Source organism: Cobetia sp. 29-18-1 (assembly GCF_029846405.1).
Taxonomy (GTDB): Bacteria; Pseudomonadota; Gammaproteobacteria; order Pseudomonadales; family Halomonadaceae; genus Cobetia; species Cobetia amphilecti.
On record NZ_JARWKS010000019.1, the window covers coordinates 1 to 57671 of the forward strand.

41 protein-coding genes (1 of these 41 running past the window's edge) are annotated in these 57671 nt (G+C 59.7%); 22 read left to right on the forward strand and 19 right to left on the reverse strand.

The window, feature by feature from the left end:
• Positions 1–14: 14 nt before the first annotated feature.
• From QD208_RS14000 to QD208_RS14065, 14 genes are all read right to left on the reverse strand, one after another.
• Positions 15–3236 (reverse strand): glycosyltransferase, encoded by a 3222-nt coding sequence (locus QD208_RS14000; RefSeq protein ID WP_279837169.1) that lies wholly within the window; start codon positions 3234–3236, stop codon positions 15–17.
• A gap of 35 nt (positions 3237–3271) precedes the next feature.
• Positions 3272–4552, reverse strand: coding sequence for a UDP-N-acetyl-D-mannosamine dehydrogenase (gene wecC / locus QD208_RS14005; RefSeq protein WP_279837171.1), 1281 nt, complete (start codon positions 4550–4552; stop codon positions 3272–3274).
• Positions 4553–4625: 73 nt separating this feature from the next.
• Positions 4626–5756 (reverse strand): UDP-N-acetylglucosamine 2-epimerase (non-hydrolyzing), encoded by a 1131-nt coding sequence (gene wecB, locus QD208_RS14010; RefSeq protein ID WP_279837172.1) that lies wholly within the window; start codon positions 5754–5756, stop codon positions 4626–4628.
• Between the two features lie 51 nt (positions 5757–5807).
• Positions 5808–6104 (reverse strand): hypothetical protein, encoded by a 297-nt coding sequence (locus QD208_RS14015; RefSeq protein ID WP_279837173.1) that lies wholly within the window; start codon positions 6102–6104, stop codon positions 5808–5810.
• Positions 6105–6157: 53 nt separating this feature from the next.
• On the reverse strand, positions 6158–6907 hold the full coding sequence (locus tag QD208_RS14020; RefSeq protein ID WP_279837174.1) for a hypothetical protein: 750 nt from the start codon (positions 6905–6907) through the stop codon (positions 6158–6160).
• Positions 6908–7043: 136 nt separating this feature from the next.
• Positions 7044–8129 carry a chain-length determining protein gene (locus QD208_RS14025; RefSeq protein WP_279837175.1) on the reverse strand — a complete coding sequence of 362 codons (1086 nt, stop codon included), beginning with the start codon at positions 8127–8129 and terminating at the stop codon, positions 7044–7046.
• A gap of 88 nt (positions 8130–8217) precedes the next feature.
• Positions 8218–8907 (reverse strand): ABC transporter ATP-binding protein, encoded by a 690-nt coding sequence (locus QD208_RS14030; RefSeq protein WP_279837176.1) that lies wholly within the window; start codon positions 8905–8907, stop codon positions 8218–8220.
• On the reverse strand, positions 8904–9734 hold the full coding sequence (locus tag QD208_RS14035; RefSeq protein ID WP_279837218.1) for an ABC transporter permease: 831 nt from the start codon (positions 9732–9734) through the stop codon (positions 8904–8906). The genes QD208_RS14030 and QD208_RS14035 overlap by 4 nt, the downstream gene beginning before the upstream one ends.
• A 38-nt stretch (positions 9735–9772) precedes the next feature.
• Positions 9773–11488: a polysaccharide biosynthesis/export family protein gene (locus tag QD208_RS14040; protein WP_279837177.1), complete on the reverse strand. Its 1716-nt coding sequence runs from the start codon at positions 11486–11488 to the stop codon at positions 9773–9775.
• Between the two features lie 180 nt (positions 11489–11668).
• On the reverse strand, positions 11669–12097 hold the full coding sequence (locus tag QD208_RS14045; protein WP_279837178.1) for a DVU3141 family protein: 429 nt from the start codon (positions 12095–12097) through the stop codon (positions 11669–11671).
• 62 nt (positions 12098–12159) lie between these two features.
• Positions 12160–14073, reverse strand: coding sequence for a sulfate adenylyltransferase subunit CysN (cysN, locus tag QD208_RS14050; protein ID WP_279837179.1), 1914 nt, complete (start codon positions 14071–14073; stop codon positions 12160–12162).
• A 178-nt stretch (positions 14074–14251) separates the two neighbouring features.
• Positions 14252–15193: a sulfate adenylyltransferase subunit CysD gene (gene cysD / locus QD208_RS14055; protein ID WP_279837180.1), complete on the reverse strand. Its 942-nt coding sequence runs from the start codon at positions 15191–15193 to the stop codon at positions 14252–14254.
• Positions 15194–15353: 160 nt separating this feature from the next.
• Complete coding sequence (gene cysQ / locus QD208_RS14060) at positions 15354–16202, reverse strand: 3'(2'),5'-bisphosphate nucleotidase CysQ (RefSeq protein WP_279837182.1); 849 nt, start codon at positions 16200–16202, stop codon at positions 15354–15356.
• A 110-nt stretch (positions 16203–16312) separates the two neighbouring features.
• Positions 16313–18073: an SLC13 family permease gene (locus tag QD208_RS14065; RefSeq protein WP_279837183.1), complete on the reverse strand. Its 1761-nt coding sequence runs from the start codon at positions 18071–18073 to the stop codon at positions 16313–16315.
• Between the two features lie 368 nt (positions 18074–18441).
• Between QD208_RS14065 and QD208_RS14070 the strand changes: the two genes are divergently transcribed.
• The 11 genes from QD208_RS14070 (at position 18442) to QD208_RS14120 (ending at position 38354) form a co-directional block, all read left to right on the forward strand.
• Positions 18442–20856 carry a capsular polysaccharide biosynthesis protein gene (locus QD208_RS14070; protein ID WP_279837184.1) on the forward strand — a complete coding sequence of 805 codons (2415 nt, stop codon included), beginning with the start codon at positions 18442–18444 and terminating at the stop codon, positions 20854–20856.
• 282 nt (positions 20857–21138) lie between these two features.
• On the forward strand, positions 21139–22353 hold the full coding sequence (locus QD208_RS14075; protein WP_279837185.1) for a capsular biosynthesis protein: 1215 nt from the start codon (positions 21139–21141) through the stop codon (positions 22351–22353).
• A gap of 132 nt (positions 22354–22485) precedes the next feature.
• A complete protein-coding gene (locus QD208_RS14080) occupies positions 22486–23370 on the forward strand; it encodes an SDR family NAD(P)-dependent oxidoreductase (protein WP_279837186.1) in 885 nt (294 codons plus the stop codon).
• Between the two features lie 392 nt (positions 23371–23762).
• Positions 23763–25484, forward strand: coding sequence for an LTA synthase family protein (locus tag QD208_RS14085; RefSeq protein WP_279837187.1), 1722 nt, complete (start codon positions 23763–23765; stop codon positions 25482–25484).
• Positions 25481–33700 carry a type I polyketide synthase gene (locus tag QD208_RS14090; RefSeq protein ID WP_279837188.1) on the forward strand — a complete coding sequence of 2740 codons (8220 nt, stop codon included), beginning with the start codon at positions 25481–25483 and terminating at the stop codon, positions 33698–33700. The genes QD208_RS14085 and QD208_RS14090 overlap by 4 nt, the downstream gene beginning before the upstream one ends.
• Before the next feature lie 311 nt (positions 33701–34011).
• Complete coding sequence (locus QD208_RS14095) at positions 34012–35346, forward strand: aminotransferase class I/II-fold pyridoxal phosphate-dependent enzyme (protein WP_279837219.1); 1335 nt, start codon at positions 34012–34014, stop codon at positions 35344–35346.
• Between the two features lie 421 nt (positions 35347–35767).
• Positions 35768–36355, forward strand: coding sequence for a hypothetical protein (locus QD208_RS14100; protein WP_279837189.1), 588 nt, complete (start codon positions 35768–35770; stop codon positions 36353–36355).
• Positions 36352–36711: a hypothetical protein gene (locus QD208_RS14105; RefSeq protein WP_279837190.1), complete on the forward strand. Its 360-nt coding sequence runs from the start codon at positions 36352–36354 to the stop codon at positions 36709–36711. The genes QD208_RS14100 and QD208_RS14105 overlap by 4 nt, the downstream gene beginning before the upstream one ends.
• Positions 36698–37474 carry a hypothetical protein gene (locus tag QD208_RS14110; RefSeq protein WP_279837191.1) on the forward strand — a complete coding sequence of 259 codons (777 nt, stop codon included), beginning with the start codon at positions 36698–36700 and terminating at the stop codon, positions 37472–37474. Before QD208_RS14105 ends, QD208_RS14110 begins: the two co-directional genes overlap by 14 nt.
• A gap of 62 nt (positions 37475–37536) precedes the next feature.
• Entirely contained in the window at positions 37537–37842 is a 306-nt protein-coding gene (locus tag QD208_RS14115) for a hypothetical protein (RefSeq protein WP_279837192.1), read from the forward strand.
• A gap of 2 nt (positions 37843–37844) precedes the next feature.
• Entirely contained in the window at positions 37845–38354 is a 510-nt protein-coding gene (locus QD208_RS14120; protein ID WP_279837193.1) for a glycine-rich domain-containing protein-like, read from the forward strand.
• 325 nt (positions 38355–38679) lie between these two features.
• Here the strand turns inward: QD208_RS14120 and QD208_RS14125 are convergent, their stop codons facing one another.
• The 4 genes from QD208_RS14125 to QD208_RS14140 form a co-directional block, all read right to left on the reverse strand.
• Entirely contained in the window at positions 38680–39330 is a 651-nt protein-coding gene (locus QD208_RS14125; protein ID WP_054557317.1) for a DsbA family oxidoreductase, read from the reverse strand.
• A 208-nt stretch (positions 39331–39538) separates the two neighbouring features.
• Complete coding sequence (locus tag QD208_RS14130) at positions 39539–40876, reverse strand: O-antigen ligase family protein (RefSeq protein WP_279837194.1); 1338 nt, start codon at positions 40874–40876, stop codon at positions 39539–39541.
• 244 nt (positions 40877–41120) lie between these two features.
• On the reverse strand, positions 41121–42287 hold the full coding sequence (locus QD208_RS14135; protein WP_279837195.1) for a nucleotide sugar dehydrogenase: 1167 nt from the start codon (positions 42285–42287) through the stop codon (positions 41121–41123).
• Between the two features lie 355 nt (positions 42288–42642).
• Positions 42643–44373 carry a thiamine pyrophosphate-dependent enzyme gene (locus QD208_RS14140; protein ID WP_279837196.1) on the reverse strand — a complete coding sequence of 577 codons (1731 nt, stop codon included), beginning with the start codon at positions 44371–44373 and terminating at the stop codon, positions 42643–42645.
• A 637-nt stretch (positions 44374–45010) separates the two neighbouring features.
• Here QD208_RS14140 and QD208_RS14145 point away from each other — a divergent pair.
• The 4 genes from QD208_RS14145 (at position 45011) to QD208_RS14160 (ending at position 49686) form a co-directional block, all read left to right on the forward strand.
• Positions 45011–46756: a BCCT family transporter gene (locus tag QD208_RS14145; protein ID WP_279837197.1), complete on the forward strand. Its 1746-nt coding sequence runs from the start codon at positions 45011–45013 to the stop codon at positions 46754–46756.
• Positions 46757–46909: 153 nt separating this feature from the next.
• Positions 46910–48286 (forward strand): FAD-binding oxidoreductase, encoded by a 1377-nt coding sequence (locus QD208_RS14150; protein WP_279837199.1) that lies wholly within the window; start codon positions 46910–46912, stop codon positions 48284–48286.
• A 145-nt stretch (positions 48287–48431) separates the two neighbouring features.
• Entirely contained in the window at positions 48432–48812 is a 381-nt protein-coding gene (locus tag QD208_RS14155) for a nuclear transport factor 2 family protein (RefSeq protein WP_216060339.1), read from the forward strand.
• Positions 48813–49062: 250 nt separating this feature from the next.
• Entirely contained in the window at positions 49063–49686 is a 624-nt protein-coding gene (locus QD208_RS14160; protein ID WP_279837200.1) for an XRE family transcriptional regulator, read from the forward strand.
• Positions 49687–49831: 145 nt separating this feature from the next.
• Here QD208_RS14160 and QD208_RS14165 read toward each other — a convergent pair whose 3' ends face one another.
• Complete coding sequence (locus tag QD208_RS14165) at positions 49832–50560, reverse strand: FadR/GntR family transcriptional regulator (protein ID WP_054556160.1); 729 nt, start codon at positions 50558–50560, stop codon at positions 49832–49834.
• 224 nt (positions 50561–50784) lie between these two features.
• On the opposite strand from QD208_RS14165, the gene QD208_RS14170 reads away from it, so the two are divergent.
• From QD208_RS14170 to QD208_RS14200, 7 genes are all read left to right on the forward strand, one after another.
• A complete protein-coding gene (locus tag QD208_RS14170; RefSeq protein ID WP_279837201.1) occupies positions 50785–51813 on the forward strand; it encodes a 4-hydroxythreonine-4-phosphate dehydrogenase PdxA in 1029 nt (342 codons plus the stop codon).
• A 60-nt stretch (positions 51814–51873) separates the two neighbouring features.
• Entirely contained in the window at positions 51874–53046 is a 1173-nt protein-coding gene (locus tag QD208_RS14175; RefSeq protein ID WP_024952543.1) for an L-rhamnonate dehydratase, read from the forward strand.
• Between the two features lie 10 nt (positions 53047–53056).
• The gene (gene araD1 / locus QD208_RS14180; RefSeq protein ID WP_279837202.1) at positions 53057–54070 is read left to right on the forward strand and encodes an AraD1 family protein; all 1014 of its coding nucleotides are present in this window, start codon (positions 53057–53059) and stop codon (positions 54068–54070) included.
• A gap of 182 nt (positions 54071–54252) precedes the next feature.
• Positions 54253–55251, forward strand: a complete 999-nt coding sequence (locus tag QD208_RS14185) for a TRAP transporter substrate-binding protein (RefSeq protein WP_279837203.1) — start codon at positions 54253–54255, stop codon at positions 55249–55251.
• A gap of 38 nt (positions 55252–55289) precedes the next feature.
• Positions 55290–56324 carry an amidohydrolase family protein gene (locus QD208_RS14190; RefSeq protein WP_279837205.1) on the forward strand — a complete coding sequence of 345 codons (1035 nt, stop codon included), beginning with the start codon at positions 55290–55292 and terminating at the stop codon, positions 56322–56324.
• 68 nt (positions 56325–56392) lie between these two features.
• On the forward strand, positions 56393–57421 hold the full coding sequence (locus QD208_RS14195; RefSeq protein ID WP_279837206.1) for a TRAP transporter substrate-binding protein: 1029 nt from the start codon (positions 56393–56395) through the stop codon (positions 57419–57421).
• A gap of 158 nt (positions 57422–57579) precedes the next feature.
• A protein-coding gene (locus QD208_RS14200) for a TRAP transporter small permease (RefSeq protein WP_279837207.1) crosses the window boundary here: on the forward strand, positions 57580–57671 show its beginning. Its footprint extends 595 nt past the window's final position; only the first 92 of its 687 coding nucleotides appear in the window; its start codon is at positions 57580–57582; the stop codon falls past the right edge of the window.

Here is a 57671-nt window from a genome sequence, read left to right on the forward strand (position 1 = left end):
CCTGGTCGGTATGATCAGAGCTTAGCGCCTGGTCCGAATTCTGGGGTCCACTTCAGCCAAACAGCATTCGCCAAGCCCCACTCACAGAAAATATAGTCTCCCCAGCTAGAATAGTGCTCACTAAGCCTTAAGCTTACATGCGCTCCCCATTCCCAAGGATCAATGGCAACTTCAGCCCCATGCCTGCGAAGGTGCGTGATGTACGAATATATAAATTTGCGATCATGCCCTGAGATAACGATCTTCTTCCCTGCAAGAGAACTTTCATTATCCTCATCTAGTTTGGTACTGATACTTTTTCTCAGGGAAGAGAAAGTAAACTCTTTTCCCACCTTGCTAGCCAACCCTTGAAGGATATCCTTAGATTTTTCTGCCAAGAATTCAAAATTCTCAATCAGGTGGGAGATTTCTGAAGGTTCATAAACAACAAAGGGATAATCTTCCCCCAAAAACTGCTTGTTGATATCAGAACCATAAACCACACAAGGCTTACCAAGTGCGGCTGTTTCAACCAGTTTTGTGGAAAGCTCAAGCGTAGAGTTCTCAAGCTGAGGGTCTCGATAGCACCAAACAAGATCCATTTTGGCCATCAAGGATATTGCGGCTTCTCTTGATAGGCTGTCATGCAGCTGAACAAATTCCTTTTCCAGCAAACGTCTTATTCTTTGGACGAATGCGGTGCCTTCTTTGCCTCTCCCGTGGATCTTTCCAGTTGCGATATGCAGTTTGATGTTACGCCCGAGAGCAACCTGCCTTTCTACTTCCTCGATTAACTCTTCCACACCCCACCTTGGCTGTACTTTCCCAGCATAGCCAATATGGATGACACCAGCCTTATTTTCCTCGTCGCTTTCGGAAATCTTAACTAGATTATCTGGTATAGATGGGGGGAGTTTAGCCCCATCCACTTCATATCCAACAATGTCTTCTATTTTTTTTTGTATTTCATCAGTTTGAAAAAGAACTGATCTTGCATTAAGAACGATTTCTTTGAGCTTTTCTACTTTAGCTTCGACCAAAGAAAAGCCCTGCTCTGTTACTTCATAGAAGTCAGTTAAATATGGGTAAAAAATCCCCGTAAACTCTTTTCTTTTTTGAATCTCATAGCCGAGATCAACTCCTCTGGTTATCAGAGCCGTAACCTGAGAACAGTGTGCATGTATTAATGAAAGGGCCTCTGCTGCGGCTTGCTGATCAAGGGGGGCATTAAATCCGATATCCCTAGGTTCAATTACAGTTAAATCATCGTGGCGCTCAATATTTGAAACAACTTTCGGGACCTTTACATTGTCTTTTAGAAGAAGAACTGTCGGCCTTGTCGAAGAAACGATATTGGTGACCGAAGTCAGCCAAATTGAAGAACCATCAAGCACGTTTGGGCTTACATCCCCATAAATGACCGCCTTAGCTTGCAGCGCCTTTTTTGCAGGAGCAGAATGCAGATAACCAAAAATATCTTCATGACGCTTTTTTGCATCCACTTCATCTGAAATGACTTTTACATCTTTTTCCAGTGAAGCTTTAAAACTATCCGTTTTTACATCACCCAAGTTGACAAAAGACAGCCCAACGCTAGCAATAGCATCAGAAACAGGTATATCAACTGAATTCTGTGAGCTATCTTCCCCTTGCTCAAAAACCGTTACATACCTGAACCACTTATAAGCTTCAGAGAAGTAGGCGGCTCCTTTTACGGGATCTACCTCTTGACCCTCACGATTAAAGCATCGAACCCTCAATATTACTTTTTTGTCCGCTATTTTAGGTTTTGATTCTGCACGGATTGATATTTTCTTCACCCCATCAACATTGACATGTGTCCATGGCGTTTTCTTTTTCTTCACCTCCTCTGACATCAAGCAGAAGTCTACATTGAGGTTGTCTGAAAAAGGCAACTGGACAGCTGGGCTAGTCGGTTTCGCGTCTACCGGCTTGGTTGGTTCTTTCGGCGCCGGCTTGGCAACGGGCTCACTCTTACCGCCCTGCTTCTCTACCTCCCCCTTCAACGCCTGTACCATCGGCCCGGTATGCGCGGAGAACAGCAGCTCGGTACTCGGCTTCGGCGCCGGCAGCTTCAGTGACACCTGAAGGGCTGTTGCAAGGCTTGTGGCATTGCCAGCCGCAAAGCTCACCACGCCATCAAATTTGTCGGCATACTCTACCAGTGGTGCCACGTCAGAGACGACCAGCCGCTTGCCATAAGCCAGTGCCTCGGCGGCCTTCATCGGCGGTACCAGTTCACACACAGGAAGATTTTTACGCGGGATCACCACCGCATGTAGCAGTGGGTAGTAGTTGGCCACTTGCTCGTGGAGCACGCGGCCAATCTGAATCAGCCAAGGTTCATCGACCAAGTTCGCCAGATGCTGGCTGGCTTGGGTGACAGGCTGGTCATCGCCCACCAGCAACAGCTTGAGTTTTTCGCCTTTTTGCACTAGTTCAGCGCAGGCATCGAGCAGCACATCTAGGCCTTCATAGGCGCTGAAGCTACCCACATAGCCCACTACCTTGTCGTCCTCTTGAATACCCAGCTGCTGTTTAAGTGATGGATCTGCCGACATGACCAGGGGCAGCTCACTGACACCATTAGGTATGATGTGGACTCTGGCCGGTGCCACATCACGTTTACTGAGCTCGTGCTTCATTGGCTCGTTCAGGGTAAATACCTTGTGCGCCTGGCGGGCGACAAAGCAGTCGCGCTGATATTCGGCCGTGTACGCCGGGCTGTTGGTGTAGCTTGGCTCGCGAGCTTCGCGTGAGAGTTCCCAGAAGCCGCGTACTTCGTTATAGAACGGCAGTCCCAGACGCTTGGCGGCGATCCAGGCCGGAAGGCCGACAACCCAGTTGCTACCCGCCAGCACCGACTGGGGCCGATAAACGCGGAATAATTCTATAAACCGCTCGACACTGGCCTCAAGGTGAGCACGCTCGTCCTTCGGCACTATACCCGCAGGCCATTGGCTATGGATATAACGTACGCCCTCAATAGTGACTTCCGGCGTAATATCCGCTTGGCCATTCAGCTCCCAGGGGCGGCCAGGGCGAACAAGACAAAGGACTTCACACCCTTGTGCATTTAGGGCCTGCGCAATGCCCTGTGTCCGAATGGCGTAGCCATTACTGGCATAACTCTGTCCATGACTGACGACATAGGCCACACGACCCGGTATCGGGAATGCCAAAGGAGTGTCGTCATGTTCGGCCAGGTGCGTCGCAAGCTTCAGGAGATCGTCCATTGAGCCCTTCTTTACTTTCTGCATAAATAGTGGAATCAACCTAACAAGCCAACGGCATCAATCACTACGGCTTTTGCCTTCACCGATTCCACCTTCTGGATAAACGGCTTGTGTTTGACCAGTACACAGATGACATCGGCTTGTACAAGAGCTTCATCAAGGCTGACCAATGAAACATTTGCGAAGTGAAGCCCCTTGGGCAGAGAGTCAATATTTGGCTCAACCACCTGGACCAGGCAGCCGAGCTCAGCGACTTTCTGAGCGATGCCCAAGGCCGGACTTTCACGCAGGTCATCAATATCTGGCTTGAAGGCAACGCCCAGGCAGGCCACCGTGAGGTCACGACGCGTCGCCCCCGGCTGGGCACGATGCAACTCTTCCAATGCCTGGCTAACTCGGTCAAGCACCCACTCTGGCTTGTGGTCATTCACCTCGCGCGCAGTGCGAATCAGGCGTGCCTGCTCAGGGCAGGCCGCCACGATGAACCAGGGGTCCACCGCAATGCAATGGCCACCGACACCTGCCCCAGGGGAAAGAATGTTGACGCGCGGGTGGCGGTTGGCCAGCGAAATGAGATCCCAGACATTGATTTCCAGCTCGTGGGCAATTAATGAGAGCTCATTGGCGAAGGCGATATTTACATCACGGAAGCTGTTTTCCGTCAGTTTTGCCATCTCGGCAGTGCGTGCAGTCGTCGGCAGACACTCACCCTCCACGACAATCTTGTAGAGCGCACAGGCGACTTCGGCACACTTGGGAGTCATACCACCAATCACGCGATCATTCTCTACCAGTTCACGCACGACATGCCCCGGTAGCACACGCTCAGGGCAATGCGCGATACGGATATCTGATGCCTCTCCGTGCGTTTGGGGGAAGGTGAGGTCCGGACGTGCTTCAGCCAGCCAGGCGGCCATGTGTTCCGTAGTACCTACCGGGCTTGTCGATTCCAGCACCACAAGGTTGCCAGGGACCAGTACCTTGGCGATTGCCTCACAGGCAGACCGGATATATCGAAGGTCTGCCTTGTGATTTTGACCATTCTCGTCAGTGTGGAAAGGAGTGGGCACTGCCACCATGAAAGCGTCAGCAGGCTCTGGCTGGGTGGTGGCACGCAGATAGCCCTCCTTGACTGCGGCGTGCACCACCATATCCAGTTCTGGCTCAATGATATGTATCTTGCCCTGATTGATGGTATCGACGGCCCGCTGATCGATGTCCACCCCAATTACCTTCTTGCGACGCGAAGCAAACACTGCGGCGGTAGGAAGGCCGATATAACCGAGACCAATCATCGAGATTGTATTGAATTCCATAGCGTTACCCTTGGAAAATATTATAAGGAAATAAATTAAAATTAGATTTCATAGGATTAGGGATAGACTTGACCTAAGCTTTTGTTAGTTCCGTCGCTACCAAAGCATTCAGAATACGCTGACAGGCCTTGCCATCACCATAGGGATTATGAGCATAACTCATGGCACGATACAAATCAGGCTGATTAAGCAGTTTGCTCAATTCCGAGGTAATCACATCCACACTCGTTCCCACCAGCTTGACAGTTCCCGCTTGAACAGCCTCCGGGCGCTCCGTCGTATTACGCATAACCAGCACAGGCTTGCCAAGTGATGGAGCTTCTTCTTGAATGCCACCTGAGTCTGTCAGGATAATATGTGCACGGTTCATCAAGTAGACAAAAGGGAGATAATCCTGAGGTTCAATCAGGGTGATATTGTCAATACCCGCTAGCAAGCGATTGACTGGCTCACGTACATTGGGATTGAGGTGAACAGGGTAAACAACCTGGACATCCGGATTTTCCTTGGCTGTTTCCACCAAGGCGCGGCAGATATTCTCGAAACCCTCACCAAAGCTCTCACGGCGATGGCCGGTGACCAGTACAAGCCGCTTGTCATCTTTCAGAAAATCAAAGTGCGCGCGTAATTCATTCCCTAGCGGGCCTTCTTCAAGCTTTTTCACCACCTCAAACAATGCATCAATGACCGTATTGCCGGTGACATGAATATTGTCTGGGTCAATATTTTCCTTTAGTAGATTTTGACGTGAGGTTTCCGTTGGCGCGAAATGTTTGGCTGCCAGCGCACCTGTCAACTTGCGATTCGCCTCTTCCGGCCAAGGCGAATACAAGTTACCTGTCCGCAACCCTGCCTCAACATGGCCAACCGGGATCTGCTGATAATAGGCTGCCAGGCTGGTGGCGAAGGTAGTTGCAGTGTCTCCGTGCACTAACACTATATCAGGCTTGAAATCTGCCAAGATATCCTTTAACCCTTGCAGTATACCGCAGGTTATGTCGTTGAGATCTTGGCCTGATTTCATCAGATTCAGATCATAGTCAGGTTCCAGCTCAAACAAGCTCAGCACCTGGTCCAGCATCTCACGGTGTTGTGCTGTCACACAGACTCTGGATTCAAAGCGTTCATCTTCCGCCAGCTGCAAGGCGAGCGGTGCCATCTTGATGGCCTCTGGTCGTGTGCCAAATACCGTAAGAACTTTCATTTCATGGCTCCAAGGGTGGATAGTTTTTGCAGCTAAGAGCTCGTCTATCAATTATTTTTGAGAAAGAATAAAATATTTCTCGAGTAATGACTGAGTTTCTTGTAGCTGTTTAGAGATTTTCTGAGCAGGTAAGCTTATCATACCACTGTTACTATATAATATTTCCTCTTCTCCATTATCAGCGAAAGTCATCTTACGTGAAGGGTTTATCGCTTGATCACAGAGTGACAAATTAACTTCAACAATTGAAACCCCATAGCGTGCAGCGACTTTCTGATACAACTCTCTCGCTTTATGAAAATCGCCTTGCTTGAAATAACGGGCAGCATTCTCAACGATTTCTTGCATGACAACTCCACAATTTTATTCTGCTCACAAGACCCAAACAGTATATTTAAATATCACCAGTTATTCGGCAAGGGCAGCCTACCTTCTATCTTGCCATAACGAAGGTAGTGCAACAAAGGATTCATGCCAGCCTGGACAACGTCAGGATTGGAGGTGAGATACCAGATAGTGTCAAATTGTGTGCTTGGATTTCTCCCCTCCCTAGCCCCTTCATTTAAATAGTGCTTGATAGGGTCCAGCCCTGTAGTAGCGACATCAGTATATTCAATAAGATACCAGTCTGCATCAAACAGGGATGATTTTAGCAAAGCGTTGTAATCTGCACTTTTCGTCTTTCTAGCCTTTCTACGTGACATGACTTGACTAGCGCTAGAGTACGCATCAAACAATTCAAGTACATGAGCTTTACGCTCTGATTCCTGTTCGCTCTGCAGAGCTCCTATCTTGCTGTTGAGCAAACGTATACGACCTTCCAATCTTTTGGAGGTAACCTTCTCATTGCGCAGTATGTCATCCAGCGATGCCAGGGCATGGCCAAATCCATCCAATTCTGCTTCATAAGCAAAGAGCAACTCACGAGTTTGTGCCAAAGTGTGCTTGTGCCGATTGGCTCGCGCGATAACTTTCTCGACACTCGCGCCCACCGGGGATGAAAGCGCCGCCACTGCCTCTATCCTATCTCTGGACCTTTGTCCTTTCTGGCTATCCTCGCAGTGTTTCTCAACCTCTTCAATATACAACTTCTGAAGCAACGTCACTTGATCAAACAGGGCCGTGTCGGCAGTGCCCAGCGAATCTTCCATTTCACTCTCCTGCGCGATTTTCATTACACTCCTCGAAGAGAACTATACTCGCTACTAAAGCCCCTATCTTTGCTCTAGTATTTAATATCATGCACTTAACTTATTGCGGACTTTTTTATTCAATAAAGCATTCGTATCAATCACGATGGTCTCGAATTATCATCAGCAGCATAGTGAATATAAAACCAACGAACAGCATAAAGATAGAAAAGAGAGCCAGGTTGTACAGACGCTCCGGCTTTTCAGAGTACTCAGGTAAGATAGGGCTTTGCAGAATACTCACTTGCTTGAGCTTGCGTGCGGCTTCTATTCGCGTATTTTCAAGCGCAGCTAATGCATTGGAATAAGTCTGCTTGGCAAAATCTGCACGGAGCTGCAAGGTCTCATATTGACTTGAAACACTATTGAGTGCGTTGCCGGATTGACGTGCGAGGCGCTCTTTCTCGAGATCTATCTGCTTTTCCAGGGCCTTTATTTCACTATCAATACGCACCATCTCGCTGGAGCGCTTACTCTGATAGCTAGCCAGGGCACTCATGCGCGCCTTATAGGTTGCCAGCTGGGCTTCCAGTGAAGATACCACCGTATTTAGGCTTTCAACTGTTTGAGTAGGAGAGACCAAGCCATTTTCATTCTGATAGTCCAATAGTCGCTGGCGGGCCTTTTCGAAGCTCTCTTCCAGTAGGCTCACCTGCTTACCTAGAAACTTGACTTGCTCTTCTGCCAAGCGCTGCCCCATCTGATTCATGTGACGCTCGCCTTCATCGAGCAAAAACTGAGCTAGTTTCTGGGCAAACTCTGGCGTCCAAGCTTGAACTTCAATTTTCAATACGCCCGAATATTCATCCATCTCAACCAAAACCCGCTTGAGGTAATATTTATGCAATTCCTCTATGGGAGCGGCTTCATCATGCAAACGAGCAATAATATCGCCGTGCTGACTATAGTGCTTTCGAAAATTCAGTTCTTCCTGAGCCTTCTTGAGCATATCGACGCTCAAGAGATATTCCCGTAATAGAAGCAAATCACTATCTGTCTGTCCTCCAGTCAACAGAGAGCCAAAGCTCACATCACTGGCCGTATTGATCTGCGGGCTTTCCAATACTACTGTCGCCTTCGATACATAGCGGTCTTCTGCCCACACCGTCCAGTAAAAGCCTACGAGCAGTATCGACAACAGCACAATCGCCCATTGTGGGTAACGTTTTATAAATACTGTCATGTAAAATCTCATCAAATATCGGTTATTAGAGCCTGCTAACGGTACTTAAACGGCCGGCTTGATACCACCCGCCAATATTGTGTATTTCTTAGTACTGTTTTTTCTTTGCATCGCTATCGATATGGTAGGTGCTGATAGCCTCGTTGATATCATCAAACCAATGAGCTTGGCCGTTTTTTAGATAGATACCTGCTTGACACAGCTCTTCAAGTATACCCTCAGAGTGAGAGACCATAATCAGGCTTGCCTTTCCCACCTTGTCCTTGAAGGCCCTTGAAGCCTTGATCTTGAAGGCCCTATCACCTACAGAAGTGGCTTCGTCAGAAAGATAGACATCAAAGTCAAATGCCAGAGACAAACCAAAGTTAAGCCGTGAGCGCATGCCGGACGAGTAGGTACGAATCGGCTCGTCAAATGCGGACCCTATTTCAGCAAACTCCTGAACTCTTTGAATAATTGTTTTCACATCATATTGATTGCCATGCATCCGAGCGACGAACTTAGTGTTCTGGCGGCCTGTCATACTGCTCTGTAACCCAGCAGCGAGCCCGATAGGCCAAGAAACGCGTGAATGGCGTATGACTCTCCCCTTTTGAGGGGTATCCATGCCGGCAATCAAGCGCAACAACGTCGACTTACCGGCGCCGTTGCCCCCCAATAAACCTACACTGACACCTGTGGGGATGGTCAGATTGATATCCTTCAATACCCATTGGTCTTCAGCCTGACTATAGTGTGATTGATAGAAGCGTTTGGAGAGATTCTGAATTTCAATCATTGGCTTTTAAGGCGCTCCTTGAAACGAACATGCATCAATAGCCCTAGCGCCAAGGCTGAAAGTACCCAGCCCCAAAAATATTCCATATCCGTGCCATGTACGACCTGATATCCAGAGAAGAACCCATTCCGCATGTATTCAAGACCATGCACGATAGGGTTCCACATCAGGTATTCCAATATCGAATGCGGAAAATTATTCAATGGCATGATGACTCCGGAAAGAATCAACAACGGCAACGACAAGATATTGATAATCTTTCCTATCTCGGGTACCAGTGTACCGAGCACTGATGTCACAAGCCCAACGCCCAAGCCCAGCAACCAGAGAGATAACCAGCCAAAGATGGCTTGAAAGCCATTATCGGGCAGGAAGTCTGTACCGAGTAACTGACCACCAAGAACAAACAGAAGAAATATAAAGGTCCGAATCAGGCCATTCAACACATTGCGAACCAGGACACCATCTACTGGCTGTACCTGACGATAGGCAAATAGTGCCTTATTGGCATTGATGGCGCCCAGCCCCTGGATCATGCCTTCCCGCACCAAGAAGAATCCCATCAACCCTACGACCATCCAGGGAATGAAGGGCGCATTGACAATCAAACTATCTCCACGGATGGAGCTCCGAATACCAATCATGACAAGCAGAAAAGCTGCAGGCTCGGCAATCAGCCAGAACCAGCCCATGCGATCAGTCATGGTGCGCCCGATGGCTTCGCGCATGAACATGGCGAACCAGACACTACGCGTCACAGCCCAGGCGGAGCGGGCCTTGGGCCCGCTCTTCTTGTCGCCAGATGGGCGTTCAGTTGGCGTGTTCATCTCACCGTTCATGTCATCGTTCATGTCACTAGCCATGATCAGAGGTCTATCGCGACTTTGGTGGCGACCGCGACCTGATAAAGAATCTGCGTGATGCTGGTGGCCAGTTGCAGGTTCTTGGTCGGCGGTTCTGGCAGTACCAGGATCTGATCACCCGAGCGCAGCTCGACTTCCTCGGCACGACGCACGGCACCATTCTGACGTACCACCAGGATCTGGTCTTCATCCGCGTGCTGAGTGAAGCCACCTGCGCTGTTGATATAGTCCATCACCGTCATGCCCTGGGTGTAGACCATGGCCTGAGGCACCACGACTTCGCCACTGATCAGCAGGGAATCACTGATTTCCGGAATGGTGATGACATCGCCATCCTGCAGGCGTACATCGGCGATGTTGCCGTCTTCACGTGCCACGACCAGTCGCCCGGTCGGCTCTTCCTTCTTCGCCTGCTCGACGAACTTCTCGATCATCTCGGCTTCCTGTACACGAAGCTCGGATTCTTCAGTGGTCGAGGAAGACGCGCCGAGATAGGTGGCCTGAAGACGCTTGAGGCTATCCTGCAGTGCCTGCGCCTGCTGTTCCTTGACGCTTTCACGACGGATGGAAACGCTCTGGTAATCGGTCAGTCCTTTCGGCACCCCGACGGCATTGAGCAATTCCCCCAGGTGGGCATCGCGCGGCAGTGCATAACGCGACGGGCCATAGAAGCTGCCTTCCAGCTGCACGACGATGGTCTCGTCACGCTGGTCGGCACTGAACAGCACTTCATCCCCTGCACGCACATCAGCGCCGCGGAATTCCGTCACCGGCAGATAGCGCGAGATGGGGCCGTCCGGACGAGAGCCCCGCAGCAGCACGTGAGAGACACCCGACTTGAGGCGCGCCAGGTTCAGGACGTCTTCGCCACTCAGGCGCGAGTCGGTGAGTTCATAGCGGTAATCACGCTCGACATCCCCGACCACGCTGATCGCCGGGCCACGTTCCTCGACGACGACGGTATCGCCATCGCGGAACTGCGGACGAGCGATCTCACCATTGATCAGGAAATCATACAGATCGACCGTATTGATGACGCGGCCATTGCGCTTGATCTTGATCTTGCGGTAGCTGCCCAGTGCCTGGTCGATGCCGCCGGCCTGATCGAGGAAATACAGCATGGAATCATTCGGGGTACCGGCGTAGCGGCCCGGATTCTTGACATACCCGGTGACGAAGACACCCACCGGCTGCACGCCCTGCAGGTTGGTGTAGACGCTGACGTTCTCGGGATACACCTCTTGAATGGCGCTGCGTACCTTGCCATCCAGCTGGGCATTGGTGGTGCCCTGCACCTTCACCGGACCGATGCCCGGCAGGAAGATGTTGCCCTGCGCATCGACAGGCAGCACGGACTCCATCTCGACCCCACCCCAGACACGCAGGGTGATCTGGTCACCCGGCTTGATGGTGTAGCTGCTGTTGAGGCCATCGGCCATCATGCCGCGGAAACCACCGGTAAAGAGGTTTTCGCCGAACGGCGGCAGGGAATCAGGGTCGGTCTGCGCACGGGAGGTCAGCGGCCCGTAGGTTCCGCTGCGCCAATCGGCACGCGCCTTGTCTTCTACACTATCCGTCTTTTGCGGGATGCTGGAGGCCTGGTCATTGCTGGACAGGATGGAACCACTGTCCAGGCCGGCTGCCATGGCAGGGCTGGCGTTCAGGCACGCTACCGCCACCAGGCACCCGGCCTGGAGCAAGAATCTGGAAATTGTCATCGGGCTAGGCCCCTCGTAGTGCAAAGAAAATCGTGCAAAAAATAGTGCAGCGTCGGTCAGGAATGACAGTGCCGGTCACACTAGCCTGCTTCCTGCAATCGTCGTTTCACGCCAAGCCAGGTGCGGGCCTTTCAGCGAGAAAGGTGCCGAGAAGTTGCTGAGAAGTTATCGAAAAGCTCCTCAGCGGGCCTCTTCCAGCAGGCCGGTCACCAACCGCTGGGTCACCCAGGTGCCTTCACCGGCCTTGCCGTCATTGCTGGTCCGGCACGCCAGCTCCTTGCTGGACAGATCACGCTGATTGGAGACCGTCAGCTCACGACAGATACGTCCGCTGGCCGCGAAGTAGCGCTCATGGGCGACCACTTCGACATTGCTGCCCCAGGGGCTGGTCGGCACGGCAATCACGCTGCCGGGGGCCGCGCTGTCGAGAAATGACGAGACATCCGCCGGCAGCGACGCAGCGCCGGTCAGGTTGGCCAGGTTGGTGCTGCCGGCACCGGTGGATTCCGGATAGGAGGTCGCGCAACCGGTGATGGCCAGTGCCAGGCCTGCTACTGCCGCGAGACGCACGACATGCGGCAAGCGCTGTTTGAATCGGGATAAAGTCATATGTGAGTCCTGAAACGGCAAACGCCCCCGCCTTGCGGCGAGGGCTGATCGGCGTGAATGCATCAGCCGATGACGTTGTAGTGCTTGAGCTGATTGACCAGCTTGAGTGCGGTCTGCTCGAGGCTCAGTTCACCCGTGTTGATCTCGATTTCCGGGTTCTCCGGCGCTTCATACGGCGAGCTGATGCCGGTGAAATCGCTGATCTCTCCGGCACGCGCCTTGCGGTACAGGCCCTTGGGATCGCGCTCTTCGCAGACGCTGATCGGCGTGTTGACGAAGACTTCGATGAACTCGTCAGTGCCGACCATGTCGCGCACGGTCTGGCGATCGGCCTGGAACGGCGAGATGAAGCTGACCAGGGTGATCATGCCGGCATCGACCATCAGCTTGGCGACTTCGCCGACACGACGGATGTTCTCGGCGCGGTCGTCTTCGCTGAAGCCCAGATCCCCACACAGGCCGTGACGCACGTTGTCGCCGTCCAGCAGGTAGGTGTTGTAGCCCATGGCGAACAGCTGACGCTCCAGCGCATTGGCGGCGGTGGACTTGCCGGCACCGGACAGACCGGTGAACCAGATGATGCACGGCTTCTGCTTGTTGCGATCGGCGCGGCGCTGCTTGGTGACTGCCATGTCGTGCCACACGATGTTGCTGGCACTCAGGGTCTCCTTGACCATGCCCGCACCGATGGTGATGTTGGACAGACGATCAATGAACACGAAGCTGCCGGTATGCGGCGAGCGCTGGTAGCTGTCCATGGCCAGCGGCTGGGTCAGTTCGACCTGCACGCGAGCGATGCCGTTGAGCGGGATGTTCTCCGCTTCGTTACGCGCCATGGTGTTGACGTCGGTCTGGTGGATGATGCGACCGACGCGACCGATGACACTGGACGTGCCGAGCTTGAGCTCGTATTCCTTGCCGACGATCAACGGGTCCTCATGCATCCACACCACGTCAGCGGTGAAGGCGGTGCACGGTTCCAGATCGGAATCTTCGGCGACGATCATGTCGCCACGCGAGATATCGATCTCATCGGTCAGGGTCAGCGTGACGGCCTGCCCCGGCCAGGCGATGTCGAGATCGCCATCGAAGGTGACGATACGCTCGACGGTGGAGGTGCTGCCGGACGGGAGAACCTTGATCTGCTGACCCGGTGAGACGGTACCGGCGGCCAGGGTGCCGCAGTAGCCACGGAAGTTGAGGTTCGGGCGGTTGACGTACTGCACCGGGAAGCGCAGGTCGGTCAGGTTGCTGTCCTCGGTGACATCGACGGTCTCGAGTATGTCCATCAGCGGACGCGCCTCGTAGGCGGCGGCATCGTCGTACCACGGGGTGTGCTCGCTGATGGAGACGACGTTGTCGCCTTCCAGCGCGGACAGCGGCACGAAGCGGATATCCGGGACTTCCAGGTCCTTGGCGAACTCCTTGTAGTCCGCGACGATCTCGTCGAAGCGCTCCTGGGAGTAGTCGACGATATCCATCTTGTTGACCGCGACCACCAGGTGCTGAATGCCCAGCAGCGAACAGATGTAGCTGTGACGACGGGTCTGGGTCTGCACGCCATAGCGCGCATCGATCAGGATGATCGCCAGGCTTGCGGTGGACGCCCCGGTCGCCATGTTGCGGGTGTACTGCTCGTGCCCCGGGGTATCGGCGATGATGAACTTGCGCTTGTCGGTCGAGAAGTAGCGGTAGGCGACATCGATGGTGATGCCCTGTTCACGCTCGGACTGCAGGCCATCGACCAGCAGCGCCAGATCGACCTTGCCGGTGGTACCGCTCTTCTTGGAATCGCGGGTGATGGCGGCCAGCTGATCTTCATAGATCATCTTGGAATCGTGAAGCAGACGACCGATCAGGGTCGACTTGCCGTCATCCACGCTGCCGCAGGTGATGAAACGCAGCAGGTCTTTCTGCTCGTGTTCCTTGAGATAGGCTTCGATGTTTTCCGCGATCATCGTTGACTGGTGTGCCACTGTCATTCTCCCTGAACGAGGCTTGTCCGGCGCGAGCGTCTTGTGGCGTATGAGGCGCGACGTGCGACGCTTCCAGCGCTTGGGACATCCCTCGTCCTGTCAATTTGTAGAGTCCTGCATGCCTTGAGGCGCGTCATGGCCCTTACAGGCCAGTTGAAGCAATTTCTGGGGGTGAATCCTAGAAATAACCTTCGCGCTTCTTCTTCTCCATGGAGCCTGCCTGGTCGTGATCGATGGCACGCCCGGAGCGCTCGCTGGTACGTGTCAGCAGCATTTCCTGGATGATTTCCGGCAGGGTCGCGGCGGTGGATTCCACAGCGCCGGTCAGCGGGTAGCAGCCCAGGGTACGGAAACGCACGGATTTCATTTCCGGCACTTCGCCTTCTGCCAGCGGCAGACGGTCGTCATCGACCATGATGTCGAGGCCGTCACGCTTCAGCACCGGACGCACGGCGGAGTAGTACAGCGGCACGATCTTGATGGACTCGAGATAGATGTACTGCCAGATGTCCAGCTCGGTCCAGTTGGAGAGCGGGAAGACGCGGATGGACTCGCCCTTGTTGATCTTGGAGTTGTAGATGTTCCACAGCTCTGGACGCTGGTTCTTGGGGTCCCAGCGGTGGTACTGATCGCGGAAGGAGTAGACGCGCTCCTTGGCTCGAGAGGCTTCCTCGTCACGACGTGCGCCACCGAAGGCGGCATCGAAGCCGTGCTTGTCGAGTGCCTGCTTGAGACCGGCGGTCTTCATGATGTCGGTGTACTTGGCACTGCCGTGATCGAACGGGTTGATACCCGCCGCGACGCCTTCCTGGTTGATGTGCTCGATCAATTCCATGCCGACTTCCGCGGCCATCTCGTCGCGGAACTTGATCATTTCCTGGAATTTCCAGGTGGTGTTGACGTGCATCAACGGGAACGGCGGCACGCCCGGCGCAAAGGCCTTGCGCGCCAGATGCAGCATGACGGCGGAATCCTTGCCGATGGAATACAGCATGACCGGATTGGCAAATTCCGCTGCCACTTCACGGATGATGTGAATGGATTCGGCCTCAAGCTGCTTGAGGTGGGTCTGGCGTTCCGGTGTGATGCCGAGCTTGTCGGCCGTCGATGATGCAGTCATTACAGGTTCCTTGAGATCACTCTGCTAGTTGTCCTTATCCTCTCCGCACGCGCTGAGACACGACACTCGTTGCGAAGAGAACATAGTATCTTTGACACGAGACTGACATCGTCTGGCGTCAGTCCCGTGACGCTTGCCTACCCCCTGCCTTGCGCCTGGTTCATGCCCAGGGAGCGGCCGGCTTGGCACAGACGATGAAATAGGGGTTGAGCACGCTGTCATGATGGTTGTAACGCAGCGCCTGACGGGTCTCGGCATTCAGCACCTGACCACCCGCGGCTTCGACCACCGCATGCGCGGCACCGGTATCCCATTCACAGGTCGGGCCGAGGCGCGGGTAGAGGTCTGCCGCCCCTTCCGCCACCAGGCACAGCTTCAGTGAACTGCCCATGGCGACGATATCGCAGGCAGCGAAGTCGGCGACGAACGCCTTGAATTCTTCGGTCTGGTGAGAACGGCTACCGACGATGCGCCAGCTGTCGGTGCTGGTCGGCACGTCACTGACGGCGATGGCCTGACGCTCACCCTCGCCAACCTGCTTCTCGGCGATGGCGGCCTGGCCTCCCCCCTGCTGGGCACCGACGTAGAGCGTCTCGATGGCCGGCGCGTAGACGACGCCCATGGTCGGCACACCCTGCTCGATCAGCGCGATGTTGACGGTGAATTCGCCATTGCGCTTGATGAATTCCTTGGTGCCGTCCAGCGGGTCGACCAGCCAGTAACGCGTCCAGTCACTGCGCACGTCCCAGCTGATGTCCGCGTCTTCCTCGGACAGGATCGGTGTGGCGCCGAATTCGGCGTCCATGGCCTTCAGACCGTCGACGATGACGGCGTGCGCTGCGCGGTCTGCCGTGGTCAGCGGGGAATCATCCGACTTCATGTCAACCGTGAAGTCACCGCTCTCGTAGATCTCCATGATGGCAGCGCCCGCCTTGCGAGCAATGGCCTCCAGCGCATTCAACATGGCGCGTGTCGTGCTGTCGGTCATGCTCACTGTCGTATCCGTCATGTGCCTTCCTGTCAGTGTGAATTCGCCAGCCAGGCTGACGTTGTAAAGGGTAACGCTCGCCAGCGGCTGCCAGACGACGCAGAGCATGGCTCAGCCCGTGAATGGTCAGATCAACCCGTGAATGGCCAGATCAGCGGAATCAGAGCGACCGAGGTGACGCCGACGATGAGGCTCATCGGCAAACCGACCTTCATGTAATCGGACACCTTGTAGCCCCCCGGGCCCATCACCATCAGGTTGGTCTGATAGCCCAGCGGGGTGAGAAAACTGGCCGAGGCCGCGAACATGATGGCAATCGCATAAGGCATCAAGGAGACCCCCAACTGCTCGCTGACGGCCATGGCGATCGGAAACATCAACACGGCGGCGGCGTTGTTGGTGATGATCTCGGTAAATAGTGTCGTGGTGAGATAGACGAGTGCCAGCATCATCAGCGGCGAGCCGCCGCCCAGCTGCATGAGCTGGTCCGCCACCATCTGGGCCGCACCACTGTCGGTCATCGCCTGGCCCAGCCCCAAGGCAGCGGCAATGACGACCAGCACGCTGCCATCGATGCTGGCGCGCGCCTGCGAGGCCGGGAGGCAACCGGTGAAGACCATCAGAATGGCGGCCGCCACGGCCGCCTCGACCAGTTCGGCCATGCCCGCCAGGTGCGTGATGATCATCAGACTCATGATGGCGAGTGCGATGGGCGCCTTGGTGAGGTTGGGCATGCCATTGCCATCCAGCGTACTGACCAGCAGGAATTCGCGGTTATAGCGATGCAGGCGCGTGAAATCGGCAGCGGCTTCCAGCAACAGGGTGTCACCGGGGCGCAGCACGATGTCACCGACCTTGCTGTTGATGCGCTCACCATCACGTGACACGGCGAGAATCACGGATTGATAGCGAGTACGAAAGCGCGCTTCACGCACGTTCATGCCGACGACGGGGGAGCTAGGAGCGATGACGGCCTCGACCATACGACGCTGGTGGTGATCCAGGTCCAGGCCTGCGGCATCACTCTCCAGCCCGCGGAAAACACGTACTTCATGCGCGGTGTCCGCGACACCGACGAAGATGAGACGATCACCGGACTGGAGAATGGTGTCTGGGCCGACCATGGACAGCAGCTTGCCGGAACGTTCTATCTCGGCCAGATAACCGAATTGAAGACTACGCAGGCCCGCCTCCTCGATGCTCTTGTCATGCAGCGGCCCCTTGTCGGCCACTCGCATGGCCACGGAATACTCGCGACCATTGCCGAGCTGCTCGACCAGCCCCTTGCGCTGGGGCAGGAAACGCCAGCCGATCAGTACCATCCACAGGGTGCCGATGATCAGCACAGGCACGCCCAGTGCAGAGATATCAAAGATGCCGAGCCCGGGCAGATTGGCCTGGGACTGCAGCAGGCCGTCAACGACCAGATTGGTGCTGGTGCCGATCAGAGTGCAGGTACCGCCGAGAATGGCGGCATAGCTCATGGGCATCAGCAGACGCGAAGGCGAGATTTTCATGCGAGCGCACCAGCCCTGGACCAGGCCAATGAAGAGTGCGACGACGGGAGTATTGTTCAAGAACGCGCTGAGCAGCGAGGTGATCGGCATCAGGCGTGCCAATGCTGAAGAAGGCGAGCTGGGGCGCCCGAGCAGACGCTCGAGCATCCAGCGCAGCGCCCCGGTTTCCTGAACGCCGGCGGCGACCACGAAAAGCGCGCCGATGGTCATGATGCCCGGATTGGCGAACCCGGCAAGGAAGGTCGCCGGAGAAATGACACCCAGCAGTATCAACGACACGGCAGCGGCCATCATCAGCCACTCCGCCGGCCAACGATTCCAGACAAGCCCTGCCAACACTCCTACCGTCACCACCAGGGTGACAAAAGCATCCATGTGCTGCGCGATTTCCATCTACTAGCGTTCCCTTGGCGTCCTGCCGCTTCTTCTGGTCAAGCCCTGCGCTTCACGTTCATATGAAGCTCAAGCATTAATGAAAATGCATCGCAGAGCGTGGCACTTTAGCAGCAAAGCTATTACTGCTGAAGCATGCAGTGAAAAAGCTGACAAACAAAATAAAGCACAGGTTAATCATTTGCCTGCTACCAATATCGCGAGCAAAGACTTGATTGAATTCGTTCGTCACTTTGCGTACTTTCCCTATTTGCGGACTCTGAGTCAACGGTCTCACACGACAGTCTCACCAGGCGTGCTGAGCATCACGAGTAAGCAGTCACTTTTCTTATCTGAAACGGACACCCTGCATGCTGAAGGCGGCAATGAACCAAGGATGGGAGCTTCTCATGCGTGCTCTGCCCTGCGCCTCTCACGCTCGGCACGGATCAGAAGATGTCACGAATGACGCGACCTCTGGGGCATCGCTCTGTTTTTCTTCAGGTATTTATCGCCAACCACTTCTTGCCTGCTTCATGCCCGAGTTGCTGCCACTTACAAAAGGGCGTACACCCCTTTCGTGTCAGAACAATGACAACTCGCTCACCTTCAAGAATTTATCTTTCGCTGCCAGGCGACGCGCCCCGACAGGTACACTGAGCAAAAAAAATTTAGGAAAAGAACAACATCCAGCAGCGAGCGAGACTGATACTTTGTCAGAACTCGGGGCATCGAAAGGGATAAATACTGCGCCAGAATTCGTGGGTCAGACATCCTCGACAAACATCATGCGTGTCGTCGGTTGGGGACATAAACCGACGGCGAAGCGCGCGCGCCAATATGCGCTTGAACATGAATTGCCCTACGTTGCATTGGAGGATGGTTTCCTGCGTTCTCTGACCCTGGCAAGCGCCGGTTACCCTGGCATGGCGATGGTGGTCGATCACCAAGGCATCTATTACGATGCGCGCCAACCGAGCGATCTCGAGCAACTGATAAATGAAGCGCCGACGCGCCAGGCAGAGGCATTGCTGGCGCGCGCGCGCGCGGCTCTCGAAAGCCTGCGCATGCATCGCTTGAGCAAGTACAACCATGCACCAGAGCGCAAGCTTCCAGCCCGAAAGCCTGGCATGCAGCGACTTCTCATCGTGGATCAGACCGCCGAGGATGCGTCTGTCATGGGCGGCATGGCCAGCTTGGAGACTTTCCTTGCCATGCTGAGGGAGGCCTGTGCCATCGAGGGAGCCGAGGTGTGGGTCAAGGTGCATCCGGATGTGATCGCCGGCAAGAAGCGCGGCTATCTGCTGGAGGAGGCACGCAAGCTTGGCTGCACGCTGCTGAGCGACGACATCAACCCCTGGTGCCTGTTCGAACAGGTCGATGGCGTCCATGTCGTGACCAGCCAGCTTGGGTTCGAGGCCCTGATGGCAGGCCTGCCGGTGACCTGTCACGGCATGCCGTTCTATGCCGGGTGGGGCCTGACGGATGATCGCCAGCAATGTCCGCGCCGAGGGCAGTCACGCACGCTTGAGCAGGTGTTTGCCGCGGCCTATCTCGAATACAGCCGCTATGCCAATCCCTATACCCAGCAGGTCGCGACGCTCGAAGAGATCATCCAGCTGCTTGCAGACCAGAAGCGAATGGCTGCCAGGCTGGCAGGACACTGGATAGCGCCGGGGTACTCGCGCTGGAAGCGTAATTTCCTGCCCGGCTTCCTGGGGCCCTTGGCGCACTGCGACTTCGTCAAAAGCGATGCCATCGCACTGCAAAAGCTGCAAAAGACAGCTGGTGTCACCATCGCGCATGATCCGCAAGCGATGTCGCAGCGCGAACAACAGGCCCCACACCCTACCCGCGTGCTGAGCTGGGCGAGCCGAACAACAGCAGAGCTGGAAGCCTCCGTCATTGCACAAGGGGGCGCTCTGTGGCGAATCGAGGACGGTTTCTTGCGCTCAGTCGGCCTGGGGGTGGATCTCACGCGGCCACTTTCGTTGATCCTCGACCCGTTCGGCATGCATTTTGACGCCAGTCGCTCAAGCACACTGGAGCAGTGGTTGATGCATCATGATTTCACCGATGCCGAGTTAGGCCGCGCACGCCAATTACGCGAGCGCCTGATCACGCTGGGACTGAGCAAGTACAATTCGGAAGGTGATGAATTGCCGGACCTTCGCGCGATGGCCGAGGGCCGTGACGTGATATTGGTCGTCGGCCAGGTGGAGTCAGATGCCTCGATACGCCATGCGTGCCCCGGGATACGCACCAATCAAGCTTTGCTTGAGGCGGCGCGGACATTGCACCCTGAAAGCTACGTGATCTATAAACCGCATCCCGACGTTGTCACAGGGGGGCGTAGTGGCGAGGTGGCGACTGAAGGCGGGACGTACGATCTCGAATTGACCACCGGCAATATCAGTCGGTTATTTGAGCAAGTGGATCATGTACACACGCTCTGCTCGCTCGCGGGCTTTGAAGCCCTGATACGAGGTGTGCCCGTCACGACCCATGGCCTGCCCTTCTATGCTGGCTGGGGGCTGACTCATGACATTGTCGAGTGTCCAAGACGAACTCGGCACTTGAGTGTGGATGCCCTGGTGGCTGGCGCTCTGATCGAGTATCCCGTGTATGTGACCCCTGAGCACGGTCACTTATGCAATGCCGAGACAGTCGTCACGATCCTGGAACAACAACGTGACAAGCTTCGCAGAGGTACCTTGAAGCCAGCATTGCCTTGGAAAACCCGTCTTTATCGAGGCTATCGCGCCTTATTCATCGGGAAGCATTGAATCATGTTACATGGACGTCTGGCATTGCCTTTCACCGCTTCAGCTTCCGCCCTCATGCCCGTGGACGCTCGCGCGCAAGAGAGCCTTGGGGAACAAGGCCTCTCACCGACAACTTCCGTGGCTAGCGCGATCGAAAAACTGCGCCAGCTCAAGATGTCGGATGATGCCGTCCTGACACGACCGCCAGTTCAGCCCGACGTCTCGCGTGGTGCTGAATTGCACACTCCGGGGCAGCCACCCTCTGCTCACATCCGACCGGGAGGCGGCCGCCGGCGCGTCTTCATGTTGCTGCAGGGGGTGTGCTCGCCCTTCTTCCTGCATCTGGCGAAAAAGCTCAAGCAGGATGGCCATGAGGTCATCAAGGTCAACTTCAACAGCGGCGACAGCTTCTACTGGCGCCACGACAAGGCGTATGCCTATCGCGGCAAGCTCGAGGACCTCGGCGACTGGATCGCCGAACTCTGGCGCAAGCATCACGTCACCGATCAGGTGCTGTTCGGCGACCGACGCCCGGTACATCGTGATGCCGTGCTCAAGGCGGAATATCTCGGCATCCGTACCCACGTATTCGAGGAGGGCTACTTCCGTCCCTATTGGGTGACGCTGGAGCGCGAAGGCGTCAATGGCCACTCCCTGCTGCCACGCGACCCTGACTGGTTCCGTGAGGCAGGCAGACACCTCGAAGATGCCCCCACGCCGCAGCGTTTCAAGGCGCCTTTCAGTGAGCGCGCGCGCCATGACATCACCTACCACCTGGCGGGCGCGGCCAATCCGCTGCTGTTCCCGCGCTACCGCCCGCACAGCATTCACGCCGTGCAGGAATACGCGGGCTATGCGACACGACTGCCCTTGATGCGCTGGTACAAACGGCGTGACGCCAAGCGTATCGATCAGCTGATGGGCAGTGGCGCGCCCTACTACATGCTGCCGCTGCAGCTGAATACCGATACCCAGATACGCCACCACTCGCGCTTCGCCAACATGCAGGAAGTCATTCAGCGGGTGATGAAGAGCTTCGCCCTGAATGCGCCACGCGGGGCACGCCTGGTGATCAAGAACCATCCCCTCGACATGGGGCTGGTGGATTACCCGGGGCTGATTCGCTCATTGGAGCGCCGCTACGACCTGATCGGGCGTATCGTCTATCTGGAGAGCGGCAATCTGGAGAAGCTGCTGCAGCAGGCCAAGGGCATGATCACGGTCAACAGCACGACCGGCAACGTGGCACTGCAGTATCGCTGCCCGACCTTCTGCATGGGCGATCCGATCTTCAACTTGCCTGGCCTGACCTTCCAGGGCTCGCTGCACGATTTCTGGACCCAGGGCCAGCGCCCCGACACCACGCTCTTCCGACATTTCCGCAATACGGTGATTCATACCGTGCAGCTCAATGGCGGCTTCTACTGCAAGCCGGGCATGCAACTGGCCGTGTTGGGCGCGTCCAAGATACTGTGCGCCGAACGCTCGCCGCTGGAGAACATGCTGAGCCGCTGCTGAACATGCAAAAAGACTGCTGGACCACGCAACAACGGTGAGACACGCCAACGATGGCAGCCTCTCTCACCCGACCATAACGAGAAACGCAAGGGAACTGCCGACCTTCGGTGTCGGGATTCAAGGAGACCAAAGATGACGGCCATGCCCCCCCAGCAGCCAGAGCCTACCGACGCTGAACGCGACGCTGGCACTCACCGAGCGGATAGCCGGCCTGCAGAGAGCGACGCCAGTGCGAAAGCCGCCCAGGATGCCAGCCGCCTGCGACGCGTCCTGATCACCGGTGCCACGGGCGAGATCGGCGGCGCCCTGGCACGCGCCTACGCCGAGACGGGCACCACGCTGATTCTCACCGGCCGCAAGCAGCGCAAGCTCGATGCGATCGCCAACGACTGCCGCAAGCTGGGCGCCGAGGTGGAATGCACGGTACTCAACCTGTGTGATGAAGAGACCCTGTTCACCTGGCTGGATGAAGTCTGCGCGCGCGGCGTGCCGGACATCGCCATCGCCAATGCCGGCATGAACACCGATATCGGCCCCCAGGGCAACGGAGAGCGCTGGGAGGATTCACGCCGCCTGCTGCAGACCAATGTGATCGGCACGCTGGGCATGGCTCACCATCTGGCCATGGCGATGAAGCAGCGCGGCAGTGGTCAGCTGGTACTGCTCAGTTCCCTCGCGGCCTGGCATGGCCTGGCATTGACGCCCAGCTACAGCGGCAGCAAGGCGGCGGTCAAGGCGTATGGCGAAGGCCTGCGCAGCTGGCTCAAACCCCATGGCGTGGGTGTCACCGTCGTCATGCCCGGCTATGTCACCTCGCCGATGTGCGAGGCCATGCCGGGGCCCAAGCCCTTCGAGATGCCCCCCGAGAAGGCCGCACGCCGCATCCTCAAGGGGGCAGCGCGTAACCGGGCGCGTATCAGCTTCCCCTTCCCGCTCAACTTCGGGTGCTGGTGGTTGAGTGTCCTGCCCGCCGGAATCTCCCAGCGCCTGCTCGGGTGGTTCAATTACACTCATTGATCGGGGCTTGCGTCTTCGTGAACCGTGAACCTAAGCCGTGAACCGTGAGCCGGCCCGCCATGCGCAGCAGGCGATGGCTCAGCGTTTTTCCATTGTCATGACAATGAGTTAGCGTAATACCCCATCACCTGCCACTGGGGTACATCGTGCAGGATTGATAAGGAAGACAGTGGCGGGAACGCCATATCGACAGTTGAACACGCAGGAACGATCAGGATCTGGACACCAGAGCGCCTGAAAATACTGCGGCGAGGGGCCGACTTGTCACACCCCTGGCCGCCATGGATCTTGATCAGGGTCGAGTACTCGACCGGACACTACACAGCCCCTGCGACGGCAGAGGCTAACGAGGTCGGCATTACATGGAGTTTGTCATTGCGTTTGTGTCTTTCATGGCCGGGCCACTGCTGGTCGGCCTCGGGTTGACGCTGGGGCTTGAGCATCTGCTGCTGAAACAGATGACGACACCGCCAGCCGCATTCTGGCGTCGCCCCGTCAGCGCCAGGCTGGCACATGTCGGGTACTGGTGCGCCAGCTGGTCACTGTGCACCTTGATCACCCAGCGCCCCTGGTTCTCGCTGATCGTCGTCAATGCGCTGTGGCTGGTGGTGCTTCAGGTCAGCCACACCAAGTACGTGTCGCTGCGCGAACCCTTCCTCAGCCAGGACTTCGAGTACTTCACCGACGCCATCAAGCACCCGCGCCTGTACATCCCCTTCTTCGGCATCGGGCTGACCATCGCCGCGACCTCGGCCGGGGCGCTGGCGATCGGTCTGGGACTCTGGCTAGAGCCCGCGCTGGGCTTCTCCGCCGCCTACTCAGGCAACGCCGCTGTGTGGCTGGTGCCGTTGATCAGCGTACTGATCGGCGCGAGCGTCCTGGTCTACGCCCTGGGCAACCGTCTGACCAGCAAGGTAATGCTGGTGCCCGAGTTCGACCTGAGCGAGCTGGGCATGGTGGCCTACCTGCTGGCCTATGCGCGGCTGGCGCGTCGCCCGCTGACGCCGCTGCGCAATCCGTTGGAGGAGGCACAGCGCGAACTCGAGGCCACCTTGCGCGAACTCGATGACGAGGATGCCACCAAGGCACTGCCCCATGTGGTCAGCGTGCAGAGCGAATCCTTCTTCGATGCTCGCCGCGTCTATCCCCGGGTACGTGACGACCTGCTGCCGAACCTGGACCGCTGCCACTTCACCGCACTGGCCCAGGGGCTGCCGTGTGGTCGTCTGGCCGTGCCGGCGTGGGGCGCCAATACCGTGCGCACCGAAACCGCCTTCCTGACGGGCCTGACCGCCGAAGAGCTCGGCGTGCACCAGTTCAACCCCTACCATCAGCTGGCGCGTCGCGCCGTGCCCAATCTGGCCGCCAACTACAAGGCAATGGGCTATCGCACGCTGTGCATCCATCCCTATCCCGGCACCTTCTACCTGCGCAATCAGGTGCTGAAACAGCTCGGTTTCGATGAATTCCTCGACATCGCCCACTTCAGCGATGCCGACAGGAGTGGCCAGTACATCAGCGATGCCGCCGTGGCGGCCAAGGTCGAAGACTGTCTGCTGGAAGCCGGCGATACGCCGTTGTTCATCCAGGTGATCACCATGGAGAATCACGGCCCGCTGCACCTGGAAACCTTCGACAGCGCACGTCTGCCGGAGTGGTACGACGGAGACCTGTCGGAGAACTGTCAGGAACTGGGCATCTATCTGCGTCATCTGGTGAATGCCGACGCGATGATCGATCAGCTCACCACCGCGCTGGCGCGACTGCCGCGCGGCGGGCTGCTGTGTTTCTATGGAGACCATGTGCCGATCATGCCCGAGGTCTATGCGACCCTGGGCGAGCCCAATGGCGTGACCGACAGCTTCATCTGGTCCAGCGCCCTGCCGGAGTCCGACGACACCGCCCGCCAGACCATGGCGGCCGTGCGCGACAAGGATCCGGAGCTGATGGAGTGGGCCCTCGACTGCGAAGGGCCCTTCAAGACTGACGAGCAATGCCGCAAGGGCGACCCGCGCGTCATCAATATCGATACATTAGGAAGTGCGCTGCTGAAGGCGACCGCGAAACATGCTCGCCACAGTGCCGTGACTCAGAAGTTCAGGAGCTTGTCATGACCCGACGCGTTGCCATCATCGGCGCAGCCAGCCGTTTCCCCGGCACCACTCAGGCCACCCTGTGGGACGACCTCCTGGCCGGCAAGGACATGGTGACCGAAGTCGCCGACGACCGCTGGAGCAAGGAGTCTCTCTCGCACCCGGACAAGAAAGCCCCGGGCATGAGCTACAGCTTCGCCGCAGGTTCACTGGGCGACATCACCGGCTTTGACCCGGCCTTCTTCGGCATCAGCCCGCGCGAAGCCGCCAGCATGGACCCTCAGCAACGCATGCTGCTGGAGATGAGCTGGGAAGCCATCGAGCACGCCGGTATCCCGGCCGAGAAGATGCGCGGCTCACGCTGTGGCGTCTTCATGGGCATCGCGAGCCTGGATTATTCCTATCGCATGGCGGATGACCTCAGCGCCATCGGCCCGAATACCGCGACCGGCAATACCTCCAGCGTGGCCTCCAACCGCCTGTCGTATGCCTTCGACCTGCACGGCCCGAGCCTGTCGCTGGATACCGCCTGCTCTTCTTCAATGGTCGCCTTCCACCAGGCCTGCCAGTCGATCCGAAGCGGCGAGACCGACATGGCGCTGACCGGCGGCATCAGCCTGCACCTGCATCCGTACGGCTTCCTGATCTTCTCCAAGGCCACGATGCTGTCGAAGACCGGCCGCTGTCAGGTATTCGATGAGGCCGGCGACGGCTATGCGCGCTCCGAAGGCGGCGGCGTCTTCCTGCTCAAGGATCTCGACCAGGCCATCGCCGATGGCGATCGCATTCTCGCCGTGGTGGCCTCTTCCGTGGTCAATACCGATGGCTACAAGTCCGGCCTGACCGTGCCCAACCCGTCGGCGCAGATCCAGCTGATGGAACAGGCCTGCGAGCAGGCCGGCATCAGGCCGGACGATATCGACTATCTTGAGGCCCATGGTACCGGCACCGCGGTCGGTGACCCGCTGGAAACCCGCGCCATCGGCGCCGCCATCGGCCAGAAGCGCTCCAGCCCGCTGCCGATCGGCTCGATCAAGAGCAACATGGGCCACCTGGAAACCGCCTCTGGCGTGGCAGGCCTGGCCAAGGCACTCGGCGTGATCGCGCACCGTGAAGTGCCCGCGACGATCAAGATCCAGCGCCTGAATCCGAAGATTCGTAGCGACGAGTGGAATCTGGATATCGTCACCCAGCCGCGCAAGCTCAAGGCGGACGGGCGTCTGGTAGTCGGCGTCAACTCCTTCGGCTTCGGTGGTGCCAATGCCCACGTGCTGCTGGAAAGTGCTCCCGAACAGTCGGTAGCGCAACCGCACACTGAAGGTGAACAGACGCCGCCGCTGCGGCTGAGTGCCCGCTCCCCACAGGCGCTCAAGCAATCCGCACTGGAGCTGGCCGAGCACCTGCGTGAGCTCGCCGCCCACGACATGGCGCCAATCCTCTACGATCTCGCCTGGCAGCTGGCCGCCCGCCGCGAGCACCATGTGCATGGCGCCCTGCTCAGCGCAGATACCTTCACCACCCTGCTTGAGGACCTCGACACCCTCGGCAGCGAGGGAGATCTCGGTGACCATCCGCGTATCACCCTGGTGGACCGTCTGCCGGCATTGCCGAGCGCCAGCGACAATGGTGCTTCGCCGCGCCATGGCGCAAACGCCCTCAGCAGCGTGCAGCAGGAGCGCGGCCCGGTGTTCGTGTACTCCGGCAATGGCTGCCAGTGGGCCGGCATGGGCCGTGCCCTGCTGGAAGAATCCGCCAGCGTGCGCGCCTGCCTGGAGCGCCTCGACGCCGCCTTCCGCGACTTCAATGGCTTCGAGCTGCTCAAGGAGCTGGACGGCAGCCTGAGCGAGAAAGGCGAGAACCGCCTGGACGCCACCGAGATCGCCCAGCCGACGCTGTTCGCGCTGCAGGTCGCGGTCACCGAGTGGCTGATCGAGCGCGGTATCCGCCCTGCTGCCGTCACCGGCCACAGTGTCGGTGAAGTCGCTGCCGCCTGGGCCAGTGGCGCGCTGACGCTCGAACAGGCCACCCGCGTCATCTTCCAGCGCAGCTATCACCAGGGGCGCACCCGTGGCACCGGCGCGATGATGGCCGTCGGCCTCGGCGAGTGCGAAATGCGCGAATGGCTGGAGCAGCCGCAATGGGCATCGCTGTCACTGGCTGGCATCAATGGCCCGCGCGGCACCACCCTGGCCGGCGAGCGTGAGCTGCTGGAAGCGCTGAGCAAGGAGCTCTCCGCCCAGGGCACCTTCGCGCGAGTACTGGGACTGGATTACGCCTTCCACAGCCCGGCGATGGACCCGATCAAGCCCGGCCTGCTCGAGTCCCTCGACGGCCTGACGCCCCGCGCCACCCATACCCCGTTCATCTCCACCGTCACCGGCAGCGTCATTGCCGGCGAGCAGCTGGATGCACGCTACTGGTGGGAGAACATCCGTCAGCCGGTCATGTTCGAGGCCGCCGTCACCTCACTGGTCAACTGGCACTCCGACGCGGAAGAGAACGCTGCCCTCGGCCGACATCGCCTGCTGGTCGAGATCGGCGCACACCCGATCCTGCGCAGCTACCTGAACGACATCCTCAAGGCGCGCAGTGACGAGGCGCCCGCCGGCCAGGTGCTCGCCAGTCTCGACCGTCGCCATGCCGGGCTAGATGCCCTGGAGCACCTGCGCGGTCGCGTACTGCTCTCCGGCGCCGTCGACATCACCGGCCTGTTCCCGGTCGCCGGTCAGTTCATCGAGCTGCCAAGCTACCCGTGGCAACGCATCCCGTGCTGGATCCAGACCACCAGCGAAAGCCAGCGTCTGCTGGATCGTCATTACGTTCATCCGCTGCTCGGCTATCGTCTCGCCCAGCAACGCCTGACCTGGGAAGCCCAGCTCGACACCCAGAAGGTCGCGTGGCTGGCCGATCACCAGGTCGGCGAGAGTTCCGTCTTCCCGGGCGCCGGCTATCTGGAGCAATGCCTGGCCGCCGCCCACGAATGGCAGGCCGCCAGCGCCGATGCGGACAGCCTGCCCGACGTGCTGGATCTGGAAGACTTCGAGATTCGCGCCCCGCTGCTGCTCGATGACAGCACGCTGCGTCTGACCCGCCTGTCGCTGGACAGCGCCAATGGCGCCATGCGTCTGGAGAGTCGTGAGACACGCGCGGAAGATGCCGACAAGTGGAATCTGCACGCCGTGGCGCGCGCCTTCACCGCCACGCGTGGACGCCTGCTGGAGCGAGCCGCCCCGATCATGCCCACTCGCGCCGCCGATTTCGGCCGCGATGAGCACGTGGCGGCTGCCGCGCAACTCGGCCTGCATTACGGCCCGCACTTCCGCGCCGCCGAGCAGATCTGGGTCGACGCGGGCGCCGACCACCACGCACCGGGCACTGCGCGTCCGCAGGTGCTGGCCCGTTTCTCGCTGACCGAGGAAATGGCCAGCCAGGACGCCGACTTCCACCTGCACCCCGGCGTGCTCGATAGCGCCTTCCAGCTGTTCATTCCGCTGCTGGGCGTGCTCAAGGGCCAGATGGCGGCCAGCAATGGCATGGCCTTCGTGCCGGTGCGTGTCGGTCGCCTGCAGGTGCGTGAGCAGGTACGCGCCTCGCAGATCGTCACCGCGCGTGTCGTGCTGCGCTCGCGTGGCCCGCACTCCCTATGTGCCGACTTCGAGCTGTTCGATGCCGAAGGCCGCGCCGTGGCGGTTGCCGAAGAGGCCCGCTTCCGCGCCGTACGCCTGGGACGTGATGGCACGGCGCATCTGGATTATCTGGATATCGAACTGACTGCCGCCCCGCACCCGCTCACTCAGCCGTCCTCGCCGGCGCTGGATCTCGCAGGCCTGGTGAATGACGCCATGCAGGCCACAGAGGCTGCCGATGGTGGTGACGTAGGTGATGAGAATGTTGGTGAGAGCGACGCGACCGCCGCCAGCGCACAGGCGCTGCTGGCCGACAGCCAATGCTTCCGCGATGAGCTGGAGCCGCTGCTCGACAGCCTGATGCTCGCCAGCGTCCACGAGACCCTGCTGCGTCACGCCGCGCCGGGTGACCCGGAGCTGGCCCATCTGGATCACGAGGCACTGTCGCGCTGGCAGCGCCGTTGTCCGCTGTTCAGCCGTGCCCTGCTCGACTGGGCCGAGTCACAAGGCCTGACGGAAGCACTCGATAGCGGCGACTGGCAGATCAACTCGCTGGATCTGCCCGCCGCCAATGACATCTGGCAGCTGCTGGTACGCGACTACCCGGGCCAGTTCCCGTTGACGCATGCCGCCGGTCGCCTGCACCTGCACCTGGATGAATGGCTCAATCGCGGCATGCCGTTGGGCGGGACTCAGTTAGAAGGGGCTCAGTCAGAAAGGACTCAGTTGGACGGCACCGCTGATGAAGTGGTGGCAGATCGCGAGGCGCTGCTCTCGACGGACGCCAGTGCCGCACTGGAGCATCTGCGCCAGCCGCTGATCCCGACGCTGCTCAAGACGGCGGTCGGCAATGCCGGCTGGCAGTGGTTGAGCGCACAGCTCGATCAACGCATCAGCAGCGCGCTTGCCACACTGCCTGCCGGCAAGCGCCTCGATGTGCTGGAGCTGGGTGCCGGCGGCCCCTGGCTGGGCCAGCGTCTCACGACACTGCGCGAGGCGGATGCACGCAATGGTCGCTACTCAGCGCTGGATTACCGCTTCGTGGCCGCCAGTGCCGGTGCCCTCAGTGAAGCCAATCGCCTGCAGGATGACTTGCCGCTGATCGACGTGATCGCGGGCGAGGCCTTCCAGGACACCGCCACGCCCCGCAAGACGCAGCTCGCCATCGTGCATCTGGACTTCGAGGCACCGTCACAGGCGCGCGAGCTGCTGACAGCGCTGATCGCCCGTCTGGCCCCCGGCGCGCAGCTGCTGCTGTGTGGCTGTGAACCGGCGGCCTGGGCCGGGCCGATTCTGGCCCTCGATGATGGTGAGCAGCTGCGCAGTCATCCGGGCATCGCGCAATGGCAGCGCCTCTTGACCCAGCTGGGCCTCGACATCGAGTCACCAGCGCCTGCCAGCGATAGCCTGGCCAGCGATAGCCTGGCCAGCGATCAAACATCAGGCGCCTGGTGGCTGTCCGCGACGCTTGCCGCTCAGGCACCGCTTGCGGCTCAGGCACCGCTTGCCCCTCTTACGAAAACCGCTGAAGGCCAGACGGCGGCAGGTGAATCAATCGAGAGTGAATCAGTGGAAGGCGAAGCAGTGGCAAGCCAAGCCGCCACGCTCTCCATCGCGCTGCTGGATAGCCCGCAGGCACCGGCGGATCAGGCACTGCTGACGCGCTTGAGCGACTCACTGACCGCGCGTGGTCATCAGGTCAGCCATCAGCGCCTGTCAGCCACTCTTCCAGCCAACGTCTCCGCATTGATCGAGCAGCTTGGCGACGTTGATCACCTGATCGCGCTGCCCAGCGCGGCGGCGACAACTGAGCAGAATGATACGGACAGCACCAACGCCCTCCAGTGCACACGCCAACAGCTGCTGACACAGGTCGCCCAGGCCTTTGACAGCGCCCAGGAGCAAGACGATAGCCGCCTCGCCCCGACCCTATGGGTGCTGACACATGACGTGGCGACGCTGTGGCAGACAAGCGACGCCCCCGTAGCGACTCCACCGGCGGATGCAGCCAGCTGGGGCTTTGCGCGCAGTCTGGCCAATGAGAGCCAGTCGCTGGCCATCCGCCTGCTGGATACACCTACGCTTGAGCACGATGCCGTCAGCATGCCTGCCTTGATGGGCGCGCTGGTGCAGGAACTCGAAGCGCCGGATCACGAACAGGAAGTGGTGCTGGATGCCACTGGCGCACGCTTCGCGACACGCCTGCGTCAGATGGCGGCGCCTCAGCAGACCACTGGCGCAGAGAATGCCCGCTTGCAGGCCCCGGGCGCTCAGCGCCACGCCGTCAGCCTCGGCTTCAGCCAGCCCGGTCAATTGCGCAATCTGGAATGGCAGCCTCGCATTCTGCCCGCCGTGGCAGCCGGCGAAGTGGAAGTGCGTGTCGAGGCGACCGGCCTCAACTTCCGCGATGTCATGTACACCCTCGGCCTGCTGTCGGATGAAGCCATCGAACACGGCTTCTCCGGCCCGAGCCTGGGACTCGAGTTCTCCGGCATCGTCACTCAGGCCGGCGCCAATGCCGAATTCAAGGTTGGCGAGCGCGTGGTCGGCTTCGGCCCCGCCAGCTTCTCCGACCGTCTGGTGATTGCCGACACGGCGCTGGCCCATGTGCCCCACGGCGTCAGCCTGGAAGCCGCGGCGACCATCCCGACCACCTTCTTCACCGTCTACTACGCGCTCAAGCATCTGGCACGGCTGGAAGAAGGCGAGAAGGTACTGATTCACGGCGCCGCCGGCGGCGTGGGCATCGCAGCATTGCAGATCGCCGAGTGGCTGGGCGCCGAGGTGTTCGCCACCGTCGGCTCGCCGGCCAAGCGTGACTTCCTCGCGCTGATGGGCATCGACAACGTCTATGACTCGCGCAGCCATGGCTTCGCTGAGGATATCCTGGCCGATCTTGCCGCACGTCAGCAGCGGGATCCGTCCGTGGATGCGCGTGGTGTCGATGTGGTGCTCAATTCGCTGGCCGGTGAAGCCATCGCCCAGAATCTGCGCGTGCTCAAGCCGTTCGGGCGCTTCTGTGAGCTGGGCAAGCGCGACTTCTACGAGAACACCCCGATGGGGCTGCGCCCGTTCCGCAACAACTTGAGCTATTTCGGCATCGATTCCGATCAGCTGATGAAGGAATGCCCGGGCCTGACCACGCGTCTGTTCCGCGAGATGATGGCGCTGTTCGAGGACGGCACCCTGGCGCCGCTGCCCTACACCACCTTCGATGCCAGTCAGGTGGTCGAGGCCTTCCGCTACATGCAGCAGGCCCGCCAGATCGGCAAGGTCGTCGTCACTCAGCGCGTCGCCGAACACGCCGCTGAGCAGACAGCTAGTGCAGTGCCCTCTCGTTCCGACGCACTAGCGGCCAATGCAAAGACACTGACGGTCGACCCGGCGGGCAGCTATCTGGTCACTGGTGGTCTGGGCGGCTTTGGCCTGCGCAGCGCCGAGTGGTTGGCCGCGATGGGCGCGCGCGAGCTGGTCCTGCTCGGGCGCTCCGGCGCGGCCAGTGAAGAAGCCCAGCAAGGCGTCGCGCGTCTCGAGGCCCGGGGCGTGAACGTGCATGCGCTGGCCTGTGATGTCGCCGATGACGCCGCGTTATCAAAGGTGTTCGCACGCTTCGGCAAGTCCGCTGACGGCGGTGGCATCGCACCGCTCAAGGGCATCATCCATGCCGCCGCGGTGATCGATGATGCGCTGATTCGCCATCTCGATGCCGAGCGCATCCAGCGCGTGATGACGCCGAAGCTGGAAGGCGCGCGCCTGCTGGATCGCCTGAGTGCCGGGCATGCGCTGGACTTCTTCGTGCTCTACTCCTCGGCCACCACCCTGTTCGGGAACCCGGGGCAGAGCGTCTACGTGGCGGCCAACCACTGGCTGGAAGGGCTCGCCGCCAACCGTCGTGCGCGTGGCCTGCCCGCCACCTGCGCACGCTGGGGCGCGATCGAGGATGCCGGCTTCCTGGCACGCAACGAGAAGACCCGCGAAGCACTCAAGAATCGCCTCGGCGGTGATGCGCTGATGGCAGACCACGCGCTGGCCTGTCTCGGCGAGATGATCAATGCAGATCAGCACGCCCAGGCACTCGGCCTGCCGGGTCGCTCACTGGGCGTGCTGGAACTGGACTGGGGCGCGCTTGCACGCTTCCTGCCGACCGCCGCCACGCCCCGCTTCGAGGAAATCGCCCGCCGCGCCGGTGAGGATGACAACAGCCAGGCGCAGCAGGATGATATTGCCGCGGCACTGGCGGGCTTGAGCGGCGAAGCGCTGCAGACCGCCATCGTCGAGATTCTCAAGGGCGAGCTGAGCAAGATTCTGTTGATCGACGCCAGCGCCATCGACGTCAACAAGAGCGTCTACGACATGGGCTTCGACTCGCTGATGGGGGTCGAACTGATGACGGCGGTCGAGGCACGCCTAGGCATCAGCATTCCGGTGATGATGATCAGTGAAGCCGCCACCCTGTGGCGACTCGCGGAGCGCCTGATGCACAAGATGGGCAATGCCGACGGCGAAGAGGCCGAAAGCAATTCCGAAGACCAGGCCATGGCGCAGCTGGTGAAGCAGCATGGCGGCGAGACGGCGACCATGACAGAGCGGGGAGAGATGGTGAGCAAGTAGCCACCTCCACCCGGTACCCAGCCCACGCCATGATGCCGAATGGCAGGTGTGGGCTGGTGCCATGCGCCATCTTGGCGTAACGTCGACCCATTCGCGCAACAATGACAGGCAGACGGACATCGCCAGATCGGGCCCTGACAGCAGTCCCCGCTCTCGCCAAGGCCCATGCCTCGTCAGCGCACACGATCAGCTTGAAGATACCCGACGGGCGGAGAGCCAAGGCTCTTTCGCCCGTTTTTGGGTCAGCATCACACGTGTAAGGAAATCGACTCTTGGCAACCCGCAATTCCCCAGGTTCATCCGCCAGTGACATGAAGCAGCAACTGCTCGACAAGGCGCGTGCGCGCCGCACTCGCCCGGCCAATACGCAGTCGAATGATGAGGATATCTTCGCCCACAAGAGCGCTGAACCGCTTCAGATCAGCGACGATTTCGTGCGCTTCGATCGCCAACCCGGCTATCAGCAGCTCAGCATGATGCAGCAGGCCGGTGCCGCCTTTGGCGTGCCGGAGCCCTTCTTCCGCGTGCATGAAGGCTGTGCCGGTGCCACGACGCGTATCGAGGGGCGTGAGCTGGTCAACTTCGCCAGCTACAACTACCTCGACTACTCGCGCCATCCGGAAGTGGTCAAGGCGGCTGCAGACGCTGCCGCGCACTATGGCACCTCGGTGTCGGCCTCACGCGCGGTTTCCGGCGAACGTCCGATCCACCAGCAGCTGGAAGCCGCCGTCGCGCGTACCTACGACGTCGAGGATGCGGTGGTCTTCGTCAGTGGCCACGCCACCAATGTCTCCACGCTGGGCTATCTGCTCGGCCCGAAGGACTTGATCCTGCATGACGAGTGGATCCACAACAGCTCGCTGGTCGGCGCCCAGCTCTCCGGCGCCCGGCGCATGCCCTTCGCGCACAATGACCCGGACGCGCTGGAGGCGCTGTTGCGTGCCCAGCGGGGCAAGTTCGAGCGCGTGCTGATCGTCACCGAAGGCCTCTACAGCATGGACGGCGATGTACCGGACCTGCCGCGCCTGATCGCTCTCAAGCAGAAGTACCGCTGCTGGCTGATGGTCGATGAAGCCCACTCCTTCGGCGTGCTCGGCGAGCGCGGTCTCGGCCTGAGGGAGCATTACGACATCGCTGCGCGTGACGTCGATATCTGGATGGGCACGATGAGCAAGACGCTGTCCGGCTGCGGTGGCTATATCGCCGGCTGCAAGGAGCTGGTCAGCATGCTGCGCTACTTCGCGCCGGGCTTCCTCTACTCGGTGGGCATGCCGGCCCAGGTCGCCGCCCCGTCGCTGAAGATTCTCGAACTGCTCCAGGGCGACGATGCCAGACAGCGTATCGCGCGTTTGCACGCCGTCTCCGGCTACTTCCTCAAGCGCGCCCGCGCACTGGGGCTCGATGTCGGCGACAGCCTGGGCGTTGCCGTCGTACCGGTGATTCTGGGCAGCTCCCTGGTGGCCGCGCGCCTCTCCAACCAGCTGTTCGAGGCCGGCTTCAATGTCCAACCCATCCTGCACCCCGCCGTGCCGGAGAAGAGCGCGCGACTGCGCTTCTTCCTCTCCTGCGAGCACACCGAAGCGCAGGTCGACGCCGTCCTCGACACGCTCATGCAGCAACTGAGCAATATCAAGGCGGGGCTCTAACTCCCCAGCTATTCGATGCTCCATAAACGACACAGCCCCGCTTTTCAGCGGGGCTGTGTCGTTTATACGCATGTAAACCTGCTGAGCCTGCTATATCCCTAAACTTTAATGCATTATCTAAATGTGGGACTGGTGAAGTAATACGAACTTGGTTCGCCTCCCATGGACGGACTGATTCCGTTGCTCGCTAATGCAAAGAACGATCTTGGGATGAATGCCACTATTGTCCAAGACAAACAAAATAATTCCGCACCGGATTACGACATACTGTATATTCAGGTCGAGATGATCATTACGATTCCTGCCATGACTCCTCGACATTATCTATACAGAGCTTACAAATCAGCGTTGATACATGACTGTCCAGGACAACGGAGTTTCCGACTCATCCCCATGAAGTACCAATACACGCGGCAATTACATGGATGTACGCAAGATGTCACAATCAACAAGTCTCTCCCTGACAGGGAAAATCGACACTGGTTTCTCACGATTTCTCTGTCAGGTATTGAATGCTATCAAGACTGGCATGCTCTGGCTGATCGGCCTGATGATCCTGGCTTTGCTACCCTTTGCCATCTTTGAATACGGTGAAGGCCTGGCAGATATTTCGCTACTCGAATGGGCGTTCATGGCACTGCTTGGCTTGCTTCTGTGGCGGCATGTCAATTACTGCCAGCATTTCTCGACGGGGTTCTGGAAGGGAGCCAGTCGCTTGCTGATTTCCCTCGGAATTCTGACAGTAGTGGAGCTGGTCGTGATTGGCCTGTGTGAAATATTTCTCTGGCAGTCAGAATACGAAGATCTCCCAAAGAATTATCTTCTGGATGATGATCCGCTCGTAAAATTGGCAACTTATGCCAGCCTGCTGGTGGCACTCTACCTATCAGCACCTACTGCAAATCGGCGCGCCATGACAACGAATGAGCCACAAGCGCAAGGGGACACACGCGCCCCCGAAAAAGCAGAACCTGCCACGAGTGATACATTCAAGGAGCCCACACTGTGAAGTCCATATTCAGCAAATACACGTCTTGCGCCTTACTTGTCACGCTGGCATTCACACTGGCACCAACCGCTCAGGCCAGAGACCACTCGGAGCGCTTGATCCAGAGTTGTCACGAGCTGGTCGGAATCTATGCCAAAAGGGACGAGAAGAATCTCCTGGCTGGCGTCACGACAAGCGTGTCAGAGGCCCTGCAGGCCGGCTACTGCATGGGCGTACTGGATGAGTACCGTCGCCATGACAGGTGTTATTCCAGTGACTGGTTCACGCAGGCACAAAAGGTAGCGGACATGTCAGTCGATTACAGCAAGCGCATCTCGCTCAATGAATTGCTGGAGTACTCTTGTGAGCGAAGCTGACAAGGGTAACTGGCGCGAAATATCTTCTGTGTACGAGGACTTGCTCTGCCGCAAGGTGGGGTTGAGCAAGCCTCTCAGTCGGCACGGCAAACTCTTGAACTCCATCAAGACGCTTGTCAGTGCACTGAGCCCCTCCCTCAAGCACAAGGATGATGTCTCTCGCAGACCTGATCGCAGCAAGACGCAACACCTGCGTCTGGATTACACACCGCTCGGTCACGGCTGTGACAGCCGGAACCGAGTGCGAATCCACCCAGGCGATATCACGCTGCTCTGGAACGCCATCCTGCTACAGGGGATCTTCGGTGAGCCCAAGGTCGTCATTCAGCTCCTTGAGCAGGAAAAGATACGCACCGAGCTGGTCGAGTGGGCACGTGAGCTGTTCTTCGAACGGCAATCCCTGGCGGGCCTGGGCCTGTTGCGCCAGGAATTGATTCACTTGCTGGAACGTTTGCCAGATGCCGACCTGAAGACGGAGGAACTGCCCAACCCCTTCGCCGATGCATTGCCGCAGATGGGACTGGGCCATCTACAGGGAAACGTACTCAAGGGGCTGGCCGCGCAGACGGCGGCCCTCTCCCAGGGGGACAGCATGATGGCCGCCTACTTGAGTGGTGATCTCGAAAAGGCCTATCAACAAGCGCTCCCGATCGAGACGGACAACGAGGTCCTGGCGAAATATCGCAAGCTGATCATCCGACGATACGAGGATGCGACCTCCTTCGACGAACTGCTGGACACCTTCCGCAAAAAAGATGTCTGAAGCATGCGGGTTGTGGAATCCACAAATAAATACTGGTTTCGTCAACCAAGACGGAGCCAGTCATGCCAACCATCGATACCATCCTCGCCCGCTGTCCCCATGAGGTCAGCAGATGTTACCAGTCCAAGGCCATCCAGATAGATCAGGCCATGGCCAATGGCACGCCCTACCGATCACTTGGCGGAAAACGCCTGCGCTGCCGCAAAGGCTATCTGCGCTTCAAGATCGGCCATGCCTGGCGCCTGCTCTATCAGCTGACCGCCAATGGCTATGAGCCCTGTGCCTTGATCAGTCGTCAGAGTTTCGATCGTGAGATGAAACGAAGGCGGGACATCAAGTTCTGCAATCACCCCTCACAGGAGTCTTGATCATGAATGCCATCGTTTCTCTGAACCAACCCCTCGTGGATCGCCACGGACTGGACATGAATGTCAGCCGTCTCGACTTTGCTCGTCTGAAGCACAAGTACACGGCCTCCAGCGAAGCCGAAATGTCAGTTGAGTCCTGGGACAAGGCGGAGCGTGAGTATCGCCGCTTCCTGTCACTCAAGGCCTTCTACCCTGCTGTCTCGCTCGTGCCCAGCAAGGAAGTCGATGCCTTATGGCATGCGCACATCCTGGACACGCGTGCTTACCGCGAAGACTGCCACCAGGTATTCGGTCGCTTCATTGACCACTACCCCTACTTCGGCATCTACGGTGAAGACGACTACCAGCAATTGAAGGATGCCTTTGCACAGACGGTAGCGCTGTATGAAAAGCACTTTGGCGCCTATCCGGGCGGCGGCGCTGAGTCACAGGCCATGCGTTGTGGTGGCGACCATAAGTGTCACGTCCCATCCGCATGCGCCTGTCGCGGTGGCCCTGGAGCTTGTCAGTAATAGACCGGCAGCCGACTCAAAGTTATTTCAAACAATCGATACAAAGAGACCCAAGACAATGAAAAACACTACCAAGACTCAAGCCACTACATCCAAATCCCCTGCACACAAAACCCCGGCTCCGAAAGCGCCGAATCTGCCGAGCACGACCGGCAATCGTTCAGGCGGTGGTCGTGGCAACAATCCACCCAAGCGCTCTTGATGGGGGTGTCTGTGCTCTTCTGAGTGACTGACACACCCCACAACGAAAACGCGGCCCTGCTTTTCAGCGGGGCCGCGTTTTTTATCACGACAGGAATCAGTGGCGGAGCCAGGTATCAGTGACTCAAGACTGCTCAGCCATCAGCTCGCTCAGCACCTGCTCGAACACTTCCTTGGGCTGAGCACCGCTGAGGGCACTGCGGCGGTTGAAGACGAAGGTCGGCACGCTGGAGATCCCCATCTGCTTCCAGTGGTTCTCATGCTGGACCACCTGCTCACGTGCCTCGGCGTCATCGAGTTGCGCAAGCCCTTCCGTGGCATCCAGCCCGACCGCTGCCAGCGAGTCCGCCATCACGGCGCGGTCCGACATGTCCTTCTGCAGCGTGAAGAAGTCCGCGAAGAACTGCATCATCAGGTCATGCTGCATGCCTTGCTCGGCGGCGTACTCGAGCAGTACGTGCAGCTCGAAGGTATTGACCATGCGCATGTCGTCGAAGTAGTTGAAGACCAGCCCTTCCTCAGCCGCCAGATTGGCGAGGTTCTGGCGCGCCTCGACACTGCCCTTGGGCGTGGTGCCATACTTGCGTTCAGAGTGCGCGCGCAGGTTCTCGCCATGGGCCGGCATGTCCGGGTTCAGCTCGAAGGGCTGCCATTCGATCTCGACCTTGTCTTCCAGGCCCAGTGACTGAATGGCACTCTCGAGGCGTTTGTAGCCAATGATGCACCACGGGCACACCACATCGGAGACGATGTCGATCTTGAGCTTGTCTTGCATATCCATTCTCCTGAGCGGCGAGGCAACACGCCTCACCGCTCGTCAATATTCGTGAGCGACTGCTCAAATTTGCGCGTACTGTAGACCCCGTGCGTGCTCAGGTCAAAGCCTCTCCAGAGTTCCGAAGTGCCAAGCGCTGAACCTCGAGAGCGTCATGCGCTGAACGCTGTCGCCTCTTCAGGTCTGACATTCCATGCAGACATCCCGATCAGCCATGCTTGGCTTGGGCTTTATAACAAGCAGCGGGCGACGCTGCCTCAAGGCGACGCTCATGGGCGCGCAGCGTGCCCCAGACGATCGCCAGCCAGTAGGCGTAGACCATCACGCCGCTGGCCTGGGAGAACATCACCCAGGTCATCCCGAAGTCGAGGAAGGTCAGCGGCAGCAGTACCCCGGCGACAGCCAGTGAGCGCAATGTCAGGTCATCGCTGTCCAGGCGACGATAGAAGAGGCGCAGCGGCACTAGATAGAGGGCCAGCAACGCAAGCAGCCCCAACACCCCGCGCTTGACCCACGCATCGAGAAACTCGTTATGGGGATGCTCATACGGCTGCACATGGCGGCTCAGCTCGCCCTGTTCGATCATCGCATCACGCGCCTCGGCGTAACCGGTCTCGCCCCTGCCCAGCCACGGCTGCTCGGCAATCATCAACAAGGCGCCCCGCCACATCTCGAGGCGCGCCCCCGCCGAGGTGCCGGCATTACGGTCCTCCACATACTTCGTGACATCCGAGACGCCGGCTTCGACACGTTGCTGGATACCGGTCGCCGGCGTCATCACCATCAGGGCGATCACCCCGGCACACATGAAGACGCCCAGCCGCAACACACGCCGCGAGATCACCTCACCATAACTGCGATACAGCACCCAGGCGGCAAACGGGAAGCCGATCCAACCGCCGCGCGTCCCCGACATCAAGGAGCCGATGATGCCGAACGCACCGCCGATCAACAGCGCCAGCAACCAATAGCGCCGCCGAGCTCCCACCTGACTCATCGCCCAGCCAAGGCCTGCCAGACACATCAGCCCCATCAACATGCAGATATCGCCGAAGTTGATGGTATTGGTGAAGCCACCCGCACGATGCACACCCCACACCAGCTTCTGCCACATCGCCCAGCTGCCGGTCAGCACACTGCCGAGGATCAACCCTCCCCACATGGCCCCAAGCGAGGGGGGGCACGACAACACCAGCAACAGCACCGGCACAGCCAGCAACAGACGAATCGGCACGCCTGTCGTCTGCCATGCATCCCCCTGCAGCAAGATGCTCACCAGCAACAGGGCCGCGAGGCCTGCCACCACGCCGATCACTGCCAGGTCTTCCTTGTGGGCGGCCCCCAACAGCGCGCGCGGCTCTCGCAGCAAGCAATAGCCACTGATCAACACCAGCAACGCCGGTCCCAAGCTATAGCCAGAAGGCATCACCAGGCTGAGCAAGCCGAACAGGAAGACATTGCAGGAAACGGCGCGCGAGATCATGGGAGAAAAATACGGGGAAACACCGGACGAATCCGAGCTCGCAACAGAAGCGAATGGCGGCATACCTGGCCTTCCTGATCCAATGATGACGATGTAAATGGCGATACGGGCAACTCAACCGAATACGGCAAAGCGCCATCGTGAGCTTGATGAGCGGGGTAGCCTGACACAACTGCCCTCCTCCTTGGCATCAGGCGCGCAGCATGAAAGTCATCACCTGCTCCCTCTACCCCCGTACCTGTGAACCCATACGAAAACGCCGCATCACGAGGATGCGGCGTTTTCGTTGGCAAGCCAGAACACAGTATCAATCGTTGCCGAACAGATCGCGGGTGTAGACCTTGTCGACCACATCAGCGAGCTCTTCCGCCATGCGATTACTCAGGATGACATCCGCTTCCTGCTTGAATGCCTCGAGATCACGCATGACGCGTGAACCGAAGAAGGTGTCTTCTTCCAGCACCGGCTCGTATACCACCACTTCCACGCCCTTGGCCTTGATGCGCTTCATCACACCCTGCATGGCACTGGCGCGGAAGTTGTCAGAGCCGGACTTCATCACCAGGCGATATACCCCCACCACCTGCGGATTGCGCTTGAGCACGGATTCCGCAATGAAATCCTTGCGCGTGGTGTTGGCATCGACAATGGCCTGGATCATGTTGTTGGGCACTTCCTGATAATTGGCCAACAACTGCTTGGTATCCTTCGGCAGACAGTAGCCCCCATACCCGAATGACGGGTTGTGGTAATGCTGCCCGATGCGCGGGTCCAGTCCCACACCTTCGATGATCTGCTTGGCATCCAGGCCATGTGACTCGGCGTAGGTATCCAGCTCATTGAAGTAGGCAACGCGCATTGCCAGATAGGTATTGGCAAACAGCTTGATGGCTTCCGCCTCAGTGCTGTCAGTGAAGAGCACATCAACACCCTGCTTGATCGCGCCTTCCTTGAGCAGACCAGCGAACACCTCGGCACGCTCGGAGCGCTCACCGACGATGATGCGAGACGGATGCAGATTGTCGTACAGCGCCTTGCCTTCGCGCAGGAACTCCGGCGAGAAGATCAGATTCTCGGTATTGAAGCACCCGCGCGCCTCTACCGTATAGCCCACCGGGACAGTGGACTTGATTACCATCACCGCCTCAGGATTGATGTCGCGCACATCCTGAATCACCGACTCCACACTGGAAGTATTGAAGTAGTTGGTAATGGTATCGTAATCCGTCGGCGTCGCGATGATCACGAAATCGGCACCACGATAGGCCTCTTCCTTGTCGAGGGTAGCGCGGAAATTCAGGTCCCCACGCGCCAGAAACTCGTCAATCTCGGCGTCTTCAATCGGTGCGACACCACGGTTCAGCCCTTCCACCTTGCCTGGCACGATATCCAGTGCGATCACTTCATGATGCTGTGCGAGCAGCATGGCGTTGGAGAGGCCGACATAGCCGGTGCCTGCGATGGCAATTTTCATTCCATAATTCCTATATTCGTTCATATATCAATTGACATCCGCCCACTCGAAAATTCAAGCATTGCGATGGCTACACCAAGAGCCGACTGTCGTCAAAAGGATACTGGCCACAAAGGATAACGTTGTTTAGCCATAACCCGCACTTCAAACCTGAGCTCGAATCGACGCAAATTTCTAATATGAGCAGCACGAGGTGCCCCGTTAACAACGAAAGGAGCCAAGTATCAAAAAATTCCAGCGATACCCCCGACAGAAAGACACAGAAGGCCCCGATCCACAGGATCGGGGCCTTCTTTCGTGTCAGCTGCGCAGAAACAACTAAGCAGCTTACAAGCTACCGGCTAATGTCATGTGCTCAGCGCTTGGTGAAGTTGTTGCGCACCAGGTCGACTACGTCATCCATGCGCCCATTGAGCACCGCCTTGGCGGAGTAGAGCGCGGTGGAGGCGACCTGGCCGGCCTCCACATGCGGCGGCATCACCAGCTCCATGCGGTTGACCTTGACCTCGAGCACCCCGGGGCCGTCCTGGGCCAGCAGGCTCTGTACCGCCTCATCCAGCTCGTGCTTCTCCTCGACGCGACGCCCCCACAGCCCCATCGACTGTGCCAGCAGCGAGAAGTCGGGATTCTCGAGCTCGGTGTAGGTATCGAGAATGCCCTCGACTTTCTGCTCGAGCTCGACGAAGCCCAGCGTGCTGTTGTTGAAGATGACGATCTTGAGCGGGATCTTCTCCTGCTTGAGAGTCAGCAGGTCCCCCATCAGCATGGCAAGACCACCATCGCCACACATGGCGATCACCTGACGCTGCGGGTAGGCCTTCTGGATGCCGATGGCCTGAGGGTAGGCATTGGCCATGGTGCCGTGCATCAGGCTCGGCAGCGTGCGGCGCTTGCCGTTGGCCCGAATATGACGCAGGCACCAGACCATCGGGCTGCCGCCATCGGCGGTGAAGACGGCGTCTTCGCTGGCGTGGCGATCCAGCGCCAGTGTCAGCTCCTGCGGGTGGATGAGGCGCTCGTCATCGGAGGTGACGGCGGCATCGTCTCGCGCCTCGAGATACTTCTTGCGGCAGCTGTCGAGCCAGGCGCTGTCATCACGCGGGTCGACGCGGGTCAGCAGCGCCGCGCAGGTGTCCTTGACGCTACCGACGACCCCGAGATCCACCGGGTGGCGAATACCGATCTTGCCGGGGTCCAGATCGACCTGGATCACCGTCGCCTTGTCCGGATAGAACTGGGTCCAGGCGAAGCTGCAACCGAGCAGCAGCAAGGTGTCACACTCCGCAACGGCCTCGTAGCCGCCCTGCAGCCCGAACACGCCGGTCATGCCGACCTCGAGCTCATTGTCGGGCTCGATGAAGTCCTTGGCGCGCGACGTCCAGGCTATTGGCGCCTTGAGCCGCCGTGCCAGCGCCAGCACTTCCTCCTGCGCGTGCTGACAGCCGATACCGGCATAGATCGAGACCTTGCCCGGCGCATTCAGTGCCTCGGCGACGGCGGCCAGCTCCTGCTCGCCGGGGCGAATCACCGGGGCGAAGCGATGGGCACGCCACGGCAGCGAGCCCTTGGGCTTCTGAGTGAACAGATCCCCCGGCACGATCAGCACCGCGACCCCGCCTTCCGCCAGTGCCTTCTGCGCCGCAATGGCGACCATGCGGCGGGCATTCTCGGGATTGGTCAGGTACTCGCAGAACACGCTGTACTGGGAATAGAGCGCCTTCTGATCCACATCCTGCGGGAAGCCGACGCCCATCTCGCTGGTATCGATCTGCGAGGCAATGAACACCACCGGCGCACCATTGCGATGTGATTCGATCAGACCATTCAGAAAGTGCGTGCTGCCCGGCCCACAGGTACCGGCACAGCAGGAAAGCTCGCCACTGATGAAAGACTCGCCCCCTGCCGCGAAACCGGCCACCTCCTCGTGCCGCACATGCACCCACTCCATCTCGGAGCGCCGAATGGCGTCGGTGAAGTGGTTGATGGTGTCACCCACGATGCCGTAGCAACGCTTGGCGCCGGCCTCAAGCAATGAATCGACGATGATCTCGGAGACGGACGCTGACGAAGATGTGGTTAGTGCCATGGAGGTGCTTTCCTTTTCCGGTGAACTTTCGGGTCAGGATGAGCAATGCATTCACTCATTCGAATAAACAGTGAACAAGACCTTGGGTCCAAGCCGCGGAAAACAATGGCCAGCCTCGAAACTCACGCTGGCACACGGCGTTGCGTCCTGGGTGAGAATCGCCAGTTCGTGAACACTGTCCCCTTTTTCACCTCCCGACTCTTATCCCTGCTCCCTCTCTGCTCCTACCACTAGTCCCCTCTCCCCCCCGCTCTCTATCCCCCTCCCGCCTCTGTACGCTGGCCTGCCACCATCGGGCCAGGCTGCGCATCGGCGTTATTTTCTTTGTATTTCAAGAAGTTAATGTCGGAAGACAATCAATTTACATATGAATGAAAAAATACTGAAAAATTTCACTTGCGCGATTTTACTCGCCGTCTATTTTCATTTGTGACGCGTGAAGATTCATCGAGTGCTGTATCAGCTGCAGCGCATTCACTGACGATGGATGGGGACCTAGCCGGTTCGATGAATGGCGACGTCCCAGCCCCCGCTCCCATGACAACAATAAAATCTGCTCTCGATATTCCTGTCGGCTTGTCAGGTGTCTGACGAGATCTGGCGTGGAGCATCAGGGCCCCTTCCTGGAGGCACCCCAGTGACAGCAACACGCAATCCCGCAGCGGCTGAGCGCGCTGGCAGCAACGGCGTTCCGCGCTCGTCCGGTCTGCTTGGCGACTACGACAAGGGGCTGTTCTGGCCCGTCCTCAGCATCTACACCCTGATCATGATCTATGCCCTCGCGGCGCCGGAGCAGACCGGCGCGGCGTTGTCCGGCATACGTGACTTCCTGATCTTCAATTTCGGCTGGAGCTTCGTGCTCGGGGTCGCCGCGACGCTGATCTTCAGCTTCTATCTGTTGCTCAGCCCCTTCGGCGGCATCCGCCTGGGGCCGGATGATTCACGCCCTGAGTTCAGCTATGTGGCGTGGATCTCGATGATCTTCAGCTGCGGGCTGGGCATCGGCTTCGTGTTCTTCAGCGTCGCCGAGCCATTGACGCACCTCTACACCTCCTCGCATGTGCAGGACCTCAATCAGGTCGGCCAGCAGGCCGGGGTCTCGACCGCGATCCGCAACACCCTGATGGACTGGGGCATGAATGGCTGGGCGCTGTTTGCCGTGGCCGCCTGGGCCATCGCCTTTCCGGCCTATCGCCTCGGGCAGCCGCTGACGGTCGCCACCGGCCTCTACGGTCTTCTGGGGGAGCGCTGCAACAGCAGTCTGTGGGGCAAGCTTGCCAACGGGCTTGGCGTGATCGGCACCATCGGCGGCAATGCCACCATGATCGGGCTGGGCGTCACCTCCATCAGCTATGCCTTGAAGGTGCTGTTCGGACTCGAGTTCGGCGCCTTCGGTCAGGCCATGGTGATGCTGGTGATCATCATCGCCTATGTGGCATCGGCGGCGACCGGCATCGAGCGCGGCATCAAGTACCTCAGCCTGCTCAACATGATCGTGGCCGGCGCCATTCTGCTGGCGCTGCTGGCCTTCGGTCACGCCCCGGCGCAGTACCTGCTGAACATGATCACCCAGCAGTTCGGTGACTACTTCGGCTCGGTATTCGTCAACCAGTTCTGGACCGACGCGGGCAGCTTCGAACAGCGCGAGTGGGTGGGCTGGTGGATGATCTTCTACTGGCTCTGGTACATCTCCTACATCCCCTTCTGCGGCGGTTTCATCGCGCGCATCTCCCGCGGCCGCACCCTGCGCGAATTCGTGTTCGGCGTGGTGGTGGTGCCGATGCTGCTGTCGATCGTGTGGTTCAGCATCTGGGGTGGCTCGGCCGGCTATGCCGAGGTCAATCAGATCGTGCCGCTGTGGCAAAGCGTGCAGGGCAATCCGGAATCAGGCATCTACCTGTTGCTGCAGAGCATGCCCGGCGGCTGGTGGCTGTGCCTCGCAGTGCTGTTCAACATCGTCGTCTTCGCCGTCACCACCTCGGATTCGGCCTCGTTCTTCTCGGCCATGCAGGTCTCCAATGGCAACGAGAACCCGAAGATCCTGATGCGCCTGCTGTGGGGCGTGATCATCGGTGTCACCGGCATCGTCTTCCAGCTCGCAGGTGGCTTCAACGCCATCAAGAGCCTGGCGATCGTGGTCGGCGCGCCCTTCTTCCTCGTCAGCATCGCTTACATGTTCTCGGTCTATCGCATGCTCAAGGCGACCCATGAACAGCCCGCGACGGCCATGCAGCCGGCCCATCAGGTAAAGCCGATGCCTGCCGAAGCCGCTGAGCCGGAAGCCCCGAGTGCTGTCACGTCCGCCACGCCAGCTAGTACGCCCGCGCCAACGTCGCCCGCCCTCCCGGGGTCGGGAAGCCAGCCCATCCCGGGCGCGACCTGAGCGGCATGACGGGCTCACGTCGCCTCGAGCAGGCAAGCCACCCGAGCGCAACGCGCACGAACCGACACCGCCATTGATCGCCAATGACACTGATCACCAACAACGATCACCAATGACAACGATCGCCAACAACAAGACGGATGGTGACCCACGATGACTGTCAAGCAGCCTTACAATCCTCACTACGACCCTCTCAAGGACAGCTCCCCGGGCGAAGGAGTGGATTATGCGCCGAGCTACTGGCGCTACCACGCAGGGCCGCCGCCCGAGGATGATGGCCCGGTCACTGACGACATGGAGGCCGACGTAGTGCTGATCGGTGCCGGCTTCACCGGCCTTGCCACGGCGATGTTCCTGGCGCGTGAGCATGGCATCAAGGCAGTGGTGCTGGAGGCCAATCAGATCGGCTGGGGCTGCACCAGCCGCAATGGCGGCCAGGGCCATCTGGCCTGGGGGCGCCTGAGCCGCAGCCAGTGGGTCAGGAAATGGGGCGTCGACATGGCGCGCCAGCTGCACGCCAATAGCCTGGAGGGGTTCGAGGTCTTCAAGTCCCTGACCCAGGACCCGGAGGTGGATTGCGAACCTCAGCCACTGGGCAACCTGCTGATCGCCCATAGCCCGCAGGCCATGCAGCATCTCGAGGCCGAATCGCGCCTGTGCAACAACATCCTCGGCTACCGGACCCGAACGCTGGACCGCGCGTCAGTGCATCGTGACTTCATGGGCGATCAGGAGAGTCACGGTGCGATGCTGGAGCCAGAGGGCATCGCCGTGCAGCCGCTCAAGCTGGCCTACAGCTATGCGCGTATCGCGCGCCGCCATGGCGCCCGAATCCACACCAGCAGCCCGGTGCAGCACTGGACGACCGAGAACGGCATCCACTATCTGCAGACGCCGGGTGGCACGGTCAAGGCTCGCGCGGTGGGCATCGCCACGGCGGGCTATACCAGCCCCAACCTTCACTCGCTGACCGCCTATCGCAACATGCCGATCATGGCCAACTCGGTGTGGACGCGCACGCTGACCGACGATGAGATCGAGGCCTGCGGCCTGCATTCCACCATCTTCGCCACGGACACCCGCAAGCTGCGCCACTACTACCGACTGCTGCCCGAGAAGCGCCTGCAGATCGGGACGCGCAGTGCCATCAGTGGCGCGGATGCGCAGAACGCCCGGCATCTGGATGTGGTGCATGAGGCCATCGCGCGCAAGTTCCCGGCGCTGGCCGGCATCGAGACGCCGTGGTTCTCGCATGGCTGGATGGATATCTCCCACGACATGATGCCGCGCATCGTGCAGCCAGACCCCAAGCAGCAGATCTTCTACTCCCAGGGCTACAGCGGCAACGGCGTGTCGTTCTCGGCCTATGCCTCCAGGCAGCTGGCCGCGCTGATCGCCGGGCAGTCGCTGCCGGAGGTCCATCTGCCGATCTTCAACTCGCCGCTACCCGCCCATCCGCTCAGGCCGATCCGGCGCATGGGCCAGCACCTGCTCTACAAGTATTTCCAGGTGCTGGACAAGGTGAGCTGAGTCACGCGCCGCGCGAGTTGCGCCACTGATCGCCCCTATCACTTCCCGCTATCACTTCCCGACACGCCGCGGCGCTCTCGAATCCCGTCGCGACACCTCCCACTGACATGCCTCCTTTGGCATGCAAGCACCAGAGAGACGCACCATGAATCGTGAACAGATGACCGCCATGTTCGATGCCTTCAATCGCCACGCCATCGATGAGGTCATGGAGTACTTCGCCGACGATGTGGTCTTCGATACCGTGTCCGGCGATGAGGCGCACGGCACGCGTATCGTCGGCAAGGCCGCCGTGCGCGACGCCTTCGTGAATACCTGGACGACCATGCCCGATGTGCAGTGGGCCAAGGGCGAGTTCTTCTTCGCCGATCAGCGCGTCGTCTCCGAATGCACCTTCATGGCGACCCAGCCGGATGGCCTGCGTGTCGAGGCCGATAGCGTGGATCTCTTCACCCTCGAGAAGGGCAAGATCACCCGCAAACAGGCCTTCCGCAAGCAGCGACCGGCCTTTACGCCAGCCGCGTGATCGTCACGCGCAGCACAGACGCAAAAGGCCAGTCGCGATGACTGGCCTTTTGCGTCTCAAGCGTTATCTCAGAAGTCTCGATCTCAACCCCCTATCAAGACCCGCCTCGACACGACGATTTGATAACGACACAGGCTTATCTCTCGACGCCGCATGCTGATAATCTTGCTGATGAAAACCGCTGCGTGCTTTTCATCCACATGAAACGCCACGCATTGACCGCCAGCTCCCATTGCCAAGAGGAAACCGGATGACCACGGACTCAGACTCCTCACAGGCATCAACCGGCAGCACGCTCAGCAATGCAGAACAGGAAGACCGCCGTATCGGCAGGCAGCTGCGCGACCTGCGCAAGTCCCGCCAGCTGACCCTCAGCCAACTGGCGGAACGCGTCGGCAAATCCGTCGGCTATCTCAGCCAGGTGGAACGCGGCGTCTCCTCGCTGCCCATCGGGGTGTTACAGACGCTGAGTGACGCCCTCGACGTGCGCGTCAGCTGGTTCTTCCAGCCGGGCGGCAGTGATTCGGCGGTCGAGCAGGAAACTATCGTGCGTGCAGATCAGCGCCGTGCCATGAACCTCGGTGCCATCGGTGCGCGGGAAGAATTGCTCTCCCCCCGCCTGAGCGGTCAGCTCATCCTGATCATGACCCGTCTGCAGCCCGGTGGCAGCGGCGGCGAGACACCGCGTGAGCGGCGCGGTGAGGAAGCGGGCTATGTGGAAAGTGGCCAGCTGGAGCTGACCCTCGGCGAGCAGGTCTTCCTGCTCAACCCGGGCGACAGCTTCTCGCTGACCGGGGAAGAACCCCACTGGATTCGCAACCCCGGCGAGACCGAGACCCGTATCGTCTGGGTAATGACGGGCGTGGAATACTGAGGCATCGCGTTCAGGGTCCGCTTGTTCGTGCCGCTTTACTTGCTTTCACTTATATACCCAGCTTATGCATGCCCCGCTCTGTTTCATGCCCCGCTCTGTTTCATGGCCCTCTTGGTTCATACCCCGCGTGATTCATCTCCCCCTCTCAGTGGGGCATCTTGTCCCGCGTGGTGTAATAGACGCTGTCGATATGCGAGAGCATCGCGCGTTCAGCAGCATCCGGGTCACCGGCACGTAGCGCCTCGACGATACGCACATGCTCTTCATAGCTGCGCTTGATCGAGCCGTGTTCGGCCATGACCTGGCGACGGATGTTGAGCGCGTAGGTATAAAGCTCATCGGCATAGCGGATCAGGATCTCGTTACGCGAGTATTCGGCGATGACGTGATGGAAGTTCTGATCCGAGAGCTGGAAGTTCACCGGCGAGTCGAAGTGCTGTGACTGGGCCTCCAGCAAGGCGTCGAGCTTCTTGAGCCCTACCTCATCGATATGTCGCGCGGCACGGCGGGCGATGGCCGATTCCACCACGATCCGGCTCTCGAAGACGCTCTCGATATCCAGGTTGTTGAGCTCATCGCCCTGCTGACGCGCGGGATGATTGCGGAAGCTGTCGATCACGGCCTCACTGGCGCAGACGCGTGACTTGCTACCGTGCGAGACATTCAAGAGGCCATAGCCCGTCAACAGCGCCAGCCCACCGCGCACCGTCTCACGACTCACTTCAAACAACTGCGCCAGCTCTCGCTCGCTGGGCAGCTCATCTCCATCGCGCAGCAGCCCCGTCAGGATCATCTCGATGAGTTTGTCGGCGAGAATTTCCTTCTTGGTCTGATTCTTCAGCGCTTTCTCGAAGGCGAAAGGCGTCTGCTTCATGCAGCCTCCACTGGTATAGATTTCATACCAGCATAACCGACAACCGCATATCACGCATCCACAAACCGACCATGGTCGCAATTTTCGAGAAAACCTTGACCGATCAGCGTGGGCTCGGCTAATTTTTATCTCAACTGGTCCGGTAAACCAACCAGCAGACCATAAAGTGCGAATTGATTGAAGAAACCAACAACAACGCCAACTCTCACAAGGCTGGAATTCACATGTCCGCAACACGCCCTGTCATTGCCCTCACCCTTGGTGACCCCGCCGGTATCGGCCCGGAGCTGATCGCGCGCCTGGTCGCGGAACCCGAGCAATTCGCCGAGACCCACAGCGTGCTGGTCGGCGATCAGTGGCTGTGGGAGCAGGGCCAACGCCAGGCCGGTCTCTTCACCCAGCTGCCGCGCGTCGCAAGCTTCGCCGAGGCCCGCCAGCATGAAGGCCTGTCATTGATGCTGGTGGAAAGCGTGGTGCAGCAGGAGGTGACGCTGGCCGAGGAAAGCGACGCCTGTGGCGCCTCGACCCTCGCGGTGCTGTCTCGCTGCCTGGAAGCGGCCCAGAACGAGGAAGTCGACGCCATCTGCTTCGCGCCGCTCAACAAGCTGTCGATGAAGAAAGGCGGTCTGGGGCATGAAGATGAACTGCACTTCTTCGCCGAGAAACTGGGAGTCGAGGGCTATTTCTGCGAGTTCAACACCCTGGGGACGCTGTGGACCTCGCGCATCTCCTCGCACATTCCGCTCAAGGACGCCGCCGAGTACGTCACCCAGGAGCGCATCATCGCCGCCAGCCAGCTGATTCATGACTCGCTGAAACTGGCCGGTTTCGAACGCCCGCGCATCGCCGTCGCCGCCTTCAACCCCCACGGTGGCGAAGGTGGCACCTGTGGCCGCGAGGAAATCGACGTCATCGCGCCGGCCGTCACGCGCTGCAATGAACAGGGCTACCCGGTCGCAGGCCCCTTCCCGGCCGACACCATCTTCCTCAAGGCGCGCGATGGCGAGTACGACGCCATCGTGACCATGTACCACGACCAGGGACAGATCGCGATCAAGCTGCTGGGCTTCAATTCCGGCGTCACCGTCCAGGGCGGCCTGCCTATCCCCATCACCACGCCGGCCCACGGCACCGCCTTCGACATCGCCGGTCAGGGCAAGGCGGACGTCAACCCGACCCGCAATGCCTTCGCGATCGCCAAGCGCATGGGCACCAACCTGCGTGCACTGCGTCTCGAGACCGCTTCTGCCTGATGCGCTTGCGCCTCTCGCTCATGAACCTGAATCAACGCCATCCACAACAAGGATAATTCGATGAAGATCACCAACGTCAGAACCCGCGTCTTCGAATGGAAAGGCCACACCGTGCCCCCGACCGCCCATTTCTGCTCCAACGCCATGGACGAGCTGTGGGACAAGGGCGACTCGATGGGCACCTTCCGCTTCCACGGCTGGACGGTAGTGGAGATCGAGACCGACAACGGCCTGGTCGGGCTGGGCAACGTGGCGCTGGCGCCGCGCATCGCCAAGGCGATCATCGATCAGTACCTCACGCCGCTGATCATCGGTCAGGACCCCTTCGACTACGAATACCTGTGGCAGCGCATGTACCGCTCCACCCACGCCTGGGGCCGCAAGGGCATCGGCATGGCCGCCATCTCCGGCGTCGACATCGCCATCTGGGACATCATGGGCAAGGCGGTCGGCAAGCCGGTCTTCAAGCTGCTGGGCGGGCGCACCAAGGAGAAGATCCCCTGCTACGCCTCCAAGCTCTACCGCACCGACCTCAAGGGCATGCAGGAAGAGGCCCAGTCCTATCTGGATCAAGGCTTCACCGCCATGAAGATGCGCTTCGGCTACGGTCCGCGTGATGGGGTCGAGGGCGTGCGTGCCAACCTGGATAGCGTGGCCGCCGTGCGCGAAGTCATCGGCGAGGATGTCGACCTGATGCTCGAGTGCTACATGGGCTGGAACCTGGACTACGCCAAGCGCATGTTGCCGAAGCTGGAACGCTTCCAGCCACGCTGGCTGGAAGAGCCGGTGATCGCCGATGACATCGATGGCTACGCCGAACTCAATCAGCTGACCAGCATTCCCATCTCCGGCGGCGAGCACGAATTCACCCATTACGGCTTCCGCCAGCTGCTGGAAAAGCGCGCCGTCTCCGTCATCCAGTACGACACCAACCGGGTCGGAGGCATCACCGCCGCGCGCAAGATCAACGCCCTCGCCGAGTCCTTCAGCGTGCCGGTCATCCCGCACGCCGGCCAGATGCACAACTACCACCTGACCATGGCCTCACTGGCCTCACCGATGAGCGAGTACTTCCCGGTGCACGATGTCGAGATCGGCAACGAGCTCTTCTACTACATCTTCAAGGGTGACCCTGAGCCGGTGAACGGCTTCATCGACCTCGACGAAGAGACCCCGGGGCTGGGCCTCGAGCTGAACAGCGACTACTTCGATCAGTTCAACATCATCGAGTGAGGAAGCCATCATGAGACTCGTCCAACTTCGCACCGCCAATGGCCCGCGGGTCGCCGTGGTCGAAAGCCGTGACCAGCTGCGCCTGCTCGACTTCCCCGGTGGCACCTATGAGCTGGCCACCCGCGCCATCGAGCTGGGCATCGGGCTCAGCGCGCTGATCGAACAGCACTACTCGCACACCCTGGTCGACTACAAGCAGGCGATCGATCGCCGCGAACTGCTGCCGCCGGTCACCCACCCCGACCGCGCGCGCTGCACCGTCACCGGCACCGGCCTGACCCACCTGGGCAGTGCTGACACCCGCGATGCCATGCATGCCGCCGCCCAGGCACAGAGCGAGAATGACGCCAATGTCACCGACTCGATGCGCATGTTCCGCATGGGCCTCGAGGGTGGCAAGCCCGCCGCGGGCCAGGTCGGCGCGCAGCCGGAATGGTTCTACAAGGGTGATGGCAGCATCGTGGTCGCGCCGGAAACCGCGATCAGCGTGCCGGCCTTCGCCGAGGATGCCGGCGAAGAGCCCGAACTGGTCGGCCTGTACCTCAACGATGCCAATGGCCAGCCGCACCGCATCGGCTACGCCATGGGCAACGAATTCTCCGACCACATCACCGAGCGCGCCAACTACCTGTGGCTGGCTCACTCCAAATTGCGCGCCTGCAGCTACGGGCCTGAGCTGCTGATCGGCGAACTGCCCCAACACCTGGAAGGCACCAGCCGCATCACCCGCGAAGGCCAGATCCTGTGGGAGAAGCCCTTCCTGACCGGTGAGGCCAACATGGCCCACAGCCTGGCCAACCTGGAACACCACCACTTCAAGTACGCCCAGTTCCGCGCGCCCGGAGACCTGCATGTGCACTTCTTCGGCACCGCCACGCTGAGCTTCGCCGACCAGATCAAGGTGCAGGAAGGAGACCGCTTCGAGATCGAACTGCCGGCCTTCGGACGCGCGCTGCGCAACCCGGTCACCTTCGAGTCCCACGACAACCAAGCGGAACAGCCATCCGTCATGGCAGTGCTGTGAACACTGCCGATCAACACAACAAGTAGAGCAAGGATCAGGGTCTTGAGAACCCCGCCATCACACGGCCCTGATCCCGGCACCACCAGCACCACCAGCACCACCAGCAACACCAGCAACACCAGCAGCACCAGCGTCACCACGCCGCCAACGCTTCACGACAATAACGAGAAAAGGGTTTCGCCATGACAACCTCACGCCACCACACCACCGCCACCCTCCTGTCCGCCGCCCTGCTCAGCCTGGCGATGACAGGCACCGCCACTGCCGCCACCTCACTGACCTTCGCGCATGCCCACCCGGTCACCGATTCGCAGCATTTGGCCGCCGAGCGCTTCGCCGAACGTCTCGCCGAGCGCAGTGCGGGAGAATTGACGGTCAAGATCTTCCCCAACGGCCAGCTGGGCAATGACCAGGCGATGATTTCCGGTGTCCGCAGCGGCACCATCGATCTGGAGCTCTCCGGCAATCCCTACTTCAGTGGTCTGGTCAGCGAACTCAACGTGCTGGACCTGCCCTTCCTGTTCGATACCCGCGAACAGGCCTATCAGGTACTGGACGGCGAGGTCGGTCAGAACCTGCTGACTGCCATGCAGCCTCAGCAGATCGAAGGGCTCGCCTTCTGGGAAATCGGCTTCCGCAACCTGACCAACTCGCGCCGCGCGGTAGAGACCGCCGATGACATCAGCGGCCTGACGCTGCGCACCACCCCGAACCCGGCGCATATCGCCGCCTTCCAGGCCCTTGGCGCCAACCCGACCCCGATGCCCTTCGCGGAGCTTTATACCGCGTTGGAAACCCGCACCGTGGATGGCCAGGAGAATCCGGTCAGCCTGATTCGCTCCGCCAACCTGTATTCGGTGCAGGACCATCTGTCGCTGACCGCGCATGCCTATACCGCCGCGCCCCTGATCATGAACAAGCAGACGTTCGACAGCCTGGCACCCGAACTGCAGACGCTGATCAAGGAAGAAGCCCGCGAAGCGGCCCGCTATCAGCGCCAGCTCAATCATGACAATGAACAGGGCGATCTGGCCTTCCTCGAGGAACAGGGCATGCAGGTCGTGCGCGAACCCGATACCGCCAGCATGCGGTCCAAGGTCGCCGAGCCGGTGCGCGCCGAGTTCACCGCCAAGCACGGCAGCGAGCTGCTGGAACGCATCGACGCCGCTCTCGCCCACTGATCACGCTCGCCTGACTCGCCACTGGAAGGAAGCTCGCCATGCTCTCTGACTCACTCCAATCCCCGGTGATGCCTGCGTCTCTTGCCGAACTGGGCGAGCAACGCGAGCGCTATCTGGCCACGCAGCAGGATGATGCCCTGCCGATCATCGATGCCCACATGCATGTCTGGGACCCGACGCGCAATTACCACCCCTGGCTGTGCGATGAGCCGATGATTGCCTTCCGCTACGGCGACTATGCCGCGATTCGTCGCCCCTACCTGCCCGCCGAACACCTCATGGCGGCGGGAGAGGCGCATCGCGTGATGGGCTGCGTCTACATGGAAGCGGAATGGGCGCGGGGCGATGCGCTCAAGGAAGTGCGCTGGGTCGAGGAGACTGCCCGCGAGACCGGCTGGCCGAATGCCATGATCGCCCAGGCCTGGCTGGATCAGGACGACATCGCCGAGCAACTCGCAACGCTGTGTGAGCCACGTTCCCCCAAGGGCAGCCTGGTCATGGGCATTCGCCACAAGCCGGCCGCGCTGGAACGTCTCGATCCGAGGCTTGCCACCCACGCCATGCCCGGCTCGCTGCGCTGCCCGCGTTATCAGTACGGCGTCAGTGAAGTCGCGCGTCGCGGGCTGATCTTCGAGCTGCAGGTGCCCTGGTGGCACCTCGAGGAACTGCTGCCACTGCTGGACCGCCATCCCGAGATGCCGGTGGTGATCAATCACGCCGGTGTGCCCGGTGACCGTCATCCCGCCACCCTGCGTCAGTGGTCACGGGCCCTCGCCAAGGTCGCCGCCTGGCCACAGGTGATGATCAAGTTCTCGGGACTCGGCATCGCGGGTCAGCCCTGGCGGCTGGAAGACAACCGTGAGGTCTTTGCCATCGTGCTGCGCCATTTCGGGGTCCACCGCGTGATGTTCGCCAGCAACTTCCCGGTCGATGGGTTGGTGACCTCACTCGATACGCTGCTGCAGGCCTTCAAGGACCTCAGCCGCTCCTTGAGTCCCGAACACCGCCTCAAGCTGTTCTGTGGCAACGCCGTGCGCCGCTACCGCTTGAACGCTACCGCTTGGCCGGAATGACGACGACCGCCACGAGAGCGATTGCCACAACGACAGCCTCTATAACAACAACCTGCAAGGAATTCGCCATGCTTACCCGCCACGCCCTGTCCCATAAAGCTCTCTTCAACAAAGCCCTGCTCAAGACGGTCTCCGCGCTGGGACTGATGCTGACCTTCGCGACCACTGCCCACGCCGAGATCACCGCGCGCATGGGCACCAGCCTGCCGGATGCCCACCCGCAGACGCTGGGGGCCAAGAAGTTCGCACAACTCATCGAGGAAAGATCCGACGGCGAGATCACCGTCAAGGTGTTCTCCAACGGCATTCTGGGCAACGACGTCAACATGACCTCGATGCTGCAGTCCGGGACCCTGGATTTCACCGTACCGTCCACCGCGACCCTCAGCAGTCTCAATCCTGACTTCAACATCGTCAGCCTGCCCTTCCAGTTCGATGACAGTGCACATGCGGACGCGGTGCTGGATGGCGAGGCCGGGCGAGTCCTGCTCGCAAGTCTCGATGACAAGCAGCTGGTGGCACTCGAGTACTGGGAGAACGGCTTCCGTCACATGACCAACAGCCGCCGCCCCATCGAGACGCTCGAGGACATCGAAGGCCTCAAGATTCGCACCATGCAGAACGCGCTCTACATCGACCTCTTCAATGGGCTGAATGCCAACGCCGTGCCCATGTCGGTCAATGAGCTGTTTACCGCCATGGAGACCCGCACGGTGGATGGCCAGGAAAACCCCTACACCGTGATCCACGCCAAGCGCTTCTTCGAGGTCCAGAAGTACCTCTCGCGCACCGCGCATGCCTATGACGCCCTGGTGCTGGTCGCCTCGGCAGGCTTCATGGAGTCACTCGATGAGGCGCAGCGCCAGCTGGTCCGCGAGGCCGCCCGTGAAGCCACGCTCTATCAGCGCGAACAGAGCCGCGCCCTGAACGAGGAGCTGCTGAGTGCCCTTGAGAAGAAGATGGCCGTCAACGTGGTCGCGGACAGTGAGCGCCAGCGCATGCGTGAGGCTCTGGCACCGGTGATCGAGCAGCACACCCAGGCGCTTGACGCAGACGTGGTGACGCAGTTCCAGACTGCCCTGGCCGACGCGCGCTGAACACTTTCATCAGCCCCGGTCATCAGCGCCTGTGTCATCAGCCCCTGACATCAGTCCCAGCCACCGACACGCGGCAGCGCCCTTTTCGCTGCAACCAGAGGGGCGCAATGACAGCGCTGCCGCACTGTCATCGAGATGCCTCCTTCGGGGATGACACCATGAACAAACTGACCCAAGAGATGCCGTTATCCATGTCGATCAAACCGCCCTCTGCCACGCACGCCGAGTCCCGCAAGGCCGCTGGCGCCGA

Coding starts and splice junctions, on each gene's coding strand:
- QD208_RS14000 (WP_279837169.1), bottom strand. CDS start 3,236: ATGGACGATCTCCTGAAGCTTGCGACGCACCTGGCCGAACATGACGAC.
- wecC (WP_279837171.1), bottom strand. CDS start 4,552: ATGGAATTCAATACAATCTCGATGATTGGTCTCGGTTATATCGGCCTT.
- wecB (WP_279837172.1), bottom strand. CDS start 5,756: ATGAAAGTTCTTACGGTATTTGGCACACGACCAGAGGCCATCAAGATG.
- QD208_RS14015 (WP_279837173.1), bottom strand. CDS start 6,104: ATGCAAGAAATCGTTGAGAATGCTGCCCGTTATTTCAAGCAAGGCGAT.
- QD208_RS14020 (WP_279837174.1), bottom strand. CDS start 6,907: ATGGAAGATTCGCTGGGCACTGCCGACACGGCCCTGTTTGATCAAGTG.
- QD208_RS14025 (WP_279837175.1), bottom strand. CDS start 8,129: ATGACAGTATTTATAAAACGTTACCCACAATGGGCGATTGTGCTGTTG.
- QD208_RS14030 (WP_279837176.1), bottom strand. CDS start 8,907: ATGATTGAAATTCAGAATCTCTCCAAACGCTTCTATCAATCACACTAT.
- QD208_RS14035 (WP_279837218.1), bottom strand. CDS start 9,734: ATGAACACGCCAACTGAACGCCCATCTGGCGACAAGAAGAGCGGGCCC.
- QD208_RS14040 (WP_279837177.1), bottom strand. CDS start 11,488: ATGACAATTTCCAGATTCTTGCTCCAGGCCGGGTGCCTGGTGGCGGTA.
- QD208_RS14045 (WP_279837178.1), bottom strand. CDS start 12,097: ATGACTTTATCCCGATTCAAACAGCGCTTGCCGCATGTCGTGCGTCTC.
- cysD (WP_279837180.1), bottom strand. CDS start 15,193: ATGACTGCATCATCGACGGCCGACAAGCTCGGCATCACACCGGAACGC.
- cysQ (WP_279837182.1), bottom strand. CDS start 16,202: ATGACGGATACGACAGTGAGCATGACCGACAGCACGACACGCGCCATG.
- QD208_RS14065 (WP_279837183.1), bottom strand. CDS start 18,073: ATGGATGCTTTTGTCACCCTGGTGGTGACGGTAGGAGTGTTGGCAGGG.
- QD208_RS14070 (WP_279837184.1), top strand. CDS start 18,442: ATGCTGAAGGCGGCAATGAACCAAGGATGGGAGCTTCTCATGCGTGCT.
- QD208_RS14075 (WP_279837185.1), top strand. CDS start 21,139: ATGTTGCTGCAGGGGGTGTGCTCGCCCTTCTTCCTGCATCTGGCGAAA.
- QD208_RS14080 (WP_279837186.1), top strand. CDS start 22,486: ATGACGGCCATGCCCCCCCAGCAGCCAGAGCCTACCGACGCTGAACGC.
- QD208_RS14085 (WP_279837187.1), top strand. CDS start 23,763: ATGGCCGGGCCACTGCTGGTCGGCCTCGGGTTGACGCTGGGGCTTGAG.
- QD208_RS14090 (WP_279837188.1), top strand. CDS start 25,481: ATGACCCGACGCGTTGCCATCATCGGCGCAGCCAGCCGTTTCCCCGGC.
- QD208_RS14095 (WP_279837219.1), top strand. CDS start 34,012: ATGAAGCAGCAACTGCTCGACAAGGCGCGTGCGCGCCGCACTCGCCCG.
- QD208_RS14100 (WP_279837189.1), top strand. CDS start 35,768: ATGGATGTACGCAAGATGTCACAATCAACAAGTCTCTCCCTGACAGGG.
- QD208_RS14115 (WP_279837192.1), top strand. CDS start 37,537: ATGCCAACCATCGATACCATCCTCGCCCGCTGTCCCCATGAGGTCAGC.
- QD208_RS14120 (WP_279837193.1), top strand. CDS start 37,845: ATGAATGCCATCGTTTCTCTGAACCAACCCCTCGTGGATCGCCACGGA.
- QD208_RS14125 (WP_054557317.1), bottom strand. CDS start 39,330: ATGCAAGACAAGCTCAAGATCGACATCGTCTCCGATGTGGTGTGCCCG.
- QD208_RS14130 (WP_279837194.1), bottom strand. CDS start 40,876: ATGCCGCCATTCGCTTCTGTTGCGAGCTCGGATTCGTCCGGTGTTTCC.
- QD208_RS14135 (WP_279837195.1), bottom strand. CDS start 42,287: ATGAAAATTGCCATCGCAGGCACCGGCTATGTCGGCCTCTCCAACGCC.
- QD208_RS14140 (WP_279837196.1), bottom strand. CDS start 44,373: ATGGCACTAACCACATCTTCGTCAGCGTCCGTCTCCGAGATCATCGTC.
- QD208_RS14150 (WP_279837199.1), top strand. CDS start 46,910: ATGACTGTCAAGCAGCCTTACAATCCTCACTACGACCCTCTCAAGGAC.
- QD208_RS14155 (WP_216060339.1), top strand. CDS start 48,432: ATGAATCGTGAACAGATGACCGCCATGTTCGATGCCTTCAATCGCCAC.
- QD208_RS14160 (WP_279837200.1), top strand. CDS start 49,063: ATGACCACGGACTCAGACTCCTCACAGGCATCAACCGGCAGCACGCTC.
- QD208_RS14165 (WP_054556160.1), bottom strand. CDS start 50,560: ATGAAGCAGACGCCTTTCGCCTTCGAGAAAGCGCTGAAGAATCAGACC.
- QD208_RS14170 (WP_279837201.1), top strand. CDS start 50,785: ATGTCCGCAACACGCCCTGTCATTGCCCTCACCCTTGGTGACCCCGCC.
- QD208_RS14175 (WP_024952543.1), top strand. CDS start 51,874: ATGAAGATCACCAACGTCAGAACCCGCGTCTTCGAATGGAAAGGCCAC.
- araD1 (WP_279837202.1), top strand. CDS start 53,057: ATGAGACTCGTCCAACTTCGCACCGCCAATGGCCCGCGGGTCGCCGTG.
- QD208_RS14185 (WP_279837203.1), top strand. CDS start 54,253: ATGACAACCTCACGCCACCACACCACCGCCACCCTCCTGTCCGCCGCC.
- QD208_RS14190 (WP_279837205.1), top strand. CDS start 55,290: ATGCTCTCTGACTCACTCCAATCCCCGGTGATGCCTGCGTCTCTTGCC.
- QD208_RS14195 (WP_279837206.1), top strand. CDS start 56,393: ATGCTTACCCGCCACGCCCTGTCCCATAAAGCTCTCTTCAACAAAGCC.